Origin of the sequence: Roseococcus suduntuyensis (genome assembly GCF_014196305.1) — a bacterium.
Lineage (GTDB): Bacteria > Pseudomonadota > Alphaproteobacteria > Acetobacterales > Acetobacteraceae > Roseococcus > Roseococcus suduntuyensis.
This window is the reverse complement of the sequence record NZ_JACIDJ010000006.1, coordinates 163,968-219,058: the sequence shown is the minus strand read 5'-3', so window position 1 is coordinate 219,058 and position 55,091 is coordinate 163,968. Positions and strand designations below refer to the sequence as shown.

Genomic DNA, 55,091 nt, shown 5'->3' with positions numbered 1-55,091 from the left:
CGTCCCGTCGCCTTGGCGATGGACTTGCCCAGCGAGGTCTTGCCGACGCCCGGCGGCCCCACCAGGCACAGAATGGGCCCGCGGATCTTCTTCGAGCGCGATTGGACCGCCAGGTACTCGATGATCCGCTCCTTCACCTTCTCAAGCCCATAATGGTCGGCATTGAGAACGGCCTCGGCCGCGGTGATGTCGTTGCGGACCTTGCTGCGCTTCTTCCAGGGGATGGACAGGATCCAATCCAGGTAGTTCCGCACCACGGTCGCCTCGGCCGACATGGGCGACATGGAGCGCAGCTTCTTCAGCTCCGCCAGCGCCTTGTCGGAGGCCTCCTTGCTGAGCTTGGTGGCCTTGATCTTGGCCTCAAGCTCCGCGACCTCGTCGCGCCCTTCCTCTCCCTCGCCCAGCTCCTTCTGGATCGCCTTGAGCTGCTCGTTCAAGTAGTATTCGCGCTGCGTCTTCTCCATCTGCCGCTTCACGCGGTTGCGGATGCGCTTCTCCACCTGCAGCACGCTCATCTCGCCCTCCATATGGGCGAAGACGCGTTCCAGCCGCTGGGCCACGGAGGCGATCTCCAGCAGCTCCTGCTTCTCGGCGATCTTGATGGAGAGGTGGCTCGCCACCGTGTCCGCGAGCTTGCCAGGGTCGTCGATCTGGTTGACCGAGACCAGCACCTCGGGCGCGATCTTCTTGTTGAGCTTGATGTAGCCCTCGAACTGCGAGATGACCGAGCGCATCAGCGCCTCGACCTCGCGCTTCTCCGAGGCCGGCTCCTCCACGGCCTGGACATAGGCCTCGAAGTGGCTCTCATTCTCCTTGAAGCTGTGGATGCGGGCGCGCTTCAGCCCCTCCACCAGCACCTTCACCGTGCCGTCGGGCAGCTTGAGCAGCTGCAGCACCGTGGAAACGGTACCGAGCTGGAACAGGTCTTCCGCACCCGGATCATCCTGCTGCGCGTTCTTCTGCGCGACGAGGAGGATCTGCTTGTCCTCCCGCATCACCGCTTCCAGTGCGCGGACGGATTTCTCGCGGCCCACGAAGAGCGGCACGATCATGTGGGGGAAGACGACGATGTCGCGCAGCGGCAGGACCGGGTGCAGCTCGCCTGGGGGAACTTCCGTCATTTGGACCTCACGAGGGACAGTCGGTGGGTCAGGCGCCCTGGACAGGCACGCCCGCCGGCACCACGGGAAAACATTGGATGTGGGTTGGAACCCCGGGCAAACAAGTCGCCGGGATGACAGGCGGCCCCGCCCGGGGGGCAGGGGGGCCGCCGCACAGCCATCAGGCGGAACTCTGTTCCGCGGCCTTCTCGCCGTAGATGAAGAGGGGCTGGGCGCGGCTCTCGGCCACCTCCCGGTTCACCACCACCTCCTCGACGTCGGTCAGGCCCGGCAGTTCGAACATGGTGGACAGCAGGATGCTCTCCATGATCGAACGCAGGCCGCGCGCGCCGGTCTTGCGCTGGATGGCCCGCTGCGCAACCGACTTCAGCGCGTCCTCGGTGAAGGTGAGCTTGGCGCCCTCCATCTCGAACAAGCGCTGGTACTGCTTCAGCAGGGCGTTCTTCGGGCGCGTCAGGATTTCGATCAGCGCGCGCTCATCGAGGTCTTCCAGCGTGGCGACCACGGGCAGGCGTCCGATGAACTCCGGGATCAGGCCGAACTTCAGCAGGTCCTCGGGCTCCACCTCTTTCAAGACGGCGCCGGTGCGACGATCCTCCGGTGAGCGGACCTCGGCGCCGAAGCCGATGCCCGAGCCCTTGCCGCGCGCGCCGATGATGCGCTCGATGCCGGCGAAGGCGCCACCGCAGATGAAGAGGATGTTGGTCGTGTCCACCTGCAGGAATTCCTGCTGGGGGTGCTTCCGGCCGCCCTGGGGCGGCACGGAGGCGACCGTGCCCTCCATGATCTTGAGCAGCGCCTGCTGGACGCCCTCCCCGCTCACGTCGCGGGTGATGGAGGGGTTGTCCGACTTGCGACTGATCTTGTCCACTTCGTCGATGTAGACGATGCCGCGCTGGGCGCGCTCCACATTGTAGTCCGCGGCCTGGAGCAGCTTGAGGATGATGTTTTCCACATCCTCGCCCACATAGCCGGCCTCGGTCAGCGTGGTCGCGTCCGCCATGGTGAAAGGCACGTCGAGAATACGCGCCAGGGTCTGCGCCAGCAGCGTCTTGCCCGAGCCCGTCGGGCCCAGCAGCATGATGTTGCTCTTGGCGATCTCGACGTCGTTGTTCTTGGCGCCCGCGGCCAGCCGCTTGTAATGATTGTGGACCGCGACCGAGAGGACCTTCTTCGCATGGTCCTGCCCGATGACGTAGTCATCGAGGACCTTGCAGATCTCCTTCGGCGTGGGCACCCCATCCCGCGTCTTGACGAGATGCGTCTTGTGCTCCTCACGGATGATGTCCATGCAGAGTTCGACGCATTCATCGCAGATGAACACCGTCGGTCCCGCAATCAGCTTGCGGACCTCATGCTGCGACTTCCCGCAGAAGGAGCAGTAAAGGGTGTTCTTGCTGTCGCCCGATTTGCTCATGCCCACTCCTCGCTCCCTGTCCGGCCCCGGCGGGCTGGATGGCGCGTCGGCAAAGAATAGACCCCCGGTCCTCCCGGGGGAAGCGCTACCCTGGCGCTGCCGCCAGGGCACCACATAAACACCTAATGCCCGGTCAATGCAGCCAATTCGTTACGGCTGCGGCAGGGCATCAGGCCTTGGGGGCTTCGACCGGGGTGGGACGCTCGGTCACCACCTGGTCGATCAGGCCCCAGTTCATCGCCTCCTCGGCCGACATGTAGCTGTCGCGCTCGAGCTTGGCCTCGATGGCTTCCACCGGCTGGCCGGTGTGGCGGACATAGATCTGGTTCAACCGCTTGCGCAGTTCCAGGATCTCGCGCGCCTGAATTTCGATGTCCGTCGCCTGGCCCTGCGCGCCGCCGGAGGGCTGGTGCACCATGACCCGCGCATTCGGCAGGGCGAAGCGCTTGCCCTTGGCGCCGGCCGTCAGCAGCAGCGAGCCCATGGAGGCCGCCATGCCGATGCACACGGTGCTGACCGGGCTGCGGATATACTGCATGGTGTCATAGATCGCGAGGCCGGCGCTCACCACGCCACCGGGGCTGTTGATGTAGAACGAGATGTCCTTGTTCGGGTTCTCGCTCTCCAGGAACAGCAGCTGCGCGCAGATCAGGCTGGAAACCTGATCGTAGACGGCGCCGGTCAGGAAGATGATCCGCTCCTTCAACAGGCGCGAATAGATGTCGTAGGCCCGCTCGCCCCGGGAGGACTGCTCCACCACCATGGGCACGAGGGAATTGTTGTAGATCTCGACCGGATCGCGGTCCATGGCTCGGCTTCCCATCATGACGCCCCGCCCCGGAATGGGCGCGGGGGTCCGGGGCGGGGGCGAATCCGCCCCTCACCCCAAGTTCGTGACAGCATGTGGGCATCCTGCCCGGCGGGGGAAGCCCCCGCCACGCCCGCGCCTGCGGGTCAGGCCTTCTGCGACGCCTCGGCCAGGGCCTCGGGCGTCACCGTCTCATCGGTCACCTGGGCGAGCTCCAGCATGAAGTCCACCACCTTCTCCTCGAAGAGCGGGCTGCGAAGCTGCTCCATCGCCTGGGGATTCTTCTGGAAATACTCGATGACCTGCTTTTCCTGGCCGGGATAGCGCTGCACCTCGGTCATCATCGCCTTGGACAGCTCGTCGCGGCCCACCTGGATGTTGTTGGTGCGGCCGATCTCGGACAGCAGTAGGCCCAGGCGGATGCGGCGCTCGGCGATGGTGCGGTACTCGCCCTTCAGCGTGTCCTCGTCCTTGCCGGCGTCCTCGCCGTCCAGGCGGCCGGCCTTCATGTCGGCCTCCACGCGCTGCCAGATCTCGGCGAACTCGCCCTCGACCATGGCTTCGGGCACGGTGAAGCTGGCGCGCTCGGCCAGCGCGTCCAGCAGGCGGCGCTTGATGGCGAGCCGGCTCAGACCGTCATATTCGCGCTGCAGGCTCTCGGTGATGGCCTCGCGCAGCTTGGCCAGGTCGTCGAGGCCCAGCTTCTTCGCGAACTCATCGTCCAGCGCGGGCTTCACGCTGGTCTTGAGCGCCTTGGCCGTGATGGTGAACTCGGCATCCTTGCCGGCCAGGTTGGCGGCGCCATAGGTGGCGGGGAAGCTCACCTTGATGACGCGCTCCTCGCCCGGGGCCATGCCTTCCAGCTGCTCGGTGAAGCCGGGGATGAAGCCCTGGCCCGCCACCTCGATCGGCATGTCCTGGGCGGCGCCGCCCTCGAATTCGGTGCCGTCCATGCGGCCCACGAAGTCGCAGACCAGCACGTCGCCTTTGGCGGCCGCGCGGGGCTCGGCGTCCTCCAGGGTCGCGTTGCGGGACTGGATGGTCTCCAGCGTCTTGGAGATCTGCTCCTCGCCCACCTCGGCCTTGAGGCGCGTGAGCGTGATGGAGGCGAAGTCCGGCATGGGTATCTCGGGCATCACCTCGACATCGAGGCGGAACTCCAGGTCCGCGCCGTCATCGAACTTCACCAGCTCGATCTTGGGCTGGACGGCGGGGCGCAGGCCGCGCTCCTCCACCACCTTGCCCGTGGCGTCCTGCACGGAGGCTTCCAGCACCTCGCCCATCACGGCCTGGCCGTAGCGGGCCTGGACGATCTTCTGGGGCACCTTGCCGGGACGGAACCCGGGGATCTTCATGTCCTTGGCGAGTTCCGCGAGGCGCTTGTCCTTCTCCGCGGCGATGGCGGCGGCGGGCACCACCACGGTATAGGCCCGCTTGAGCCCTTCGTTCGCGACCTCGGTCACCTGCATCAGCGCAATCCGTTCCAGTGATTGCCGGTGGCTCAGTGGTGCGGGCGGAGGGACTTGAACCCCCACGGCTTGCGCCACTGGAACCTAAATCCAGCGTGTCTGCCAATTCCACCACGCCCGCGGAGCCGCGCTGCCGGTAGGAAGGGGCGCGTGTAGCCGAAAGGCCGCATCCCGCCAATACTGGGGGGATGGATTTGCACGACCCGGGTGGGAAGGTGCGCCGCCGGCTGGCGGCGGATGTGGTCTCGGCGGCCGGATTCTCCGCCTGCCGGCGCTGGCGCTGGTGGCTGGAACGCCGCTGGGACGGGGCGCCTTTGGGCAGCCCGGGGCCGGGGGTGGTGATCGGGATGAACCCCTCGGTGGCCGATGAGACGGCCGATGACCCGACGGTGGCGGGCGTGATGTGGCGGGCGCGGCACCTCTGGGGGCTGCCGGGGCTGATCATGCTGAACGCCTTCGCCTATCGGGCGACCGACAAGCTGCGGCTGCTGGAGGTGGATGACCCGGTGGGGGTGGAGAATGACGCGACCATTGTCAGGCTATGCCAGGGCGCGCCGCTTGTGGTGGCGGCCTGGGGGCAGCCGCCGAAGTCACTCGCGGCACGGGGGCCGGCGGTGGCGGCGATGCTGGCGGGCGCCGGGGTGCACCTCATGTGCTTCGGGCGGAATGCCGATGGCAGCCCGAAGCACCCGCTCTACCAACGCAAGGATGCGGCGCTGGTCCCCTACTGACCGACCAGCACCTCCGCACAGGCATCCAGGATGGCCGCCTCGTCCAGACCATATTCCGCATAAAGCGCCGGGATGTCCCCCGCCTGCCCGAAGCGGTCCACACCCAGGGCCGCCACCCGCTGCCCGCGCACGGCCCCCATCCAGTCCAGCGCGGCCGGGTGCCCGTCCAACAAGGTGACAATCCCCCCATCCCGCGCCAGCGGCGCCAGCAGAGTCTCGATGTGCGATGGCGCACCCCCAGGCCCCTGCCGCGCCCGCTTCCGCGCCTCGATCCAGCCCTGGTGCAGCCGGTCCGGGCTGGTCACGGCCAGCAGGCCGGCGCCGGGCTCCTCCTCGCGCAGGGTGGCGAAGGCCGCCATGGCTTCGGGCGCCAGCGGACCCTGGTAGGCGATGGCGATGCGCGCGCCCGGCGCGGGCGGCGTCACCCAATAACCGCCGGCGATGACGGCCGCCGGGTCGAGCGTGCGCTCCGGCTGCTCCAGCCCGCGGGTGGAGAGGCGCAGCCAGACGCTGGACCCGTTTTCCGCCTGCATATGCGCGAAGGCGTGGCGCATCAGGATGGCGAGTTCATCGGCGAAGGCGGGCTCATAGGCCGCCAGCCTGTCCTGCGCCATGCCGATGAGGGGGGTGTTCACGCTCTGGTGCTGGCCGCCTTCGGGCGCCAGGGTCAGGCCTGAAGGCGTGGAGACCAGCAGGAAGCGCGCATCCATGTAGCAACCATAGATCAGCGCATCGAGGCCGCGATTCACGAAGGGATCATAGACGGTCCCGATGGGCAGCAGCCGCGCGCCATAGAGCTTGTCGGCCAATCCCAGCGCCGCCAGGACAAGAAAAAGATTCTGCTCGGCGATGCCCAGTTCCACGTGCTGCCCCTCGGGCGACATGCCCCAGCGCTGCGCGGAAGCCAGCTTCGCGTCCCGGAACACGTCATTCTTGAGGTGCCGGTCGAAGATGCCGCGCCGGTTCACCCAGGGGCCGAGATTGGTGCTGACCGTCACGTCCGGGCTGGTGGTGACGATGCGGGAGGCAAGGTCCTTGAACTCTCCCTCCCCGCGCCCGATGCCCGCCAGGATCTCCCCGAACGCCGCCTGGGTGGAGAGTTTCCGCCCCGCCGGCACCCGTGGCACCGGCAGCCGTGCCGGCACATGGATGGTGGGGGAGGCGAGGCGCCGCCCCTCGGGCGTCAGCTTCTGCGCGAAGGGCACGCTGTTCACGAAGGCGCGCATGTCGGCCGAGGAGAATTCCAGCCCCTCGAACTCGTCCCATTCATGACCGGGGCGGATGCCCATCTCGGCCCGGAAGCCCTCCATCTGCTCCTTGGTCATCAGCCCGGCATGGTTGTCCTTGTGCCCGGCGAAGGGCAGGCCCATGCCCTTGATGGTGTAGGCGATGAAGCAGGTGGGCTGGTCGCCGGCCGCGTCCTGGGCGCGGAAGGCCTCCATCAGCGTCTCGATGTCATGGCCGCCGAGATTGGTCATCAGCGCCGCCAACTCGTCGTCGGAGAGAGGGTCGATGATGGCGCGCACCCCGTCCTCGCGCCCCAGCTCCGCCATCAGGGCCGCGCGCCAGGCCGCCCCCCCCTGGAAGGTCAGCGCGGCGTAGAGGCTGTTGGGACAGTCATCGATCCAGCGGCGCAGCGCCTCGCCGCCCGGCCTGGCGAAGGCGGCCGAGAGGCGCCGGCCATACTTCAGGGTGACGACATTCCAGCCCATGTCGCGGAACAGCCCCTCGATGCGACCGAAGAGGCGGTCCTGCACCACGCTGTCCAGGCTCTGGCGGTTGTAGTCGATCACCCACCAGACATTGCGGATGTCGTGCTTCCAGCCCTCCAGCAGGGCCTCGTAGATGTTGCCCTCGTCCAGTTCCGCATCGCCCACGATGGCGACGTGGCGGCCGGCGGGCAGGCCCTCGGGCGCCAGCTTCTTCAGCCGCACATAATCCTGCACCAGCGACCCGAAGCTGGTCAGTGCCACCCCCAGCCCCACGCTGCCGGTGGAGAAATCCACCTCGCCCCCATCCTTCATGCGCGAGGGGTAGGGCTGGATCCCGCCGAATTGCCGCAGGGTGGACAGGCGCTCGGCGCTCTGCCGCCCCAGCAGCAGGTTCATCGAGTGGAAGACCGGCCCCGCATGCGGTTTCACCGCCACCCGGTCGGCGGGCTTCAGGATGTCGAAATAGAGGGCGGTCATGATGGAGATGACCGAGGCGCAGGAGGCCTGGTGCCCCCCCACCTTCAGCCCGTCGCGGTTGGGGCGGATATGGTTGGCGTGATGGATCATCCAGGCCGAAAGCCAGAGCAGCTTGCGCTCCACCGCATGGAGCATGGCGAGGCGCCGCGCCTCGTCCGGCGTCTCCGACCTTGTGCTGATGCCCTGGACCGTCATGGAAAACCCTCCGCTTCAGGGCAGGCTAAGGCCGTGGCCGCCCATCTCCAAGCGCCCCCTTTGCCGGCCCCCCCCTTGCCGGGGCCCCTTGTCCAAGTGCCGGGGCGGGCGGAAGCTTCGCCGCATGAACACCGAACCCGTCCTGCTGACGCAACGCGACGCCCGCGGCATCGTCACCGCCACTCTCAACCGGCCCAAGCTGAACAACGCCTATAACGGCGAAATGCTGGAGGCGCTGATCTCCGGCATGGAGGCCATGGCGGATGACCCTGCCGTGCGCGGCCTGGTCATCCGGGGCGCGGGGCGGCATTTCCAGGCGGGTGCCGACATCAACTGGCTGAACGAGGCGGCCGGCGCCACCCCCGAGGCCGCCCACGCCGCCTCCATGCTGACCACCCGCGCCATGCAGGTGCTGAACGAGTTCCCCAAGCCCACCTTCGCCGTGATCCATGGCGCCTGCTTCGGCGGCGGCACCGGCATCGCCTGCTGCGTGGACGTGGCGCTGGCCACCACGGAAGCCAGCTTCGGTATCAGCGAGGTGCGGGTGGGCGTGGCCCCCACCCCCATCTCGACCCACATGGTCCATGCCATGGGCGTGCGCCACACCCGCCGCTACGCCATCACCGGCGAGCGCTTCGGGCCGGAGGAGGCCATGCGGATCGGCCTGGTGCATGAGGTGCTGGCGCCCGACGCCATCGAGGCGCGGCTGGAGGAGATCATCTCCGCCATGATGCTCTCCGCCCCCACCGCCATCGCCATGACCAAGCGCAGCATGCTGGGCGCCAATGGCTGGCTGCTGGACGCGCGGACCATGGACCAGCTCGCCTATGAAAGCTGGACGCAGCGCGCCTCCGAGGAAGGGCGCGAGGGGCTGGCGGCCTTCCGGGAAAAGCGCAAGCCGCGCTGGGCGTAGCGTTTGATCGGCTGAGGGGGACGCACCGAAGGCGTGAACCAGCCGACCCGCAAGCAGGGCGTCAGACCCGCGCGATCTCCGTGAGGCAGCGCGTGAACAGCGAGAGGTCGCGCCAATCCAGCGCGGCCTCGGCCCGCAGCATCACGCCCCCGCCCGCGCGGATGGCGCCTTCCAGCATCAGGTTCTCCGACAGGCCGTGATCCTCCACGCGCAGGCCCTGCGCGTCCTCCCAGACACCCTGAACCAGCCGGGCCTCGGGCGCCCGCGCGCGGTGCGGCCGCGGGTCATGGGTGTAGCCATGCACGGGCCGGCCCAGGGCGCGCAGGAAGCCCAGTTCGAACACCGTGCCCGGGTCGGCGCCCACACCGCGGAAGGGGGTGAGGTTCGCCACCAGGGCGTCGCACCCGCGCAGCAGCAACTCATTCGCGGCATGGATGCGCCGCCAGTCCATCTCGCCCGAGGGAGAAAGGGTGGGCGGGTCCATGGGAAAGACGCCCTCCCACCCATGGAGCGCGCAGAGCGCCTTCTTCGCCGCGCCGATGGCCAGCGCATCCGGCAGGAACACCTCCGGCCCGGCCAGGTAGATACGCATGGACCTGTCCTTGCCCCTCGCTTTGCCTAGGCCTCACGCCTGCCCCTATCATCCGGGCCATGGGTTTCGAAATCGAATACAACAACCGCGCCCGCGTGCCCGAGAGCGGGGCCATCATCGCCCGCTGGATGCAGGCGGCGGAGGCCTTCCGCCTGGCGCACCCCCCCGAGACCCTGGCCTACGGGCCGGGCCCGCGGGAGGTCATGGACCTCTTCCTTCCCGCCGGCGTGGCGCGGCCGCCCGTCGCGCTGTTCTTCCATGGCGGCTACTGGCAGGCGCTGGACGGGCGGGCCGTCAGCCATGTGGCGGCGGGGCTGCTGGCGCAGGGGGTGGCGGTGGCCGTCCCCTCCTATGACCTCTGCCCGGAGGTGCCGCTCGCGCGCATCCTGGCCCAGGCCGAGGCGGCGGCCCACGCCCTGCACGCGCGCATGGGGCGGCCAGCATTGGCCATGGGACATTCGGCCGGCGGGCATCTTGCCGCGATGCTGCTGGCGCGACTGCCGGCACACATGGTCGCGGCGGCCCTGCCCATCTCCGGCCTGTTCTGGCTGGAGCCACTGCTCGCCACTTCCATCAACGACAAGCTTGGGCTCGACGTAGCCACGGCGCGCGGCCTCTCCCCCGCCCTGCTGCCCTCGCCGGGCCGCCCGCTGCACGCGGTGGTGGGCGGCGCGGAGAGCGATGAGTTCCTGCGCCAGACCCGCGAATTCGCCACCCTGTGGGGCGGCAGCCAGGAGGCCCTGCCCGGGCTGAACCACTTCACCGTGCTGGCGCCGCTGGAAGACCCGGCTCACCCCTTGACCCAGCGCGCCGCCCGGCTTGCATGGCATGCGGGCGCCGGGCTAACCGAGGCCTGAGGCACAAAACAACCTTCGATGACACGAAACGGGAGAGCGGTGATGGCGTTCCAGGAATCCGGCCACAAGACGGGCACCAGCCGCCGTGGACTGCTGCTGGCCTCGGGCGCGGGCGTGCTCGCCACCCCCTTGGCCGCCCCTGCCCTTCACGCGCAGGCCGCCCCCATCAAGGTGGGCGTGGTCGCGGTGCAGACCGGCCCACAGGCGGCGCTGGGCACCCAGCTGCGCGACGGCTGGACCATGGGGCTGCGGCACCTGAACAACCAGCTGGGCGGCCGCGCGGTCGAGACGCTGGTGATTGACGACGAACTCCGCCCCGATGTCGCCGTCACCAAGGTCCGCGCCGCGCTGGAGCGCGACCGGGTGGATTTCGTGGTGGGTGTCGTCTTCTCGAACATCCTGCAGGCCATCATGCGGCCGGTGACCGAGAGCGGGACCTTCCTGATCTCCTCCAACGCCGGCCCCTCCACCTTCGCCGGGCGCGGCTGCAGCCCCTTCTTCTTCAACACCAGCTACAACAACGACCAGGTCCATTCCGTGATGGGCCAGGCGGCGCAGGATCTCGGCTATCGCCGCGTCTTCCTGATGACGCCCAACTACCAGGCCGGCCGCGACGCCATGGCGGGCTTCAAGTCCCGCTTCCAGGGGGAGGTGCTGGACGAGGTCTATGTGCCGCTCACCCAGCTGGACTTCTCGGCGGAGCTGGCGCGCATCGCCTCGCTGCGGCCGGACGCCATCTTCACCTTCATGCCGGGTGGCCTGGGCGTGAACCTGGTGCGGCAGTACCGGCAGGCGGGGCTGGCCAACATCCCCTTCCTGTCCACCTTCACCGTGGACGAGGCGACGCTGCCCGCGCAGGGCGAGGCGGCACTCGGTTTCTACAGCGGCGCCAACTGGGCGCCCAACATGGACAACGCGCAGAACACCCGCTTCGTGCGGGACTTCGAGGCGGCGTTCAACTACGTCCCCGCCACCTATGCCGCGCAGAGCTATGACACGGCCATGCTGCTGGACAGCGCGGTGCGGAAGGTGGGGGGCAACCTCGGCGACAAGAACGCGCTGCGCGCGGCCATCGCAGCGGCCGACTTCACCTCGGTGCGCGGCGGCTTCCGCTTCGGCGCCAACCAGTATCCCGTGCAGGATTTCTGGCTGTGCCAGGTGGTGCGCCGGCCCGATGGGAAGTTCCAGACGCAGACGGTGCGCCGCGTGCTGGAGGCCAATGTGGACCCCTGGGCGGCGCAGTGCCGCATGCCGGCGCGCATATAGCGCTTCCCCACGAAATCGCTTCGCAATTTCGCGGGGGCCCCGGTTTGGCGCTTTATCTTGGTACGATGGCGTGGCCTTCGCGGGCGAAGCCCGCGAAGGATTGCAGGGGGCGGAGTGACGCGCCATGCGGCGCGTCGGGGAAGGTGGTTTCGTGAACACCACCTTGCTTCTTGTGCAGGGGCTGAACGGGTTGCAGTTCGGCGTGCTGCTGTTCCTTGTCGCGGCCGGGCTCACCCTCGTCTTCGGGGTGATGGACTTCATCAACCTCGCGCACGGCGTGCAGTACATGGTGGGCGCCTATCTGGGGGCCTCGCTGGCGGCGCTGACGGGCAGCTTCTGGCTGGGGCTGCTGCTGGCGCTGCCGGCGGCGCTGGTCTTCGGGCTGGTGCTGGAATTCCTGGTGTTCCGCCACCTCTATGACCGCGACCATCTCTCGCAAGTGCTGGCCACCTTCGGCGTGATCCTCTTCCTGAACGAAGGCGTGAAGGTCGTCTTCGGCGCCGCTCCCATGCAGATGCCGGTGCCGGACCTTCTCTCGGGCGGCGTGCCGCTGATGGATGGGCTGCTCTACCCCACCTATCGCCTCGCCATCCTGGCCGCGGGGCTGGCCACCGCCGCCCTGCTCTGGTTCCTGGTGGAGCGGACGCGGGCGGGCATGCTGGTGCGGGCCGGCGCCACCAACGCGCCGATGGTCGCGGCACTCGGCGTGGATATCCGGCGGCTGTTCATGCTGGTCTTCGGCTTCGGCGCCATGCTGGCGGGCTTCGCGGGGGTCATGGCGGCACCCATCCTCTCGGTGGAGCCGGGGATGGGCGACAACCTGCTCATCCTCGCCTTCGTGGTCATCGTCATCGGCGGCATCGGCTCGGTGCGCGGCGCCTTCGTGGCGGCCCTGCTGGTGGGCCTGGTCGAGACCATCGGGCGCGGCCTGATGCCGGACCTGATGCGCCTGTTCATGGACGCCTCCTCCGCGCGGCAGACCGGGGCGGCGCTGGCATCCATGCTGGTCTATATCGTGATGGCCGCCATCCTCGCCTTCCGCCCGGCCGGGCTGTTCCCGGCCCGCGCATGAGCAACCCGCGGCTCTGGCTGCCGCTGCTGGTCTTCGCGGGGCTGGCGGCGGCGCCCTTCCTGGGGCTGGGCCAGGGCCATTCGCTGACGCTGCTGGCGCGCGGCATGATCTTCGGCCTGGCCGCCGTCTCGCTCATGCTGCTGGTGGGGGGAGCGGGGCTGGTCAGCCTGGGCCACGCGGCGATGATGGGCATGGGCGCCTATGCGGTGGTGGTGCTGGACCATGCCGGCATGACCGAGGCCTGGATGGTCTTTCCCGCCGGCATCCTGGCCGCGGCACTCTTCGCGCTGCTGACGGGGGCCATCGCCATCCGCACATCGGGCGTGCACTTCATCATGATCACGCTGGCCTTCGGGCAGATGGCCTTCTTCACCACCTCCTCGCTCGCGCTCTATGGCGGGGATGACGGCTACACCCTGTTCAACCGCACCGAGGTCTTCGGCGCGCGCTGGCTGGAAAATCGTCTGGTCTTCCATTTCGTCTGCCTCGGCCTGCTGGTCGCCTGCTGGGCGCTGGTGCAGGTGCTGCTGGAAAGCCGCTTCGGCCGCGTGCTGCGCGCATCGCGCGAGAACGAGACGCGCGCGCGGGCACTCGGTTTCTCCCCCTACCCCTATCGCCTGCTGGCCTATGTCATCGCGGGCGCCATGGGTGGGCTCGCCGGCGTGCTGCTGGCCAATTCCGCCGAATTCGTCGCCCCCGCCTACCTCGCCTGGCAGCGCAGCGGCGATCTGCTGTTCATGGTGATCCTGGGCGGGCTCGCCGGGCCGCATGGCGCGCTGGTCGGCGCGCTGGCCTTCGTGCTGGTGGAGGAGTGGCTCTCCCATGCCATGGAGCATTGGCGCCTGGTCTTCGGCCCGCTTCTGATCCTCTGCGTGTTCTTCCTGCGGGGCGGCATCGTGGGGCTGTTGCGCCGTGGCTGAGACCATTCTCGCTCTGCATGGGTTGCGAAAGAGCTTCGGCGGGCTGCTGGTGACGGATGACGTGACGCTCGACGTCCGCCAGGGGGAAATCCATGCGCTGATCGGCCCCAATGGCGCGGGCAAGACCACGCTGATCCATCAGGTCAGCGGCACGCTGGCGCCCGATGCCGGCCGCATCCGCTTCCTGGGCGAGGACATCACGGCGCTCTCCATGCCCGCCCGCGCGCGGCGGGGGCTGGCGCGCAGCTTCCAGATCACGAGCGTGATCCCCTCCTTCTCGGCGCTGGAGAATGCGGCGCTGGCGGTGCAGGCGCGCCAGGGCTCCTCCTTCCGCTTCTTCCGGGCCGCGTCGCGCGAGGCCGCGTTGAACGCCGAAGCCATTGCGGCGCTGGCCGAGGTAGGGCTCGACGCCCGCGCCGCCACCCCCGCCGCCGCGCTCAGCCATGGCGAGCGGCGCCAGCTCGAAATCGCCATCGCGCTCGCCATGCGGCCCCGCGCCCTGTTGCTGGACGAACCCCTCGCCGGCACCGGGCCGGAGGAGGCCGAGCGCCTCATCCGCCTGCTGTCGGGCCTGCGCGCGCGCTATGCCGTGCTGCTGGTGGAGCACGACATGCAGGCCGTCTTCGCGCTGGCCGACCGCATCTCCGTCCTGGCGCAAGGCCGCGTCATCGCCACCGGCACGCCCGACGACATCCGCGCCGACCCCGCCGTGCGCGAGGCCTATCTAGGCGAGGACGAGGCCGCGTGATGCTGCGCGTGGAGAAGCTCGCCGCCGCCTATGGCGCCTCCCAGGCCCTGTCGGGCGTCACGTTCCAGGTGGGCGCGGGCGAGGTGGTGACGCTGCTCGGCCGCAACGGCATGGGCAAGACCACCACCATCCGCGCCATCATGGGCCTGCTGCCGAGCCAGGGCGGGCGGGTGACAGGCGGCGCCATCGGGTTCGACGGCACCCCGCTGCCCCCCCTGCCCGCGCACCGCATCGCACGCCTGGGCCTGGGCCTCGTCCCCGAGGGGCGCCAGGTCTTCCCCACGCTGAGCGTGGAGGAAAACCTCATCGCCACCGCGCGCCCCGGCCGCTGGAACCTGGAAGCCGCCTACGCCCTCTTCCCGCGCCTGCGCGAGCGGCGGCGCAACCTCGGCCGCAACCTCTCGGGCGGCGAGCAGCAGATGCTGGCCATCGGCCGCGCGCTGATGACCAATCCGCGCCTGCTCATTCTCGACGAAGCCACGGAGGGCCTGGCACCCCTGATCCGCGCCGAGATCTGGGCGGTGCTGGGGCGCCTGAAAGCCGAGGGGCAGTCCATCCTGCTGATTGATAAAAACCTCTCGGCCGTGCTGAAGCTGGCTGACCGCCATGTCATCATCGAGCGCGGGCGCAGCGTGTGGGAAGGACCCTCCGCAGCCCTGGCCGCGGCACCCGAAATCCGCGAACAATATCTTCACGTCTGAACATCGAAGGAAGGCCAGGAACACATGCAGGAAACCGCAGGAATCACGCCCGCCGGCGAAGGCATCGGCGGCGTCGTCTGGAACATCCTGGGCCAGACCTACAAGCCGCGGCAGCTCTCCGCGAACAGCTTCGCCTTCGATACGCTCTTCCCGCCCGGCACCTTCGTGCCGCCGCACATCCACACCACCCAGGACGAATACATCCACATCCTGGAGGGGAACTTCGAATTCCTGCTGGATGGCCAGGTGGCACATAGCGGCCCGGGCGACCTCATCCGCCTGCCCATGGGCCTGCCGCACGGCATCTTCAACAAGTCCAGCGCGCCGGTCCGGGCGCTGTTCTGGGTGGCGCCGTCGCGCAAGCTGTTCGAGCTGTTCAGCCGCATCCACAACCTGACGGACCCCGAGCAGGTGGTCCGCATCTCGGCCGAGTGCGAGGTGGACTTCCTGCCGCCTCCGGGATGATCCGCCTACGGGTCGTCATCGCCATCCTGGCGCTGCTGGCGGCCTTCGCGCCGCTGTCCATCGACATGTACCTGCCCGCCCTGCCGGCCATCGCGGCCGAGCTGGGGGGCAGCATGGAAGGCGCGCAGCTCACGCTCGCCGTCTTCTTCCTGGGCATGGCGGCGGGACAGTTGCTGCACGGGCCGCTGGCCGACCGCTACGGGCGGCGGCGGCCGCTCTTTGCCGCGCTGGGCGTCTATATCCTGGCCTCGGTGCTCTGCGCCCTGGCCTGGGGCATGGGCTGGCTCATCGCCTTCCGGCTGTTGCAGGCGCTGGGCGGCTGCGCGGGCATGGTGATCTCGCGCGCCGTGGTGCGCGACCTGGCCGACCGGATGGACCCGGTGCGGATGATGGCGCGGCTGTTCCTCATCATGGGGGTGGCGCCCATGCTGGCGCCGCTCCTGGGGGGCTGGGTTGCGGCCTGGCTGGGCTGGCGGGCCATCTTCGGCTTCCTTGCCCTGGTGGGGGTGACGGCGTTGCTCCTCGCCTGGCGCTTCCTGCCCGAGACCCTGCCCATGGAGCGCCGCCGCCGCGTCACCACGCCGCAGATCGCGCGCGATTTCGGCGGGCTGCTGGCGACCGCGCCCTTCATGGCGGCCGCCCTCGGCTCGGGCTGCGCCATCGCGGGGATGTTCGCCTATATCGCGGGCTCGCCCTTCGTCTTCATCGAGCTGCACGGCGTGGCGCCCGAGAATTTCGGCTGGCTCTTCGGCGCGGGTGCCGCGGGGGTGATCGGCTGCGGGCAGCTCGCGGGGCCGCTCGCGCAGCGCTTCGGGCGCGCGCGGGTCTATGGGCTGGCGCTGCTGGGGCTGTCCTGCGCGGGTGTGATCGGGGCGGCGACGGTGGCGCTGGGCCTGGGCTTCTGGGCGCTCTATGCGGCGCTGCTGGCCTATCTCTGCCTGATCGGGCTGGCGCTGCCGCTGGGCGGCATCATCGCCATCACGCCCTTTCCGCACATGGCCGGCACGGCCTCCGCGCTGATCGGCACGCTGCAATTCGCGTTGGGCGCCGTGGCCGGGTTGGCGCTGGCACTCCTGCATGACGGCACGGCGCTGCCCATGGCGGCCGTGATGGCGGGAGGTGGCCTGTGTGGCTTCATCGCCTGGCGGGCGTTGGGGGCGTCGCTGCGGCGGGCCTGACGGGGCCCGAGGGCAGGTCGCGCATGGCAGGGCAGGAGCAGACCACACTTCCATCGGGAAGGCGGTTGGCCATGGTCACCTCGCCGCAATGGGGGCAGTCGCGCGGGCCTTCGCGGGTCATTGCGCGTTCCGGTCCGGCAGGGCGGCCATGGCGCGCAGCCGCGCGGCCAGGGCCGCCTGCCCCGCATGTTCGGCCAGCAGGACCGCTTCCGCGCGCGCCGCCTCGAAGCCGAGGCGATAGCCCTCATAGGTGGCGCGGTCGAGCAGGCGGGCGATGGCCTGGGGCGGGGTCTGCATCATGCGGATGTGGCGGCGAAACCGGCGGGCGCCAGGGTTGCAGGGCGGCCTCGGTTTCGCTACAGGGTGCCACCGGCTACGGCCCGGGCGCTTAGCTCAGCGGGAGAGCACTACCTTGACACGGTAGGGGTCACAGGTTCAATCCCTGTAGCGCCCACCATCCAAATCAAGCACTTAGTGGTGTTTCCCAGGGTTTCAGCCCATCCCCTCCAGCGCGGCCGCGTCGAGGGGGCGCAGGGTCAGCCCAAAGCGCGCGCCGGCGCCGTCCACCGCCTCCCAGCCCTCCTCCGACACATGGAAGCCGGCCACGCTGCCCAGCCTGAGATGCAGGTGGAAGCTGGGCGCGATGAGGTTCACATACCCCATGACGAGGCGCGGTTCCGGCGGCACCCCCTCCCAGGCCTGCCAGGCCGGGCCCGTCCGCAGCGCCACCCGCACCGGCCCGCCCGCGGCATGCAGGCGGCGCAGCAGGGCGGTGGCGGCGCAATCTTCCGCGGCGACCTCGGGGCCCGCCTCGGCGGCAGGGGTGGGCGCGGCCTCCTCCGGCGTGAGGGCCGGGCCCAGCAGGTGCGCCAGGTTCGTCTCGAAGGGCGCCTCGCCCTCCATGCCCACCACCCGCATCAGCACCGTCCCGGCACCATCCTGGAATTCGAGGCGCGGATAGACCTGCCCCCGCATGACCGAGCCGCGGTCCAGGACGACACGCCGCACGGCGCCCAGATCAAGCTCCGTCTCCCCGCCGAGGCACAGCGCGCCGCCGCGCCGGGCCACATGCGCGATGCGACCGATGCGCTCATGCGCGGCACTGCCCACGGAGAGCGCCACCATGACGCGCCCCAATCCGGGCAGCAGCAGTCCGATCTCGGCAGGGCTGGCGGTGAGTTCCTGGCGGGTCGGCTGGTCGGTTCCGGTCATGCGGCGTGTTCCTCGGGCAAGGGCGTGGGCGCACCGAGCGCCAGCACGTCATGCGCCAGCGCCGCGACCACGCGGGGATCATGGGTGATGAGCAGGGCGGCGAAGCCGTGCCGGGCCTGCAGCGCGGCCAGCAACCGCAGCACCTCCGCCTCCACATGGCGGTCGAGGGCGGAGGTGGGTTCGTCCAGCACCAGCACCTCCGGCCGGGTGATGAGGGCGCGGGCCAGCGCCACGCGCTGCCGCTGCCCGCCGGAGAGCTGGTGCGGGCGCCGGTCGGCCAGGGTGGGGGGCAGGCCCACCTCGGCCAGGGCACCGACCAGCCGCGCATCGCCCGGCCGTCGCTCGCCCGCCAGCAGCAAGGGTTCCAGCACGATGTCGCGCACGGAAAGCCGCGGCGAGAGGCTGGTGGCAGGGTTCTGGAAGACGATCTGCACGCGGCGACGCCAGCCGGGGTCTTCGACCAGCGGCCGCCCATGCAGCAGCACCTGGCCCCGCACCGCGCCGGGAAACAGCCCCAGCAGGGCCAGCGCCAGGCTCGTCTTGCCGCAGCCGGAGGGGCCGGTGACGGCCAGCGTGCGCCCGGCATGGAGTTGCAGCTCCAATCCCTCGATCAACGGCGCGGCTCCTGGAAAGGCGAGGGTCATGTCCCGCGCCTCCAGCACCGGGGCGGCGGCCGGGGCGACGGCGCGCGCGCGCGCGGGCGGGCGCGGCATGAGGCGGTGCAGCGCGGGCGGGGGCGCGCGCAGCGCCACCTCCCAGGGCAGGTCGGCCAGGATGCGCCCCTCCCCCATCACGGCCACACGGGTGGTGGCCCGGCGGGCGGCGTCGAGGTCGTGGGTGATGAGCAGCAGGGCCATGCCCCGCTCCCGCACCAGCCCGGCCAGAAGGTCGAGCAGCCCCGCCCGCAGCGGCGCGTCGAGCGAGGCGGTGGGCTCGTCCGCCACCAGCAAGGCGGGGCGCCGGGCGATGGCCATGGCGATGACGGCGCGCTGCTGTTGCCCTCCCGAGAACTGGTGCGGCAGCGCGCGTGGGCGGCGACTGGCCTCGGGCAGGCCCACGCGGCGCAGCAAGGCATCCGTTTCGGCACGTGCGGCGGCGCCGTGCAGCCCGCCGGCCTCCACCGCCTCGCGCACCTGGCGGTAGAGGGCGTGCAGCGGATTGAGCGCGGCGCCAGGTTCCTGGAAGACCAGGCCCAGCTGCCGGCGCAGCGCGGCGCGGCGGCGGGGTTCGGGCGCGCCCAGCATCTCGGCGCCCATCAGCCGCACCGACCCACTGATGAAACCGAGCTGCGGCGGCGCGAGCCCCGCCGCGATCAACCCCGTCAGCGTCTTGCCCGAACCGGATTCGCCCAGCAGCGCCACCGCCTCGCCCGGCCGCAACGCCAGGGTGACGCCGTGCAGCACGGGTGCGGCGGTGAAGCCCGCGCGCACTTCGGTGATGGCCAGCACCGCGCCTTCCGGCACCATGGCCGCACCCGGCGTGACGGCAGTGCGGCGTGCGGGCAGGCGCGGGTCCATGGCGTCGCGCAGCGCCTGGCCCAGCAGCGTCAGCAGCAGCAGCAGGCCGCCCAGGGCCGCGATGGCACCGAGCGCGAGCCAGGGCGCCTGGAGGTTGTTGCGCGCCTGGGCCAAGGCCTCGCCGAGCGAGGGCGTGCCCGGCGGCAGGCCGAGCCCGAGCAGGTCGAGCCCCGCCAGCATGGTCATCGCACCCGCCATCAGGAAGGGCAGCATGGCCAGCACAGGGCCCATGGCGTTGGGCAGGATATGGACGCGCATGATCCGCGCGGGCCCCGCCCCGGCCGCCAGCGCCGAGCGCACGAAATCCTGCGCGCGCAGGCGCAGGAATTCGGCGCGCGTGACGCCCGCGATGCCCATCCAGAAGAACAGCGACATGGTGGCCGCCAGCACCCAGACCGAAGGGGCCAGCGCCGCCACCACGATCATCAGCAGGAACAGCAGCGGCACCCCGGACCAGATTTCGGTCAGGCGTTGCAGCACGAGGTCGGTGCGCCCCGCCGCATAGCCCTGCCAGGCGCCCAGCGGCAGGCCGATGAGCAAGGAGGCCGCGGTCACGATCACGGCGAAAACGAGGGAAAGCCGCGCCCCCCAGATCAGCCGCGCCAGCACGTCGCGCGACTGGTCGTCGGTGCCGAGCCAATGCAGCGCCGAGGGCGGCGCGGGCGCTGCGGCGGGCAGGCCGGGCGGGATGCTGGCCGGCCCGTGCGGGATGGGCGGCCAGAGGCTGACGGCACCCCGCGCCTCCAGCAGCGCCGCCACGGCGGGGTCGTGGAAATCGGCGGGGATGGGCAGAGCCCCGCCCAGCATGGCCTCGGTAACGGGTTGCAGCGCGGGCACCAGCAGCCGCCCGTCCAGCCAGAGCAGGATGGGCCGGTCATTGGCCACGAACTCCGCCGGCAGCACCAGCAGCAGCACGAGGCCCAACGCCCAGAGGCTGCGGCGCCGCATCAGGTCAGCGCCGGGCCGCATCGAAGCCGATCCGCGGGTCCACCGCCACGTAGAGAAGGTCCGAAGCGAGGTGCAGCACCAGCCCCGCCAGGGTCGTCAGCCAGAGCGTGCCGAAGATCACGGGGAAGTCCCGGCTGAGCGCGGCCTCGATGCCAAGCAGCCCGAGGCCCTGCAGCCCGAACAGCGCCTCAATCAGCACGCCGCCGCCGAAGACCACGCCCAGCAGCGCGCCGGGCAGGCCCGCCACCACCAGCAGCATGGCGTTGCGGAAGACATGGCCCAGCAGCACGCGGCGGGGTGCCAGTCCCTTGGCGCGGGCCAGCAGGACGTAATGCTTGCCGATCTCCTCCAGGAAGAGGTTGCGCGTGAGCAGCGCGAGCGAGGAGAAGCCCGAGATCACCAGCGCCGCCACCGGCAAGGCGAGGTGCCAGGCGAGGTCCAGCACACGCCAGGGCCAGCCCCAGCCGGCGGCCTCCGGCGAGGCGAGGCCGCCCGAGGGAAACCAGGCGAGGAACCGCCCGCCGCCGAAGATCACCAGCAGCGCCACCGCCACCACCATGGCCGGCACCGCATGGGCCAGCACGGTGAGCGCGGTGGCCGTCCGGTCGAAGCCCGTGCCGCGCCGCGTGGCCAGCGCGATGCCGAGCGGGATGGCCAGCACATAGGTCAGCACGGCCGAGGACAGGCCAAGTGCGATGGAGACCGGCAGTCTCTCCCACAGCAGTTGCGCCACCGGCTGGTCGAGGAAGAAGGAGCGCCCGAGGTCGAACACCAGCAGCCGCGTCAGCATGTGCCAGAAGCGCTCCAGCGGCGGGCGGTCGAAGCCGAACTGCGCCTCGATCTCGGCCAGCAGGCGCGGATCGAGGCCTTCGGCGCCGCGATGGCGGAAGGCGGGGTCGGGTGCCGCGGTGCTGTCCTGGCCGCCCAGCGCGCGCTCGGCGGCGTCCTGCATATCGCCTTGCAGCGTGGCCAGCAGGTGCTCGACCGGGCCGCCGGGGGCGAGCTGCGCCACCGCGAAGTTCAGCGCGAGGATGGCGAGCAGCGTGGGCGGCACCAGCAGCAGGCGGCGCAAGGTGTAGCGGACCATGGAGGGCATGTTGCCGGCGGGCTCCTTTCGCCGCTTTATATGCGAATGACTCGCACTTGCATATGGGGCCTGGCCCTGCTTCCCCTGCTGCTGCACCCCGCCGCGGCGCGCACCGACGCGCTGGCCGTCCACGGCACCCCTGCCCTACCGCCGGGCTTCAACCATTGGCCCCATGTGCGCCCCGACGCGCCGCGCGGCTGCACCCTCCGCATGGCGCAGGCGGGCACCTTCGACACGCTGAACCCCTTCACCCTGCGCGGCCGCTTCGTCATGGGTGTCTGGCGCTGGGTCTACGAAACCCTGCTGCTGCCCGCGCCCGACGAGGTGCTGGTGGGCTATGCGAACCTGGCCGAGGCGGTGGAATTGGACGAGGCCACGCGCACCCTGCGCTTCACGCTGCGCGAGGGTGCCCGCTGGCATGATGGCCAGCCCGTGACGGCCGGGGATGTGGTGTTCAGCTTCGCCACCCTGGGGCGCCACGGCCGCCCCTTCCACCGCGCGTTGCTGGAACGCGTCGATGCCGTGGCCGAGGATGCGCGCACGGTCCGCATCGCGCTGCCACCCGGCGATGCGCGGCGCCTCGCCTTGCAGATCGGCGACGTCCACATCCTGCCCCGCCACATCTGGCAGGGCCGCGACTTCGGCGCGCTGACCTTGGAAACCCCCGTGGGCTCCGGCCCCTATCGCGTGGTGGAGGTGGAGGCGGGCCAGCGCGTCACCTTCGCCCGCAACACGGATTGGTGGGGCGATGCCACCGCCGCAGGGCGCGGCCGCCACAATATGGACCGGATCGAGCTGCGCTATTTCCGCGACCGCATCGCCGTCTTCGAGGCGCTGGCGGCCGGCCGCGTGGACTGGATGGTGGAGAACGACGCCCGCCGCTGGGCCACCGGCTATGACCTGCCCGCGGTGCATGACGGGCGCCTCATCCGCCACAGCCAGCGGCACGGCCACATCACCGGCATGAACGGCTTCGCCTTCAACCTCCGCCGCGACCGCTTCGCCGATGTGCGGGTGCGCGAGGCACTGGCGCTGATGATGGATTTCGAGTGGGCCAATGCCGCCCTCTTCCAGGGCGCAAGCGAGCGCGCCGGGAGCTTCTTCCTCAATTCCGACCTGGCGGCCACCGAGGCGCCGGACGCCGCCGAACGCGCGCTGATGGCCGAGGTGTCGGCCCTCTTCTCACCCGAGGCCTGGCAGCGCCCTTGGCAGCCGCCCACCAGCGATGGTTCCGGCCGGGACCGCACCCTGCTGGAACGCGCGCTGGGCCTGCTGGACGCGGCCGGATGGGCGCCACGCGCCACGGATGGGCGCCTCGCGCACCGCGAGACGGGCGAGGTCTTCCAGCTCTCGGTGCTGGCGCAGAGCAACGCGCAACAGGCGCTGGTGGGCGTGTGGTTCCGTGGGCTGCGGCGGCTGGGCATCGCACCGCGCTTCGAGGTGCTGGACGCGCCCGGCTTCACCGCGCGGCTGCGCGCCCATGATTTCGACCTCGCCTATCGCTTCACCATCCCGCCCGAATGGCCGGGGCCGGAACAGCGCGCGCTGTGGGGTTCGACAGGCGCCAACAACACCACGGGCCTTGCGCGGCCGGAGATGGACCTGCTGCTGGACCGGCTGGAGGCCGCGCCCGACCGCGCCAGCCTGGTCACCGCGGCCCGCGTGCTGGACCGCGCCCTGCAATGGCAATGGCTGGTGGTTCCGGGACGCTACGATCCGGTGCGGCGCCTGGCCGTCTCCGCACGCTTCGCCCCGCCGCCGCGCCAGCCGCGCTTCGGCTATGGTGACGACGCCTGGTGGTGCCGGGAGACGGAATGAGGCGTTTCCAATGCCAGGGCTATGCCGTGCTGCCACCCCTGCCCGCGGCGCTGCGCCGGCGCCTTGGGGCCGCGCTGGACGCGCTGCTGGCCCGCGCGGCCACGCTGCCCGCCGACATGGTGACCTGGGAGCGGGACCTCTCTCCCCGCCAGCGACAGGGGCTGCCGGCACCCGGCGATGCGGTCTTCCTGCTGGGCGACCCCTGCCGGGCCGATCCCGTCTTCGCGGAGGGCTTCGCGCATCCGGCCCTGGTCGCGGCGGCGAGCGAATTGCTCGGCACCCCGGAACTGCGCTGCCACTTCACCAACGCCACCATCAAGGCCGCGCGATGCGGCAGCGGCATCGCCTGGCACCGCGACGCGCTGAACCGCTACATGCCCACCGCCCGCAGCACCTTCCTGCGCGCCATGATCTGCCTGGACGGGATGGACGCGGCCAATGGCGGCACCGCCTTCCGTCCCGGCTCCCAGCACGGGGCGGAAGGCGCGGCGGCGGTGGTGGCGCGCTGCCCGCCGGGGGGCATCGTGCTGATCCATTCGCGGGTGCTGCATGGCGGCGCGCCCAACCTTTCGGGCCGTTCGCGCCGCAACCTGATCGTGCAATGGGGCCGGGCCGATGACCCGCCGCTGGGCGAGGCGCGGGAGAGCCTGACGGGCCTCTCCCCCGCCGAGGTGCTGGCCCTCGGCGGGGGGTGATGGCGCCGTCAGAAGGTGTAGCGGGCACCCACGCGGAAGCTGGTGCCGGGTGCGACCTGCAGCTCGATCGGGTTCACGCGCTTCGTGTCGTCGGTCGTGAAGCGCGACTGGTTGTAGCTCGTCCCCCCCGGCGCCAGCGGCACGTAGCGGGCGTTCAGCAGGTTGAAGACGCCGGCGTTCAGCTCCAGCCGCTCGATGGGCCGCCAGGACGCCGTCAGGTCGAACACGGTGTAGGCGGGCGGGCGGTAGCGCTGCGGGTCGCTGACCTGCGTCACCCCGGCCGAGGTGATGTTGTTGAGCGAGACGCGCAGCCGGAGGTCCGGGTCCTCATAGGTGACGCCGCTGCTGATCAGGAAGGGGCGCGCGCCGTCGAAATTGGTGCGCGCCGCACCGCGCGTCACGCGCTGCGTTCCTTCCTGCCAGGACGCGGAAGCCTGCAAGAGCCAGCGCGGATGCGCCCGCCAGGCGCCCGCCACCTCGATGCCCTGCAACGTCACCTCGCTGAGGTTCTGGTAGGTGATGTCGATGCTGTTCGGGATGCTGACGAAGCTCTGGATGAAGTCCGTGTATTCGCCACGGAAGGCGCCCAGGCTGAGCCAGGCGTTCTGCAACTGCATCCGCACGCCGGCCTCATAGCTGCGCACCTGCTCGGGCCGCAGGTTGGGGTTGGGGATCAGGTTGAAGGTGGTGCTGGGCAGCGAGGTGAAGAGCTGCTCGGCGGTGGGCATCTTGAAGCCCTCGCCGTAGTTTCCGTAGAGCGAGAAACGCTCATCCAGCCGCAGGATGGCGCCGACGCCGAAAGCCAGGTTCGTCTGGTCGAGCGTCCGCGGCTCCCGCCCCGTCACCAGGCGATAATCCGCGTCGGGGCGTGGGGTGATGTTGGTGTTGGACAGGCGCATCCCGGGGGTGAGGGTGAGGCGCCCGCCAAACAGCGTCACCTCGTCCTGGAGGAAGCCCTCCAGCCGGCGCGTGTCGGCATTGGCGAAGTTGAAGCCGCCGGCGCGGGCGGTGGTGACGACACCCGTGGCGAGGTTCGTGGTCACGTCCTCGCGCGCATAGTCGGTGGCCGTCAGGCTGCCCGCGAAGCCATAGGTCAGCACATGGCGGGCGCCCAGCAGGTCGAAGCTGGAGCGGAACTGTGCCTCGCCCTGGAGCAGGTCCTCGGAATAGGTCAGCGCGTCACGCACCGTCTGCTCCTGGCCATTGGCCAGGCGCCGCAGCCGCGTGCCTGTGCGCTCGATGGTCTGCGGCGAATAGCCCAGCATGACGCGCACCTCGTCCAGCCAGGAGACCTGCGGGCGATACTGCCCGTCCACCGCGAAGAGCCCGCGCCTTATGGTCTGGTTGCGGAGGTAGGAGAGGTTGGTGATGCCCCCCGTCGCCGCGCCCAGGTCATAGCGCTGGTCCACATCGGTGCTGCGGTCCAGCCATTCGCCCGTCACGCGCAGGCGCACATCGGGGTTGGGGTCCCAGACGATGCGGCCGAAGACGTTGTTGCTGCTGATGTCGAGCGGGTCGAAGCGGTCGCAGGGCGTCGCCTGTGGGTTGCGGGGGCAGTTCCAGATGCCGCCCACCGAGCGCGAGCGGGTGCGCCGCGGCTCATCCGCATCGCGCCGCTGGTAGGAGAGCATGGCCGAGACATCGCCCGCCCGCACCGCATAGGTGCCGCGGGTGACCAGGCTGTTGTCCAGCGAATCCCAGCTCGTGCCGATCTCGCCGCCCCATGTGCGCCCCGGCCGGATCAGGTCGTTGGGGTTGCGGGTGATGTAGTTCACCACGCCGCCCAGCGCGTCCGAGCCATAGAGGACCGAGCCCGGACCGCGCAGGATCTCGACGCGGCTGAGGTTCCAGGGGTCCACCACGTCGCGCGTGTTGTCGGTGATGCGCTCCAGCGTGCGGAAGCCGTCCACCAGCGTCAGCACGCGGTTGCTGCCGACGCCGCGGATGGTGATGCCGCCCAGGCTGCGGAAGGGGTCGGTGCCGCTGGTCTGGCGGTTCACGAAGACGCCGGGGGTGTAGCGGAACACGTCCTCGGCGTTGCGCACCATGCGTTCATCCAGATCGCGGCCCGGGATCACGTCCACGGTGGCCGGCGTGTCGAACAGGCGGCGCTCATTGCGCAGCGCGGTGGTGTTCACGGGGGGCAGCAGCATGCCGGCATCGAGGCGGACATCGGCCGGATTGGGCTCGGGCGTCTGCGCGCGGGCGGCGTGCCAGGGCGAGGCGGCGATGGGGGTGAGGCCGCCCGCGATCAATGCGATCGCAAGCGGGGTCCGCCGCCGGCGGCGGGACGGGTGGGGCATGTTGTGGCTCTCCCAGGGTTGAGGGCCACACTGCAACTGCGAATCATTCGCATCGTCAAGAGGTCATCCGGCGCGAAAGGGGCGCGGCGAAGCTTTCCGCCCAGGTAAGGCTGTGCGGGGCCGGCCCATGGGCCGTGCCGCGTGTGTTCCCGCCCCCGCTCGAATCCGAAGCTAGCGCGCGTCAGGCTCTCCGGCCGGGGGCACGGACAGCGCCTCAGCCACCGCCTTCTTCCCGCGTCGTGGCAGCAGTTTCATGACGAGGATGAAGCCCGACAGCAGCAGGCACACGCCGTTGGTCACGATCAGCGGCCATTGCCCCAGCAGCCAGCCATAGGTCAGCCACAGGGCGAAACCCACCACCGTCACGGCATACATGGCGGTCGAGATGCTGGAGGTGTCGCGCGTGCGGATCACCTTCCACGCCTGGGGCGTGAAGCTGATCACCGAGGCGAGGGTGGCGAGCCCCCCGATGATCGGCGCCGCTTCCATGTCCATGCGGCGATGAACGCGCGGTGGGCGCCCGGGTTGGCCCCGCCCCCCGCCTCCGCTTTCATGGCCCGAACCGCGCGAGGACACGCCCATGCCCACCGTCGAGACCGAAACCCATGGCCAGGTGCTCATCATCCGGATGAACCGGCCCGAACGCCTGAACGCCCTGAACCACGAGATGCGCACCGAACTGGCGCGGGCCTGGACCGACTTCCGGCACGATCCGGCGCTGGAGGTGGCCATCCTGACCGGCACGGGCCGCGGCTTCTGCGCGGGCGAGGACATGAAGGAATCCCTGGCCCACGGCACCCCCGGCGGCCGTCGGCCGGACATCGAGGACCCCTTCGCCGCCGGCACGCTGGAAAAGCCCGTCATCGCCGCCATCAACGGCTTCGCCATGGGCGGCGGCTTCATGCTGGTGGAGCGCACGGACCTGCGGGTGGCCAGCACAAACGCCATCTTCGAGGTCTCGGAGGCGAAGCGCTGGCTGCTGGGCGGCTACAACCACGGCCACCTGGCCAACATGCCCTACCCCGTCGCGATGGAAATGGCGCTGGGCTACCGCTTCACCGCCGAGCGGTTTTATCAGCTGGGTTTCCTCAACCGCCTCGTGGCGCCGGAGGAACTGATCCCCACCGCGCTGGACATGGCCCGCCACCTGCTCACCCTGCCGCCCGCCGCGCGGGTGAACACGGTCCACATGATGCGCCGCATGCGCCCTTCCCCCAGCCCCGCCCAGCGGACGCTGGCCGCCGCGCTGCACGAGCATGGCGCGAAAAGCGACCTGATCGAAAGCCGCGCCGCCTTCGCGGAGAAGCGCCCGCCCCGCTTCAAGGGCTGGAACGACCCCCAGGACCGCTATCGCCTGCCGGACCTCACGGAGTGAGGGCCGCGGGGCGCATCATCCCGCCGCCCCGCTTCCGGCATCCAGCCCGTCCAGCCATGCACCCAGCGCCACCAGGCTGGGGGCGAGCTGGCTTCGCAGTTCGTCCAGCGCCTCGGCCGGGTTATCCTCCGGCCGCGCCTTGAGCTGCGCCTCCAGCCGGGCGGCGGCCTCCGCCAGCAAGGGTGCGCCCACCATGCCGGCCAGGCCCTTCAGCGTGTGCGCGGTGCGGCGCGCATCGGCATGGGTGCCGGCCCGCCATTGCGCGGCGACCTCGGCGGGGGCGGCTTCCATCATCGGCAGGGCCTCGCGCAGCGTCTCGGCGAAAAGGTCCTGGTTGTCGCCCAGGCGCGCGATGGCGGCGGGAATGTCGATCAGCGGCACATCCGGCGACGCGGGCGCGCGGGGCGGCATGGCGGCGGGTGCGCCGTCCCAGCAGGAGAGCAGGGTCTGCACCAGCGTCTCCAGGTCAAAGGGCTTGCCCACATGCGCGTTCATGCCCGCGGCCAGGCAGGCATCGCGGTCGCTGCGCATGGCATTGGCGGTGATCGCGATGATGGGCAGGTGCCTGAGGCCCAGCCGGCCTCGGATCAGCGCCGTCGCCTCCAGCCCGTCCATCTCGGGCATCTGCAGGTCCATCAGCACGGCCTCGAAGCGTCCGGGCGTCTCGGTCAGCAGCTGCACCGCGATGCCGCCATGGCCGGCGACGGTCACGAGCGCGCCCTCGGCTTCCAGCAGTTCGCGCGCCACCTGCTGGTTGATGACATTGTCCTCCACCAGCAGCAGGCGCCGGCCGGTCAGGCGTCGTGTGCTGACCGGCGCCACGGTGCGGGGTGGCAGCGCCGGGGCGCCTTCCACCACCTCGCGCAACTGCGCCGGGGTGAAGGGCTTCACCAGGAAGCGGCCGGGCCGGCCGCCCGCGGCGATATAGCCCTCGCAGCCATGGACGGTGCCCATGCCCAGCACGCCCTCCCATTCGGCCTCGGGCGTGTCCGGCCGTAGCCCCTCCACCAGCACGGCGTCATAACGCTGGGCATCAAGCCGCGCGCGGGCGGCGGCGGTGTCGGCGACGGCCTCCGCCCGCCAGCCCAACCGGGCCGCCAGCCGGGGCAGGATGTTGCGCGCCGCCGGGTGCGGGTCCACGAAGAGCAGCCGCTTCGCCGGGCCAGGCAGCCGGGCGGGCGTCTCGGGCAGGTCGAGCTCCAGCACGAAGTGGAAGCGGCTGCCCTTCCCGGGCGTGCTTTCCACCTGCAACTCGCCGCCCAGCAGCGCCACGAGGCGTTGCGAGATGCCAAGGCCGAGGCCCGTGCCGCCGAACTTGCGCGTGGTCGAGGCCTCGGCCTGCAGGAAGCCCTCGAAGATGCGCGCCATGTTGTCGGCCGCGATGCCGATGCCCGTATCGCGCACCGCGAATTCCAGGCGGGCACGCCCCCCCTCCCGCGCGATCGCGTGCACCGAGACCACCACCTCGCCCGCCTCGGTGAACTTGATGGCATTGCCGGCCAGGTTCAGCAGGACCTGGGCGAGGCGCAGATCATCCACCAGCACCTGTGCCGGAAGGCGGGGGTCCATGTCGAAGAGCAGCTCGATGGGCTTGGCGCCCAGGTTGGCGGCCAGGATCACACCCAATTCGCGCAGCATGGCGTCGAGCGAGACAGGCCGCGGGTCCAGCGCGATCTTGCCCGCCTCGACCTTCGAGAAGTCCAGGATGTCGTTCAGCAGGCCGAGCAGGGCGCGCGCCGCACCCTCGGTCTTGCCCACATAGTCCGCCTGCCGCGCATCCAGGTTGGTGCGGCGCAGCAAGGCCAGCAGCCCGAGGATGGCATTCATGGGCGTGCGGATCTCGTGGCTCATGTTGGCCAGGAAGCGGCTCTTGGCGATGGAGGCGGCCTCGGCCTCCTGCCGCGCCGCGACCAGCGCGGCCTGGCCCTCCCATTGCGCGGTGATGTCGGTCAGCGAGAGCACGACGCGGCCCGGCGTCAACGCCGTCGCGTGCATGGGCGCCGCATTGATGGACAGGATGCGCCGGCGCCCATCCGGTCCCTCCACGCCCAGCCGGATATCGCGCACGGGCTGGCCGGTCCGCAGCACGACGGGAAAAGGCAGGTCCTCATGGACCACGGGCCCGCCCTCGGGCGTGGTGTAGTGCCATTCCGGATCGGTGACCCGGGTGGCGAGCAGCGCCGCCCGGTCCATCTCCAGCAGGCGCTCGGCCTCGGCATTGGCGAAGACGATCTGGCGGTCCTCGTCCACCGCCAGGATGGCCGAGACGGACGTCGCCATGAGGCGCGAGAGGAAGTCACGTTCGGCCTGCAGCGCCTCCTGCAGGGCACGGGTCTCGGTCAGGTCCGTCAGGATGGTCCAGTGCAGACCCGCCCCCGCCGCCACGGCCTGCAATTCGACCATGACGAAACCGCCATCCCGTCGGCGGACCTCGGTCGCGACCGGACCCACGCGCCCGCCCTCTGACAGTGTCGCGGCCTCGGCCAGCACGGCCCGGCCGGGCTCCGAGAGCAACTCGGACAGCCTCTCACCGGGAGCCGCGGCCTGCGCCGTCATGGTGGCGAAGACGGGATTGACCTCGCGCAGCCGGCCGGTCGCGGTCTCGACCAGCGTGATGCCGAAGGGGGCGAGGTCGAAGAGGCTGCGCAGCAGGCGCCGCTGGTTCTCGATCTCGTGCAGGCGCAGCTGGCTGATCTCGAGCGCAGCCTCCAGCTGGCGGGCGTTGCGCCGCAGCTCCGTCGTGTCGTTCAGCATGAGGACGGCGCCGATCACGCCGCGTCCCTGGCCCAGCGGCTTGTGGATGGGCATGTTCGTCACGTCGAAGAAGCGGCCGTCGAAAGCCAGGCTGGAGGGGGTTTCCATTCCCTCCGCCGTCGCCGCGCCGAAGCCTTGCATGTGCGGCCATTGCCAGATGGATTGGCCCACGCGGCCACCGGGGAAGAGGCGCATGGCCTCCGGATTGGCCCCCGTCACGGTGCCGGCCACGTCCAGGACCAGCACGGGCGAGCCGAGCTGGTAGTAGAGCACATCCCGCGCGATGGCCGTCAGGTCGAACATGCGGTTGGTGAAGATGAGGCCGGTGTAGAGCACCAGCACCGCCGCGAAGGCGAAAGGCGTGGGGTCGAAGCCCGCCACCGTGGCCCCGTGGGTGATGTAGGCGACATTGGCCGCCAGCGGGATGGCGGTGATGAAGAGCAGCAGCAGGAAATAGGGCCGGTGGGCCACCGGGGCCCGGAAGGCGCCGGTGACGACGACGCCCAGCGCCGTCAGCAGCGGCACGTAGAGCCAGGCGGCCGCGATGTAGAACAGCGGCCCGTGGTCGAAGACGCCCGACAACCGGCCATCGCGCAGCGCGAGCGTGGTGCCTGGCCCGTAGAACAGCCCGTGCCAGGGGTTGGTCCACGCCATGAGCGAGACGACCAGAACCGTGCCCCAGAGCAGCGCCGCCTCCGCCCCGCCGTGACGGATGGGCATGTGGAAACAATAGTGCAACAGGAACAGCGCCCAGGCCGTGGGCAGCAGCGCGATGGCCGGCCAGGCGGCCGCCGCGAAGAACATCTTGCAACCCAACATGGGCGTCGCGAGCTCGCCCAGCACCATGGCCAGCCACCAGAGCATGGCGAAGTTGCACAAAATGAAATGTGGCCTGCCGAAGAATGGGTGCTGGCGCAGCACCCAACTGGTGACAGTGGCGACCCCAAGCCATATAGCAACAACCATAAGTTCAACGACACCTGGCGTTGAAAAGGTGCAGCCGGTCAGCATGGCCCGGCCCCCGCGGGACGCACGACAGCGAAGCGGCACGGGACGACAGGCAAACCCTTTGAACTCCTGGTGCGGGGCTTATGTGACGGCAAGTTCGTAAATTTACGATATTTCGTAACGCCTTACCATCTGGCGCACGCCCAACACAGAACCTCTACCATAGATAGACTTTCTCTGGTTGATATTTGCGGTACCGGGATTGCCGCGTCAGCGGGGGTAGCCCTTTCCTGCGCTGCTTGGACGGGTAGAATTTCCCAAAGGGCGCGCTCCCCTTCCGTGCCTCGGAGGAAAACGATGAGTCAGGCTGGGGCTCCGCGCCCGGTGGCCCCACCAACCCGCTCACCCTTCAGCCAGCGCAGCTTTCGCTTCCAGTGGCCTTCCGACCTCGCCACCTCCTGGGCCTTCGAGATGGAGACCCTGCTGCTGGCCTGGTTCGTGCTGGTGGAGACGGGTTCGGTCGTGGCGCTCACCATCTTCGGCGCGCTGCAATTCCTGGGCACGCTGATCTCGCCGCTCTATGGCGTCGCGGGCGACCGGGTGGGGCAGCGGCGGGTGCTGCTGGCGATGCGCGGCTTCTATGTGGTGCAGGCGGCGGTGCTGGCGGCGCTGGTGTTGACCGGGAACCTGGGCGTGGTGGCCGTATTCGTGATGGCCTTCCTGATGGGGCTGGTGCGGCCCTCCGACATCGGCGTGCGCAACGCGCTGATCGGGGCCACCATGCCCGCCGCGCTGATGCCGCGCGCGCTGGGCGTGGAGCGCGTCAGCATGGATGGCGCCCGTGTGGTGGGGGCGCTGACGGGCGCGGGCCTGGTCGCCTGGCTCGGCATGGGGCCGGCCTATCTGGCGGTGACCTGCCTCTATGCCGCGAGCCTGCTGCTGGCGTTCGGCATCCGCGAGGTGCCGCCCGACGCCACGGGCCGTGCCCGCGCCTCGCCCGGCGCCGTCTGGGGGGAATTCGCGGCCGGCGTGGGCCATGCGCGGGACAACCCGGCGCTGATCGCGCTGCTGGCGCTGGCCTGCCTGACCAATTTCGCGGCCTATCCGCTGACGGGCGGGCTGCTGCCCCATGTGGCGCGCGACATCTACGGGCTGGAGCAGACGGGGCTCGGCACGCTCTTCGCCTGCTTCTCGGGCGGCGCGCTGATGGGGTCGCTGCTGATCGGGCTGGGCGGGGTGGGACCATGGCCCGCACGGCTGATGCTGGCCTCGGCCGCGCTGTGGTTCGCGCTGCTGCTGGTCTATGCCTGGGTGGCGGTGGCCGCGCTCGGCATGGTGCTGCTGCTGCTGACGGGGTTTCTGCAGAGCCTGTGCATGGTGCCGCTCTCGGTGCTCATTCTGCGCATCACGGCCCCCGCCTTCCGCGGGCGGGTCATGGGGCTGCGCATGCTGGCCATCTACGGCCTGCCCATGGGGTTGCTGCTGGCCGGAATCGGCATCGCCTGGATCGGCTTCGCGGGCACGGCCACGCTCTTCGCCGGCTTCGGCCTGGCGGCGACGCTCTACATCGCGTGGCGATGGCGGGCGTCGCTGCGGGCGGCCGAGGGGTTGGGTTAGGCGCCTTCCCCCGCCGCCTCGCGCAGCTGGGTGTCGAGCTGCGCGCGCAATTCGGGCGGCAGCCGCAAAGCGCTGGCCAGCGCGCCCAGATAGGCGCGTTCCGAGGCGTTGTGCGTGGTGCCCATCGCCATGGCGGAAGCGAGATAAAGCTCCGCGCCCTGCGCCGGCGTCGCGGCCAGGGCCGCCACGGCGCGCGGGTCGGCGGGCGTGTCGAGAATCCCGAAGATCTCGCCCTTATCCTCATCCGAGAGGTCGAGCCGCTCGGCCTCGGCGAAGATGCGCTCCCGCTCGCCGGCGTCCAGCGCGCCATCGGCGCGGGCGGCCGCGACCATGGCGCGGATCAAGGAAAGGCCGAAGGGCTTGCCCGCGCTGTCGGCCGCGTCGGGCTGCGCGAATTCCGCCTCGGCGGGGGTCTGGACCGCGCCGGCCTGCTGTGCCTGCCATTGGGAATAGGCGCGGTGGGCGAGCAGCCCGAGGAGCGCCATGCCGCCCGTGCGCGCGAGGCCACCGCCCAGCACCGCGCCCAGCAACCCGCCGGCCGCCGCCGCCTGGCCGCCCGTGGCGGGCGGGCGGATGCGGCCAAGCATGTCGCCCAGCGATCCGCCGAACATGTTGCCCATGGGGCCGGGCGGCGCCTCGCCCGGACGCGCGCCGGGGGTCGGCCCCGCCGCGCCGGGGCCCATCATCTGCTCCAGGATGTTGCGCAGGTTGATCGCCATGGCCGTGTTCCCCTCGAAATGCCTGGGAAGAACGCCGTGGCGTGGGCCGGGATGCCGGCGCCGTCAGCGATGCGCGAGATAATGCGCGATGGCGCGAATATCCGCATTGGTCAGCCCGTGCATCACGCCATTCATCTGCGTGTCCATGCCCACGCGCAGGTTGTCGCGGTATTCGGCCAGGGTGTGCACCAGGAAGTCCTCGCGCTGGTGGTTGATGCGCGGCACCTGGGCCTGGCCCGAGTAATCCGGGCGATGGCAGGTGCCGCAATTGCGCGCGGCCGAGAGCTCGGCGCCGCGCGTCGCCAGCGCCTCGTTGCGCGGATCGGTGGCAGCGGGGCCGGAGGGCAGCGCGGCGTAGAAGGCCGCGAGGTCCTCGATCTCGGCGTCCGTCAGGCCGCGCGCGGGCTCCACCATGGCCGGCACCGGGCGCAGCCCTTCGCGGAACATGATGAGCTGGACCAGAAGGAATTCCGCCTGCTGCCCGGCCAGGGAGGGCATCAGCGGCACCGGGCTGATGCCGTTCGCCCCGTGGCAGGCGCCACAATTGCGGGCCTCGGCCAGGGCGGCGCCGCGCGTGGCGTCACCGGCCCAAGCGGGGGCCCAGGACGGGGTCGCGGCGGCCAGCAGGGCCGCCGCAAGAAAGGCCAGCGCCCGCATCAGCGCCGATAGCTGATGCGGAAGATGGCGCCGTTCTGCTCATCGGAAACGAGCATGGAGCCATCGGGCATGGTGAGCACCCCCGCGGGGCGGCCCAGGAAGCGCTGGTTGGCGTCATCGCGGAAGCCGGTCAGGAAGGGTTCCTGCACCAGGCGACCGCCCTCTTCCTCGCGCACCACCACCACCTCGTAGCCCGCCAGCCGCTCACGGTTCCAGGAGCCGCGGTTCGCGATGAAGAGCGCGTTGCGATACCGCTCGGGGAAGGCCGTGCCCGTGTAGAAATGCGTGCCGATGGGCGCCACATGGGGCCCCAGGATCAGCGCGGGCGGCGGGAATTCGCTGCACAGCCGGCCGCTCACCGCCGGGTCCTGCCAGCCGCTGGCGCACCAGGGGAAGCCGTGATGCTCGCCCCGGCGCAGGTTCACATGCAGCGTGTCGGAGGGGTTGTCATTGCCCGCCCAGTCGCGCCCGTGGTTGGAGAACCAGAGCTGGCCCGTGCGGGGGTGGAAGTCGAAGCCCACCGAATTGCGCACGCCCCGCGCCTCGATGCGCCGGTCGGTGCCATCGGGGTTGAAGCTCGCGATCAGGGCGTAGCGCTCGCCATCCGTGTCGCAGATGTTGCAGGGCACGCCGCGCGGCACGTAGAGGCGCCCATCCGGCCCGAAGGCGATGTGGGTCCAGCCATGATGCGGCGCCTCGGGCAGGTTGAAGGCCGAGGTCAGGTCCACGGGCTGCGGGTTGGACAGGTTCTGCTCGACATTGTCCACGCGCAGCATGCGGTTGATGGCCGAGATGTAGAGCGCGCCATCACGGATGGCGAGGCCGGAGGGCTGCTGGAGCCCCTGCATGAAGGTGCTGACACGACGCTCATTCCCTTCTTCGCGCACGGCATAGACGCGACCGATGCCGCGCGTGCCCACGAAGACGGTGCCATTGGGCCCGCGCACCATGACGCGGGCGCCGGGCAGGCCATGCGCCCAGAGCTCCACCTGGAAGCCCTCGGGCACGCGAAGCTGCGCGGTGGGCAGCTGGTCGGGCGGGGTGACGGTGAGGCGCCCGGCATGGGGGGCCAGGGTGGAATTGGCCATCTCGGGCGAGCGGCCCTGCGCCCAGGCGGGCGGCGGGGCGGCCTGCGCCAGGGCCAGCCCCGGCGCCAGGAGCAGCGCGGCGGAGGCCAGCGCGGGAACGATGTGCGGATTCATGGGTCCCTCCCGTTATTGGTGATTGCCATGATTAGAAGGGCGGGGCGCGGCCGCCTTCAAGAGGCGCGTGCGGTCAGCGTGCCCGCCCGTATTGGCGATAGCGGAATGCCTCACCCCCGGCATGTTCGACCGCGGCCTGCAACAACCCGTGGTGGGGCGAGAGGGAGCAGGCGGGGTCGGTCGCCGCCACATCGCCGGTGAGCGCGAAGGCCTGGCAGCGGCAGCCGCCCCAATCCACCTCGCGCCGCTCGCAGCCGCGGCAGGGCTCGGGCATCCAGGCGGTGCCACGAAAGGCATTGAAGGCGGGGCTGTCGGCCCAGGCGGCGGCGAGGCTGGTCTCGCGCGCATTGGGAAAGGTGAGGCCTGTCAGGCTTTCGGCCGCATGGCAGGGCAGGATGTTGCCCGCGGGCGAAACGCCCAGGAAGCGCCGCCCCCAGCCACCCATGCAGGCCTTGGGCCGCGTGGCGTGGTAGTCGGGCACCACATAGTCGATGACCAGCCTGCCCTTGTGGGCGGCACGCGCGGCCTCGACCACGCGCGTGGCGTCATCGAGCTGCGCGCGCGTGGGCAGCAACGCGTCACGATTGGCCAGCGCCCAGCCGTAATACTGCACATGCGCCACTTCCAGCCGCGCGGCACCCCACTCCAGCGCACGCTCCACAAGCGCGGACAGGTTGTGCAGGTTCTGCCGGTGGACCACGGCGTTGAGCGTCAGCGGCAACCCGGCCGCGCGCACCAGCGCCGCCGCGCGCGCCTTCGCCGCGTGCGCGCCCTTGAGGCCGCCGATGCGCTCCGCCCCCGCCTCGTCCGCGTCCTGCACCGAGAGCTGCACATGGTCGAGGCCGGCTGCCACCAGCCGCTCCATCAGCCCCGCATCGAGCAGGACGCCTGCCGTGATGAGGTTGGTGTAGAGCCCGGCGGCGCGGGCAGCCGCCGTGATCTCCACGATGTCGCGCCGCGCGGTCGGCTCCCCGCCCGAGAGATGGACCTGGAGGCAGCCAAGTGCCGCCGCCTCCTCGAACACACGCGCCCATTCGGCGGTGGTGAGTTCGGCCGCCGCGCGCGCCAGCTCCATCGGATTGGAGCAATAGGGGCAGCGCAGCGGGCAGCGATGCGTCAGCTCCGCCAGCAGGGCGAGCGGCGCGTCTACCACGTGATCGCGCCCCGGACGCGAAGGTCCTCCAGCAGCGCGCGCACATCGGCGGCGATGATGTCGGCGGGTGCCGCATATTCCTCGGCAAGCGCGGCCACGATGGCGGCCTCGTCCCGCGCGCCATCCACCAGACGCAGCACGGCGAGCGCGGTTTCGTCGGGGAGGAACATGCGCTCCGGCGCCATCACCATCCAGCGGTTGCGGGCACGGTCCTCCTGCAGGCGGACGCCGGGGGCGAAGCGGGGAATTGTCATGCCGGCACGAAGGCACCGGGGGGAATCAGCCCCGGTTCCACATAGGCCAGGTGCAGCGCGTCCAGCTGCGCCCAGAGCAGGTCGCACTTGAAGCGCAGCGCGTCCAGGCAGGCCTCCTGCTTCTCGGCCGTATCGGCGTGGCGCTTCACGTAGTCGAGCGCGAAGGCGACATCCTGCGGCGCCTGGGTCAGGCGCGGCTTGAAATAGGCGAGTGTCGCCTCGCTCACGAAATCGTAGTTTTGCAGCATGCCGGCCACGCGCAGCCGGATGATGTTGGTCGAGAACATCTCGGTCAACGAGGAGGCGATGGCCTCCAGCACCGAACGCTCCCGCACGAAGCGCACATAGGCGTCCACGGCGAAACGCGTGCCGGGCAGCAGGCCACGCAGCGACACCACATAGTCGCGGTCCAGCCCCAGGCCGTCGGTCAGCGCCAGCCAGCGCTCCACGCCGCCCGGCGCGCTGCCGTCACCGTCATGGTCCTCCAGGCGCCGGCGCCATTCGCGGCGCAGGTCGGTGGTGGGCAGGCGGGCGAGCAACGAGGCGTCCTTCGCCGGGATCGAGGCCTGGTAGTAGTAGCGGTTCAGCGCCCAGGCCTGGACCTGCGCCTTGCACAGCTTCCCGTCATGCAACAGGTGATGGAAGGGATGGTGGATGTGGTAGCGCTCGTCGCCGATGGCGCGCAAAGCGGCCTCGAAAGCATCAGGGGCCATCGGCGACGTCATGGCTTGTGCCGCTCCGCGGCGGGACCAATGGCGCGCAAAACGGTCTCGAATTCCTCCAGCGAGAGCATCAGACAAAAATCTCCATCCCGTCCTCCGCCACCTCCCAGCCGGCCGCGGCGAGTTGCGCCCGCTCGGGGCTGTCGGCCAGCAGGGCGGGGTTGGTGTTGTTGATGTGCAGGAAGATGCGCCGGCGCACGCCCAGCCCATCGAAGGCCTCCAGCGCGCCGCCCGGCCCGGTCATGGGCATGTGGCCCATGCGGCGGCCGGTCTTGGGGCCGGCGCCGGTGCGGATCATCTCGTCATCGGTGAAGAGGGTGCCGTCAAACAGCACGCACTCCGCCCCGGACAGGCGCTGGCGCAGGGCGGGGGTCATCATGGCGCAGCCTGGAATGACGTGCAGCGTGCCACCGCCGGCGGAGAGAGCGAGGCCCAGCGCCTCCCCATCCTCGGTCACGGGGGCCACCGCCGCGTCGTCCGCGAGGCTGGCCTCCTCCGCGTAGAGCGGCACCTTGCCGGGAACCGGATAGGGGGTGATGCGAATCCCCATCAGGTCGAACTCCCTGCTAAGAGGGAGCGTACGGCGGGGGACAATTTCTGGATTCAAGGCGCGAAAGATCGGGTTGGCCTCCAGCACGGAGAGGGCGGGGGGCGCGCCCCAGATCTCAAAGGCATGCCGTTCGCGCAGATGCAGCAGGCCGATGACCGTATCCACCTCGCCCCCCGTGAGGACGACGGCGCAGATGGGGGAATGGCGCAACTGGCCCTGACGAGGATGCAGCGCGGGCGTATCCGCGATCTGTGCCCGCAGGTCCGGGCTGGCATTGACGAGCACCCAGCGCTCCCCATCCACCGAAACGGCGATGGAAGCCTGGGTGCGCGGCAGGGCGGCCACATCGCCCGCACGGGCGCGCAGGCAACCAGGGCCGGCGGAATTCCACTGGGGGAAACCGCCACCCGCCCCCGCGCCCAGCACAATCACGCGCAGCATAGGCGCGGCACCTTCTCCAGGGCTCGTTCAGTTCCGCGGGGAGACACCCCGCGGCGGGTCTCAATCGATCTCGGCGCAGGCGTAGCTGTTGATTTCCAGCGCCAGGGACACTTCGACGATCTTGGGGGTCTTCCAGGCCATGTTTCTCTCCTGCGTTGCATGGGATGTACACAATGCCATCCTCACCGACTATGGGGTGCCCCTCTGCGCCCATCAAGGCGCGAGCCACATTCCCAGGAAACGACAACGCTGCTGACGGAGGGAAGGTTGCGCGCCCGGATGTCCAGCACACGCGGAGATGGTATCGTCCCACCAGCCGCCTCAGGCTATAGGTTCAGTATGTCCGCCGGCTTTGTCATGAACGCCCTATTCTACGTGTCGCTGGCGGGCGCCCTGCTGGTGGCATGGCGGCTGACCCGGCCCATGCCCGGCCCCATGGAATGGGCCACGGCGGCGATCCTCTTCGCGATTGCCTTCGGGCAGCTTTCGGCCGGAATGGATCAACTCGGGCCACCCGCGCGCCTGGTCAACGCGGCGCTTTGGTTGACGGGCGGCGTGTTGATCCTGAACGGGCTGCGCCGCTTCCTGGGACGTCCGACCCAGTGGATCGCCGCGATGCTGCTCGTGGGGCTGGTCGGAGTGGGTATCGCCTGGACGGTGCTCGTCACGGGCGACAGTTCGCTCCGCATTGCCATTACCAGCACGGGCGGGATCATCCTGGTGGGCGCCATCCTGTTCAACCTGATCGCGCACCGCGACCGCGCCTCGGGCGGTGGACTCGGCTTCGCGGCACTGGGCTTCGGGGTGCTCTTCGCGGTGCTGGGGGTTCGGATTCACCACCACCTGCTGCTGGGGCCCGCCAACTTCGCCGAACTGGGCTACCTCGTCGCCTTTGCGGCCATGCCGACCGCGCTCGCGGTGGGGCTGCTCGGCCTGCTGCTGATGACCATCGAACGCCTGCTGGAACAGCTCCGTGAGGCCCAGGCCCGGCTGGAGGAAGCGAGCCGTGCCAAGACCGACTTCCTGCTGGGCATGGGGCATGAGCTGCGAACACCGCTCAACGCCATCATGGGGTTCAACCAGCTTCTCGCGACCGACCCCGACCAGCCGCTGACCCCCCTGCAACGCGACTATGTCCGCGAGATTGAGCAGGGCGGCCAGCGCCTCCTGCGGTTGATCGATGACGCGCAGGATGTGAAGCGCATCGAGGACCGCGGCGTCTCACTGCGCATCGAGGCGCTGGACCTTCCCACGCTGCTGCGCGACGCCGCCGCGGTGGCCGTGCCCGCAGGCCTCAAGGCCGGGGTGACGCTGACCGTGACACCCACCCAGGGCCGCATCCTGGCCGACCGGGGGCGGCTGCAGCAGGTGCTGGGCAACCTGCTGTCCAACGCCATCAAGTACAACCGGCCGGGCGGCGAGGTTCATGTGCGCGTCGAACGGCCAGAGCGGGGCCGGATACGCATCGAGGTGACGGATACCGGCATAGGCATCCCGGCCGGGCGCCAGGACGAGGTGTTCCAGCGTTTCAACCGCCTGGGCGCCGAGCACAGCGCGGTGGAGGGCACGGGAATCGGCCTCGCCATCGCCCGCGAACTGACCGAGGCAATGGGCGGCCGCATGGGTTTCGACAGCACCGAAGGACAGGGCAGCCGCTTCTGGATAGACCTTCCCGCGGCACGGGGCTGATGGCGCCCTTCCGTCTCGCCGCGGTGGACGCGGCGCGGGGCGCGGCCATCGTGGCCATGGTGGTCTATCACTTCGCCTGGGACCTCTCGCTCTTTGGCCTGATCACGACGGATGTGACGCGGCATCAGGGCTGGGTCGCCTTCGCGCGCGGCATCACGGGGGCCTTCCTGGGTCTGGTGGGGGTGGGCCTCGTGCTGGCCGCCCATGCCGGGAAGGGCCGGGGGCCGTATCTGCGACGGCTTGGCCTGATCGCGGGGGCGGCGCTGCTGGTCAGCCTGGGCAGCTGGTGGTTCAACCCGCAGGCGTTCATCTTCTTCGGCATCCTGCACATGATCGCGGTGGCGAGCCTGCTGGCCCTGCCCTTCCTGCGCGCACCCTTCTGGCTGCTGGGGCTGGCCATGGCGGTGCTGCTGGCGGGGCCGCATCTGCTGACCCACCCGGTCTTCAACAGCTTCGGCTGGTATTGGCTGGGGCTGTCCACCGCGACACCTCCCTCGCCGGACCTGGTGCCGGTCTTTCCCTGGCTCGCCTTGGTGCTGGGTGGCATCGCGCTGGGGCGGGCCCTTGTGGCGGCGGGGCCCAAGCCCTGGTGGGAGTGGCGGCCGGGCGGGTGGCTCGGGCGCGGGCTGGTCGGCGCCGGGCGCTGGAGCCTGTTGATCTACCTGGTGCACCAGCCCCTGCTGATCGGGGCGCTGATGCTGGTGGCGCCCACCCCCACGCCCAGCGGCCTGGCCGAGGGCTGGCAGGACCAGTTCATCACGGCCTGCATGGCTGATGCCCGGCCCCGCACCGCCTGCGAGGCCTATGCCGCCTGCCTGGAACGCAACCTGGCCCGCGGCGCGCGCTGGGAGGCGGTGGACCCCGCCTGCCGCGCCGAGACGGGGTTCTGATGCTGGCCGCCCCACGCCGCGTCGGCCTCGCGGTCTTCGCGGCCGGGCTTTCGACCACCCTGCCCCTGCCCCTCTATGCCGAATATGCGGCGGGCGCCGGCGCGGGGCCGCTGGCCGCGGCCTTCGCCTGCTACGCCGCCGTCCTGATCCTGACCGCGCCGCTGCTGGGCCCCCTGCCCGATCGCATCGGCCGCCGCGCCTGCATGATGGCGGGGCTGGCGCTGACCGGCGGCTCCACCCTGCTGCTGGCGCTGTGGCCGGGCCTGCTGCCGCTGGCGCTGGCGCGGCTGTTGCAAGGGCTGGGCATGGGCTGCGTGGCCAATGCCGCCGGCGCCTGGGCCGCCGAACTGGCCGAGCGCGAGGGCAGCGGCCCCGAGGCTGCCAGCCGGCTCGGCGCGGGCGTGGTCACCACCGGCACGGCGCTGAGCTTCGGCACCGGCTCCCTGCTGACGCTGCTCGCCTTGCTGGTGGCGCCCGAATGGCGGCCGCCCGTGGTGTTCTGGGCGCATCTGGCGCTGGTGGGCATGGTGCTGGCCCTGCTGGCCCCCCTGCCGGAGACGCTTCCCGCCCCGCGCGGCGGCTGGCTACGGCTGCCCTTGTTTCCGCGCGGCACCCTGGCCGGAAGCCTCGGCATGCTGCCCGCCTGGGGGCTGACGGGGGTGGTGCTGACGACCATCCCGGCCAACCTCGCCGCCGCCGGCCAGGGCCAGGCCGGCGCCTGGGCCGTGGCGCTGATGATCCTGGTGGGCGCGGCCACGCAGCAGGCGCTGCGGCGCGTGGCACCCCGGCCCGCGCTGCTGATGGGGTTGCCGGTGCTGGTGCTGGGCTCGGGCCTCGCCATCTCGGGCGCGCTGGGCGGGATGCTCTGGCTGCTGCTGCTGGGCGGGGCGGTGCTGGGCACGGCCGCCTATGGCTTCGTCTATCTGGGTGGCCTGGCGCTGGCGGCCGCCGGTGCCCCGCACGAGCGGCCACGCGCCATCGCGGGCTTCTTCGTCATCGCGCATCTGGGCTTCTCCGCCGTCCCGCTGGCGGTGGGCTTCCTGGCCGATGCGGTGGGCACCGCCCCCACCCTGGTGGGGCTGTGGGGGGCGGTGGCCCTGTTCTGCGGGGCGCTCTGGCTCCGGCTGCGTTGAACGGTTCTGGGCCGGGCACCATTGGCCGCGCCACGAATGTGACCCTATGCTTTCGCCCCGGCGAATAGGGATGCTGGAATGGACATCGGTCCGGCGGAGCGATCCGGGCGCGAGGTGCTGACGGAACGGCGCGCGGGCCAGCGCCGGCGCTGGGTTCGCCGGGTGGCGCTGATGACGGTGGCCGTGGTGGTGCTGGGCCTCGGGCTGCGCTGGCTGCACTGGCAGTTCACCCATGTGGTGCTGGACGATGCCCGTGTGGGCTCCGACATGACCGTGCTCTCCAGCCGCGCGCCTGGCTGGGTGCGCGAAATCGCGATCTCGCCCGGCGACCGCGTGGCGCGCGGCGCGCTGCTGGCGCGGATGGATGCGCGGGATGCCGCGCTGGCCGTCGAGCAATACGAGGCGCGGCTGGCCGGCATCAGCGCGCGACGGTCGGAGCTGGAGGCGCGCCTCGCCCTCGTGGACCAGACCAGCCGCAGCCAGCATGAGGCCGCGCGCGCGCGCCTCGATGCCGCCCGCGCCGCCCTGCCCTCCGCCGAGGCCGAGCGCGTCTTCGCCGAGGCCGAGCTGGACCGCGCCGAGCGCCTGAGCGCCACCGGGGCCGCGACGCGGCAGCGGCTGGAACAGCTGCGCCTTGGCGCGGAATCCGCACGGCAACGGGTTCTCTCCGCCGGCGCCGACATCCGCAACGCGGAGGCGATGATGGCCGTGGCCCTGGCCGCGCGCGAGGAGATGGGCGTCATCACCGCGCAGATCGAGGCGCTGGGCCCCCAGGCGCGCGAATTGGAAGTGCAGCGCGACCGCGCCGTGCTGGAGGTCGAGGACCGCACCCTTCGCATGCCCTTCGACGGCGTGGTGAACCGCGTCTTCCTCGAACCTGGTGAGCATGTGCAGGCCGGCCAGCGCATGATCCTGGTGCACAACCCCGCCAATGTCTGGGTGGACGCCAATGTGAAGGAGACGGAGGTGCGGCATTTCCGCCTGGGCACCCGCGTCACCGTCACCGTGGACGCCTGGCCCGGCGAACGCTTCGAGGGTGAGGTGGAACGTCTGATCGAGGCCGCGACCAGCCAGTTCGCCCTGCTGCCCAGCGCCAATCCCTCGGGCAATTTCACGCGCATCACGCAGCGCCTGCCGCTGCGCGTGCGGCTCGACCCCGCGCCGCCGCCGGGGATGCTGCGGCCGGGCATGTTGGCGCGCGTCACCGCCCGCGCCGATGGCGAGGGGCTTCCCGCGCGACCATGAGCGCCACGGCCGCCGCCTCAACCCCCCGCCGCGGCGGTCCGACTGTCGAGGAGATGTTCGCCCGCTTCGGCCCCTCCTACCGCTGGTGGGTCACGCTGGCGGCGCTGACGGGCACCATCTCCTGCATCCTGTCCTCCACCATCGTCGTCGTGGCGCTGCCCGACATCATGGGGGCGCTGGGCATGGGGCAGGAGCAGGGGCAGCTGCTCGCCACCGGCTTCCTCGCGGCGAACACCGGCTTCATGCTGCTGAACGCCTGGGCGGTGGAGCGCTTCGGCTTCCGCCTGACCTATGTGGTCTCCATCAGCATCTTCATCCTGGCCTCGGTGCTGGCGGGCGTGGCGGAGGATGCGAACCTGATGATCCTCTGCCGCGTGGCGCAGGGGGCGTCGGCGGGGCTTTTGCAGCCGCTGTCCATGCAGATCATCTTCCTGGTCTTCCCGCCCGAGCGGCGCGGCACCGCCATGGGGCTGTTCAGCTTCGGCGTGGTGATGGCGCCAGCCACCGGCCCGGCGCTGGGCGGCGTGCTGGTGGACAGCTTCGGCTGGCACGCGCTGTTCTTCCTGAGCCTGCCCACCGCGGGCCTTGGCCTGTTGCTGGGGCTGATCTTCATGCCGGGGCGGCTGGCCACCGGGGCCGCGCGGCCGCTCGACTGGTTCGGCTGCCTGCTGCTGGCGGTGGCGATCGGCGGGCTGCTTTCGGGGCTGACGGATGGGCAGCGCCATGGCTGGTATTCGGACATCGTGGTGGGCAAGCTGGTGGCGGCGGGGGTCGCGACCATCGGGTTCGTGGCGTGGCAGCGCATCAACCCCGCGCCATTGCTGAACCTGCGCGTCTTCTCGCATATGGGCTTCGCCATGGCGGCGCTGGTGGCCTTCATCTATGGCGGCGCCATCTTCGGCTCGACCTATCTGCTGCCGTTGCTGGTGCAGATCGTGCAGGGCTATACGCCCACGCGCTCGGGGCTGATCCTGATGCCGGCGGGCTTTGCGGTGGCCTTCGTGTTCCTGGCGGCCGGGCGCATGTCGGATTTCGTGCCGCCCTGGCAGCCGATCTGCGCGGGGCTGGCGCTGTTCGCCTTCTCCTGCTGGCTCATCAGCTTCGTGGGGACCGATACCGGCTTCTGGGAGCTGGCCTTCTGGATCCTGGTGGGGCGGGTGGGCCTGGGGCTCACCATGCCCAACATGAATGTCGGCGCCATGCGTGCCCTGCCGCCGCACCTGCTGGGCCAGGGTGCCGGGGGCATCAACTTCTTCCGGATGCTGGGCGGCGCGTTGGGCACCAATTTGATCTCCGTGCTGACCGAGCGGCGCACGCAGTTCCACGCGGAGACACTCTCCTCCACGACCGAGGGCGGCGACACGCTGCTGGAGGCACGCCGCCTGCTGGAAGGTCTCTACGCCAAGGAAGGCCTGCCCGAGGTGATCCGCCGCGACGCCGCGCAGGATTTCCTGCTGCGCATGCTGGAGGCGCAGGCCGCGCTGGAGGGCTTCCGCGACGCCTTCCTGGTGGTGGGCCTCGTCTGCCTGCTGGCCGTGATCCCGGGGCTGACGCTGCGGCAGAAGCCGCCCGGGGCGCGATAGAACTTTACCTCTAGGCACGCCCCGGCGGGCATGCCAGCCTTCCCGCAAATAAAGTATTGGGAGGGATCAGGATGAAGGTGACGAAAGTCACGTGTCATGTCCTGCAGTCCAAGGTCGAGAAGCCGTTCGTTTCCGCGCGCGGCTGGCGCTACACCACGCGTTCGTCCTGCGTGGTGGAGATCGAGACCGATGCAGGCATCACCGGCTGGGGCGAATGCTACGGCCCGGCCGCCGTCAACAAGGCGCTGATCGAGACGCAACACGCCCCGCGCGTGGTCGGCCGGGATCCCTTCGACGTGGAGGTGGTCTGGGAGGACCTCTACAACCGCATCAAGGACTATGGCGCGCAGGGCTTCTCCATCACGGCGCTCTCGGGCATCGACATCGCGCTGTGGGACATCATGGGCCGCGCCACGGGCAAGCCCATCCACAAGCTGATCGGCGGCGCGCACCGCACCCAGATCATGGCCTATGCCACCGGCCTGTACTTCATCGACATGGACCGCCTGGTCGAGGAGGCGGTGGAGGAGGCGCAGGGCTATGTCGCCGACGGCTTCCGCGCCATCAAGATGAAGATCGGCCTGGGCGACCCGGCGCTGGACCTCAGGCGCGTGCGCGCGGTGCGCGAGGCGATCGGGCCCGATGTGAAGCTCGCCGTGGATGCGAACCACTGCTTCACCGTGCCACAGGCCATCCAGCTCGGTCGCGCGATGGAGGGGCTGGACCTGCTGTGGTTCGAGGAGCCGATCAGCCCCGAGGACCATGACGGCTACGCCCTCGTCTCCCAGGCGCTGGACATGGCGGTGGCGGGCGGGGAGAACGACTTCACCCGCTGGGGCTTCCGCGACATCATCGCGAAGAAGGCCATGGACATCGTGCAGCCCGATGTCTGCGCGGCGGGCGGCATCAGCGAGATGCGCAAGATCGCGACCCTCGCCTCGGCCTTCGGCGTGGAATGCGTGCCGCATGCCTGGGGCAGCGCCATCGGGCTCGCGGCCACCATCCAGTTCATCGCGGCCCTGCCGGACCAGCCGCCGGCCTTCCGCCCCATGCCGCCCATGCTGGAATTCGAGCAGACGCCCAACCCGCTGCGCGACGAGCTGGCGCGCGAACCCATCCGCCAGGTGCGCGGCATGGTGCGCGTGCCCGAGGGGCCCGGCCTCGGCATCGAGGTGGACCGTGACGTCCTCATGAAATGGAAAACCGCGTGATGAAGATCGTCGAGATCCAGGCCTTCCCGACCTCCTTCCCCCTGCCACCGGGCGGGCCCAAGCTCGGCATCGGCCAGGCCGTGAAGCGCGACGCCGTGATGGTGAAGGTGACGACCGAGGACGGCATCGTGGGCTGGGGCGAAAGCCATCACGGCCGCGCCCACACCGCCATCGCGAAGCTGATCGAGACGACGTTGCGCCAGCTCGTCCTCGGCATGGATGCCTTCGACACCACGGGCATCTGGGCGCGCATCTACAAGTATCAGCTGGCGAGCCACGGCATGGGCGCGGGCTGCGCCATGGCCATGTCCGGCCTCGACATGGCCATCTGGGACGCCAAGGCCAAGGCGCTGAAGCTGCCGCTCTACCGCCTGCTCGGCGGCGCGAGCCGGCCCATCCCGGCCTATGCGGGCGGTGTGGCGCTGGGCTACCAGCCGCCCGCCGAGTTGGTGGACGAAGCCGCCCCGCACATGGCGGCCGGCTACAAGGCGGTGAAGCTGCGCGTGGGCGACACGGTGCGCGACGACGTGGCGCGCATGGAAGCCATCCGCGCCGAGTTCGGTGACGACCTCACCATCCTGACCGACGCCAATATCGGCTATTCCATCATCCAGGCGCGCCAGGTGATGCCGGAGATGGACCGCCTCGGCATCGGCTGGCTGGAGGAGCCCTTCCCCGCCCATGACCACCGCGCCTACGCCGAGGCCAGCGCCTTCGGCCAGGTGCCGCTCGCGGTCGGCGAGAACCACTTCACCCGCTTCGAGTTCACGCGCGTGCTGGAGGACAACGTCATCCGCATCTGGCAGCCCGACCTGTCCAAGTGCGGCGGCATCACGGAGACGCTGCGGATCGCGGCCATGGCCTCGGCGTTCAAGATTCCGGTGCATCCGCACTCGTCCATGACCGGGGTGAACCAGGCGGCCTCCATCCATCTCCTCGCCGCCATCGACAATGGTGGGTATTTCGAGGCCGATGTCTCGCGCGCCAACAAGTTCCGCGACGAGATGGGCAGCGAGCCCTGGCGCATCGGCGCCGATGGCTGCGTGCTGCCGCTGCAGGCGCCGGGCATCGGCGTCGAGATCGACGAGGCGTTCCTGCGCGCCCACCCCGCCATCGAAGGGCCCGGCTATGTCTGAGGGCTAGAAGACCCAACAACAAAAAGGGAGGACACGATCATGTTGCTTGCCAGACGGCTTCTGTTCGCCTGCCTCATCGCCTGCGTCGCCGCCATTCCGGCGCGCGCGCAGGAATTCCCCTCGCGGGACATCCGCTTCCTCTGCGGCTTCTCGCCCGGCGGCACCTGCGACCTGTTGAGCCGCATGCTCGCCGACGAACTCACGCGACAATTCGGCCAGCGCGTCATCGTCGAGAACCGCACCGGCGCCTCGGGCATGCTGGCGGTGGACCAGGTGGCGAAGTCGCCGCCCGACGGCCACACGGTGGTGCTGGCCACCATGGCCATGCATGCCATCCTGCCCGTGATGCCGGGCATCTCCATGCCCTTCCACATCGATCGCGACCTGACGCCCATCGCGAATGTGGCGAACGTCTACAACATCCTGGTCGCGAGCCCGAACGCGCCCTTCTCCAACATCCCGGAACTCATCGCCTATGGGCGGGCCAATCCGGGGACGCTGACCTATGCCAGCGCGGGCAATGGCACCAGCCAGCATCTGTCCGGCGAATTCCTGGCGCGCCTCGCGCGGATCGAGATGCTGCACGTTTCCTATCGCGGCGGCGCGCCGGCCATCGTGGACATCGCGGCGGGGCGCACGCACATGATGCTGGGCAACATGCCCGAATTCCTGGGGCAGATCCGCGCCGGCGCCCTGCGCCCCATCGCCTTCGGCGCGCCGCGGCCGAGCCCGCTCTTCCCCGACCTGCCGCTGATCAGCGCCACCCTGCCGGACTTCACGGTGAGCAACTGGTTCGGCATCGCGGGCGCGCCCAACCTGCCGCCGGCGGTGGTGGCGCGCTGGCACACCGCGCTGCAGGCGGTGACGGCCAGCCCCGACTTCCAGCGCCGCATGACCGAAAACGGGCTGGAGATCATCTACGGGCCCCAGGCGGAATTCCTGGAAACCATACGCCGCGACCGCGCCCGCTGGGGCGAGGTGATCCGCGAGGCCGGCATCCGGGCGAACTGACGCCCGCGCGCTACAGCGTGAACAGACACACGCCGCGGCCTCACCAGGCCGCGGCCCAGCCATCGCGCCGCGGGTCGGACGCCGCCATCCGCACGCCATTCTCCAGCAGGCGGATGGCGGCGACGCTGCATGGGCCTTCCAGCGGCGGCACCACCTTCACCTCATGCCCGCGCGCGCGCAGCCCGGCGATGACGTCCTCGCCGAGGCCCGCCTCCACCGTCAGCACCTCGCCACCCGCATGGGGGTAGTTGCTCTCCTGCCCGGGCTGGGAGGAGGTCCAGCGCGGCGCCTCCAGCGCCTGCTGCGGGTCCAGGCCGAACACCGCCACCGCCACCAGCACCTGCGCGTTGATCTGCACCTGGTTGTCCGCGCCCGGCGTGCCGAAGAGCAGCCAGGGCCGGCCATCCTTCATGGCCATGGGCGCGTTCATGGTGTGGCGCACGATGCGCCCGGGGGCGAGGCGGTTGGGGTGGCCCTCATCGAGGTGCCAATAGGCCATGCGGTTGTTGAACAGCACGCCCGTCCGCCGCCCCACCACGCCCGCGCCGAAGGCCGAGTTCAAGGACTGGATGGCCGAGACGGCGTTGCCCTCGTCGTCCATCACGCAGAAATAGGTGGTGTCGGATTCCGGGGCGGGGCGAACCGGCAGCCGGGCTGCGCGGGGGCCAAGGGCGGCGGCATGGGCGGCGGCGCGGGCGGGCGAAAGCAGTTCCGCGAAGGGCGGCGCCTCCATCCCGGCATGGGCCTCGCGGTCCAGGAAGGCGCGCTTCTTGGCCTCCACCATCAAATGGACCAGCGCCTCCGAACCCCAGCCCATCGCCGCGATGTCGTGATGCTCCAGCATGGCCAGCATCTGCAACATGGCGAAGCCCATGGAGGGCGCGGGGGTCTGGCGCAGTTCGAAGCCGCGCCAGGGCATGGCGATGGGGGGCGCCTCACGCGGACGCGCGATGGCGAGGTCGGCGGCGGCGACCAGCGTGCCGGCATCGGCCAAGTCGGCCGCCAGGTCGCGCGCGAGGGTGCCCCGGAAGAAATCCTCCGCGCCGCCCTCGGCCAGGCGTTGCAGCGTGGCGGCCAGGGCCGGCTGCATCACCAACGCGCCCAGGTCAGGTGGGGCGCCGCCGGGCAGGAAGGTCTCGCGGGCCACGGCATCGGGCAGCAGGCGTTCGCGCATGGTGTTGGCGAAGCGGCGGAAGGTGGCGGTGGCGGCGAAGCCCTCGCGCGCGGCCTCGATGGCCGGGCCGAACAGGCCGGCCCAGGGCTTGCCGCCATGCGCCGCGTGCAGCGCTGCCAGCCCCGCGACCTTCCCCGGCGTCTGGGTGGAAAGCGGCCCCCAGACCGGGATGCCGCCCTCGGCGCGGTAGCGTTCCACCGTGGCGGCCGCGGGTGCGGGGCCCGTGCCGGCGTAGGTCTCGGCCCTTCCTGAGGCGGCCGACCAGTGGTGGTAGAAACCGTCCCCGCCCAGCCCCGACATGTGCGGCTCCACCACCCCCAGCGTCAGCGAGACCGCCACTGCCGCATCGGCCGCGCTGCCGCCGGCGCGCAGCACCTCCATGCCGGCGGCGGTCGCCACCGGGTGGTTGGACGCCACGGCGCCGCGACGCCCCATCAACAAGGGGCGGTGGGTGCGGGTCTGGATCATGGCGGCATTCCTCTGAAGGTGCCGCAGGTTAAGCGCGCCTGTCCGTGGCGCCAGCCCCCGCTGCAACGAGAGCGGGCCATCGGGCGTTGTCTCAGGGCAGAAGCGCGCAACCGCGACGACCAGGATCTATGATGCCGTCACGCTTCCACACACCTCGCCAGGCGCTCGCCGAAACCTGGGCGGTGCTGACCTCGGACCAGATCTCCCTCGTCTCGGCCGGCTGCGCCTTCTATGCGCTGTTCGCGCTGTTCCCGGCGCTGTCGCTGACCATTTCCTTCTACGGGCTGTGGTTCGACATCTACACCATCGAACCGCAGCTCCAGCTGCTCCAGCGCGTGCTGCCCGAGGATGTGATGGAGCTGATCGCGGAGCGGGTGCGGCAATTGGTCACGGCGCCCCGCGGGCAGCTCGGCTTCTCGGCCGCTATCAGCCTGGGCATCGCGCTCTGGAGTTCCTCCGCCGGGGTGCGCGCGCTGCTGGGCGCCCTGCCGCTGGCCCGCGCCGACACCGAGCAGCGCGGCTTCGTCGCCTTCTACCTGACCGCGCTGATGCTGACGCTGGGCGCCATCCTGGCCGTCGTGGTGGGCCTGGGCGTGCTGGTGGCACTGCCGACCGTGCTGGGCATCCTGGGCGTGCCGGAGGAGGAGGCCTGGTTCCCGCGCCTGGTGTCGCAGGGGTTCCTCTTCATCTCGGTGCTGCTGTCCATCTCGACGCTCTACCGCTTCGGCCCACCCAAGCCGCCGCCCAACTGGCACCTCTTCTCGCCGGGCGCGGTGCTGGCCACGCTGCTCTGGACCGGCGCCTCGGTGCTGTTCTCCTTCTACCTGGGCCGCTTCGTCAGCTATGACGCGGTCTACGGGACGCTGGGCGCCGTGGTCGTGCTGCTGACCTGGTTCTACCTGGGCGTCTATTTCATCCTGATCGGGGCCGCGCTGAACGCCGCGCGCTATCGCGCCCGCAACCTCGGCAAGGGTGACATCGAGCAGACGAAACCCGCCCCGGAGGAGAAGACCGGTTCCATTCCGCGCGTGGAGGTGAGCTGATCCTTACCTGCTGAGCCTGGGCGCCCGCCCGGGGCTATGCGCCTTTCCCCTCCGCCCCCGGCGTCAGGCGCCCATCGCCGCGCCAGGGCGGATCGATGGTGATCGCACCGCCCGCGACGCGCGAGACGCAGGCGCAGATCCGCCGGTTTTCCAGGTGCTGGCGCTCCGAAAAGAACACGTCGCAGTGGTCCACGCGCCCCTCCACCGCCAGCACGTCGAGCGCGCAAAGCCCGCACTCGCCGCGCCGGCAATCGGACAGCACGCCGACCCCCGCGGCCTCCAGTGCTTCCAGCATGCTGGCCCCGGCGGGCACGATCACCTCGCGCCCGACGCGGGGGATGCGGACGAGGAAATCACTGGCCGCGGCCTGGCCGGAGGAGCCGAAGGTCTCGAACACCAGCCTCGCCGCCGGCCTCCCCGCAGCGGCCCAGGCGCGGCGGGCGGCCGTCAGCAGGCCGATGGGGCCGCAGACATAGGCCTCCGCATCCGGGGCGAGGCCCGCGAAGATCGCGTCCAGGTCCGGCCGGCCGTCCTCATCCTCCGCCCGCACCGTCAACGCGGGGCCGAGCAGCGCCGCGAGTTCATCGAGATAGGCCATGGAAGCGTGCGACCGCCCGGCATAGACCATGCGGACGCGCGCACCGCGTCGGGCCAGCGCCTCGGCCATGCCGACCAGCGGGGTGACGCCGATGCCGCCCGCGAGCAACAGCACCTCTGCCGCGCCCGCCGCCAGCTCGAAATGGCTGCGCGGGTGTGAGATGGGAAGGCGCGCGCCAGGCTCCAGCGCCCACATCGCGCGCGAGCCGCCACGGCCCTCCGCCGCGAGCTGTACCGCGATCCGCCAGGCGCCGTCCCGGGGCCCCGCGCCGACCAGCGAGTAGTGACGCAGCGCCGGCCGCCCGCCGATGTCGAGGCGCACGCAAAGATGCGCGCCCGTGGGATAGGCCGTGGCCCCGTCATCCGGCACCAGCGTGAACTCACGGATCGAGGGGGCGAGCAGGCGCGTGCCGCGCAAGGTCGCCGTGGTCCAGCGGTCGTCGCGCTCCATGGCGGTCAGGCCCAGCCGCGCCGGCGGATCAGCACGCCGCCCCGCACCAGGCGCAGCGAATCCTGGTCATGCAGCACGAGTTCGAGGTTGCGGCGGGCGAGGCGGGCATGTTCGCGCATCAGCGCCTCCGCGCGCGCGGCCTCGCGGTGCTCGATGGCCTCCACCACGGCGCGGTGATGCTCCTGCGCCACCACCAGCACGCGCTGGGAGGCGGGCAGGACCGCCTGGGCCAGCACGAAGCCCGAGGGCGAGGCGAAGGGCAGCGCCACCACGCGGCCGATCTGTCGTGCCACGACCGCGCTGCCCGCCGCCTCCACCAGCAATTCATGGAAATGCGCGTTGAGCGCCACATAGTCGGTGAAGCCGTCCTCGCTGATGGGGGGCGTGGTGGCCTCGTCCATCCGCACCAGCAGGCGCCGCATCTCGGCGAGCGTGCCGCCGGGGGCACCGCGCTCGGCGGCCAGGCGCGCGGCATGGCCTTCCAGCGTGCCGCGCAGCTCGATCGCGTCATGGATCTCCTCCTCGGCGAAGGAGTTCACGGCGAAGCCACCGGAGGGGATGGCTTTCACCAGCCCTTCCTCGGCGAGACGCACGAGGGCGGCCCGCACCGGGGTGCGCGAGGCGCCGAGACGCTCGGCGACGGAGGGTTCGGACAGGCGCTCGCCAGGCTGCAACTCGCCGCTGAGGATCAGGTCGCGGAGACGGAGCTGGGCGGAAAGGGTCTGGGACATGTCACTCCGCCGCCATGCTGTGGGGCGCGTGTTCCGCGGCCACCATGCGGTCGATGATGCGACGCGCCCACATGGAGCCGGCATCAATGTTCAGGTTGTAGAAGACGTGGCCCGGGTTCTCCTCGATGGCGCGCTGCTGCGCTTCAACGATGGCCTCGTCCTGCGCGAAGATGCGTGCCACGCCCTGCTTGATCTGGGTGGTGACCAGCTGTTCGTGCAGGCGGTAGTCGCGCGCATTGGCCCAGAAGTAATGGCAGGTGCCGTCGGTCGCGGGGGTGATGGTGTTGATCACCACCATGCTGACGCCCTGCCCGCGGTCGCCCTGCGGCGCACCGGTGCCGGTGGCGGCGACGCCCACGTCAATGGCGACCGTGCAGGGGGCCTCGAAGCGGATGATCTGCCAGCGGTCCACCCGCCCGGGCCGCCCGAATTGCTGGCGCCAGAAGGGCGGTGGTTCGATGTCGATCATCCAGCGCGTCACGGTCGCGGTGCGCTCGCCATGCGTCACCTCGAAAGGGGCCTCGGCCACATGGTCGTCGCCGATGCTGTCGGCGTGGATGAAGGTCTCGTGCGTCAGGTCCATCAAATTGTCCACCAGCAGGCGATAGTCGCAGCGGGCGTGGATCAGCCCACCATCGCCCGCCCAGGCGGGATCGTCATTCCAGTGCAGGTCGGGCACCAGCGCGGGGTCGGCCAGGGCGGGATCGCCAGGCCAGACCCAGATGAAGCGATGCCGCTCGACCACCGGGAAGCTTCGCACGCGCGCAGCGGGGTTGATGGTCTCCTGGGACGGCATGTGGGTGCAGCGGCCGCGCGCGTCGAAGCGCAGGCCATGATAGGCGCATTGCACCTCATCCCCGCGCAGGCGCCCCATGGAGAGAGGCAGCAGCCGATGCCAGCAGGCGTCGAGCAGCGCCACGGCGCCGCCCTCCGTGGTCCGGTAGAGCACCAGCTTGCGGCCGCAGATGGTGCGCGGGAGCAACTCCCGCCCGACCTCATGATCCCAGGCGGCGGCATACCAGGCGTTCAGCGGAAAAGCGGGTGGAGCGTCCATCACTGACATCCATCATGTGATGCAACCTGTATACAGCCTGAGTCACTGCTGAGCAAGCCGCTACGCATAACCATGCGTGTTCAACAGAAAATCCAAGTTTTGTGTTGATTGGTGCATCGACCGGGAAACGTGACCTGTGCAGATGTAGACTGTCCAAGAAAGTGAGGCCAAGCGTGCATACAAGCACCCTGTCCACATCTCCCGCGCGCGGGCGCGGGCCGTGGCGCCCCCATGGCGTGAAGGCCAGGCAGCCTTGACCGCCGCGTCAACCACAGCCCCCCACGTCGGCGCCGGGCCTGTGGCCGCGATCTCCCGCCGGGCCGGGTTGGCGCTGCTCGGATTTCCCGCCCTGCCCTTCTCCTCGGCCAAGGCCCAGACCGATGCCTTTCCCAGCCGCCCGATGCGCTTCTTCGTGCCGGTCTCGGCCGGCGGTTCGGCCGATGCGCAGGCGCGCCTGGTGGCCCAGCGGCTGTCGGAGCGTTGGGGCCAGGGGGTGGTCGTGGAAAACCGCCCCGGCGCCAACGGCATCGTCGCCGCCCAGGCCTTCCTGCAGGCACCAGCTGATGGCCATACGGTCTACGCGACCCCTTCGGGCCCCATCGCCATCAACCCGCACCTCTACCGGCGCCTGCCCTATGATCCCTTCCGGGACTTCGCCTTCGCTTCGCTGATCAGCGTCATTCCGCTGGTGCTGGTGGCGCATCCCTCGCTGCCGGCCAACACCCTGCAGGAGTTCCTGGCCCTGTCGCGGGGGCAGGGCGATGCGCTGGCGCATGCCTCGGCCGGCATTGGCACGCCCTCCCACCTCACCATCGCGATGACGCGCGCAATGGGACAGGGCGGCAACCCGACCCATGTGCCCTTCGGTGGCTCGGCCCCCGCCCTGACCTCGCTGGTCTCAGGGCACACCATGGCGATGTGGGATGCCGCCGTCTCCGCGGCGCCCTTCGTGCGCGACAACCGGCTGAAGGCCATCGCGGTCGCCCACCCCACGCGCCTCGCGCTGCTGCCCGACGTGCCGACCACGGCCGAGCAGGGCGTGCCGGAACTGCTTTCCGCCA

49 protein-coding genes and 2 tRNA genes (2 of these 51 cut by a window edge) are annotated in these 55,091 nt (G+C 70.5%); 25 read left to right on the top strand and 26 right to left on the bottom strand.

Going from position 1 to position 55,091, the window contains the following annotated elements; all coding sequences use genetic code 11:
• From lon to GGQ83_RS16380, 5 genes are all read right to left on the bottom strand, one after another.
• Positions 1-1,121, bottom strand: partial view of an endopeptidase La gene (lon, locus tag GGQ83_RS16400; RefSeq protein WP_184385944.1) — the 5' portion only. 1,276 nt of this gene lie to the left of the window's left edge; the window shows 1,121 of its 2,397 coding nt (coding positions 1-1,121); it begins with the start codon at positions 1,119-1,121; its stop codon lies beyond the left edge, outside the window.
• Positions 1,122-1,281: 160 nt separating this feature from the next.
• Positions 1,282-2,538 (bottom strand): ATP-dependent Clp protease ATP-binding subunit ClpX, encoded by a 1,257-nt coding sequence (gene clpX, locus GGQ83_RS16395; protein ID WP_184385942.1) that lies wholly within the window; start codon positions 2,536-2,538, stop codon positions 1,282-1,284.
• A 169-nt stretch (positions 2,539-2,707) separates the two neighbouring features.
• On the bottom strand, positions 2,708-3,364 hold the full coding sequence (gene clpP, locus GGQ83_RS16390; protein ID WP_456315758.1) for an ATP-dependent Clp endopeptidase proteolytic subunit ClpP: 657 nt from the start codon (positions 3,362-3,364) through the stop codon (positions 2,708-2,710).
• Between the two features lie 128 nt (positions 3,365-3,492).
• The gene (tig, locus tag GGQ83_RS16385; RefSeq protein WP_184385938.1) at positions 3,493-4,815 is read right to left on the bottom strand and encodes a trigger factor; all 1,323 of its coding nucleotides are present in this window, start codon (positions 4,813-4,815) and stop codon (positions 3,493-3,495) included.
• 36 nt (positions 4,816-4,851) lie between these two features.
• Positions 4,852-4,936 (bottom strand) — tRNA-Leu (locus GGQ83_RS16380).
• A gap of 67 nt (positions 4,937-5,003) precedes the next feature.
• Here GGQ83_RS16380 and GGQ83_RS16375 point away from each other — a divergent pair.
• A complete protein-coding gene (locus GGQ83_RS16375; protein WP_184385936.1) occupies positions 5,004-5,546 on the top strand; it encodes a DUF1643 domain-containing protein in 543 nt (180 codons plus the stop codon).
• Here the strand turns inward: GGQ83_RS16375 and GGQ83_RS16370 are convergent.
• Positions 5,540-7,930, bottom strand: a complete 2,391-nt coding sequence (locus GGQ83_RS16370; RefSeq protein WP_375781535.1) for a 1-deoxy-D-xylulose-5-phosphate synthase N-terminal domain-containing protein — start codon at positions 7,928-7,930, stop codon at positions 5,540-5,542. The genes GGQ83_RS16375 and GGQ83_RS16370 overlap by 7 nt on opposite strands.
• A 124-nt stretch (positions 7,931-8,054) precedes the next feature.
• Between GGQ83_RS16370 and GGQ83_RS16365 the strand changes: the two genes are divergently transcribed.
• Positions 8,055-8,843 carry an enoyl-CoA hydratase-related protein gene (locus GGQ83_RS16365; protein WP_184385934.1) on the top strand — a complete coding sequence of 263 codons (789 nt, stop codon included), beginning with the start codon at positions 8,055-8,057 and terminating at the stop codon, positions 8,841-8,843.
• A 61-nt stretch (positions 8,844-8,904) separates the two neighbouring features.
• On the opposite strand, the gene GGQ83_RS16360 is transcribed toward GGQ83_RS16365, so the two are convergent.
• Complete coding sequence (locus GGQ83_RS16360; RefSeq protein ID WP_184385932.1) at positions 8,905-9,435, bottom strand: nucleoside 2-deoxyribosyltransferase; 531 nt, start codon at positions 9,433-9,435, stop codon at positions 8,905-8,907.
• Between the two features lie 59 nt (positions 9,436-9,494).
• On the opposite strand from GGQ83_RS16360, the gene GGQ83_RS16355 reads away from it, so the two are divergent.
• The 8 genes from GGQ83_RS16355 (at position 9,495) to GGQ83_RS16320 (ending at position 16,642) form a co-directional block, all read left to right on the top strand.
• Positions 9,495-10,292: an alpha/beta hydrolase gene (locus GGQ83_RS16355; RefSeq protein WP_184385930.1), complete on the top strand. Its 798-nt coding sequence runs from the start codon at positions 9,495-9,497 to the stop codon at positions 10,290-10,292.
• A 42-nt stretch (positions 10,293-10,334) separates the two neighbouring features.
• A complete protein-coding gene (locus GGQ83_RS16350; RefSeq protein WP_184385928.1) occupies positions 10,335-11,558 on the top strand; it encodes an ABC transporter substrate-binding protein in 1,224 nt (407 codons plus the stop codon).
• A gap of 151 nt (positions 11,559-11,709) precedes the next feature.
• Positions 11,710-12,630 (top strand): branched-chain amino acid ABC transporter permease, encoded by a 921-nt coding sequence (locus tag GGQ83_RS16345; RefSeq protein ID WP_311728464.1) that lies wholly within the window; start codon positions 11,710-11,712, stop codon positions 12,628-12,630.
• Positions 12,627-13,550 (top strand): branched-chain amino acid ABC transporter permease, encoded by a 924-nt coding sequence (locus GGQ83_RS16340; RefSeq protein ID WP_184385924.1) that lies wholly within the window; start codon positions 12,627-12,629, stop codon positions 13,548-13,550. The genes GGQ83_RS16345 and GGQ83_RS16340 overlap by 4 nt, the downstream gene beginning before the upstream one ends.
• Entirely contained in the window at positions 13,543-14,298 is a 756-nt protein-coding gene (locus GGQ83_RS16335; protein WP_184385922.1) for an ABC transporter ATP-binding protein, read from the top strand. Before GGQ83_RS16340 ends, GGQ83_RS16335 begins: the two co-directional genes overlap by 8 nt.
• Entirely contained in the window at positions 14,298-14,999 is a 702-nt protein-coding gene (locus GGQ83_RS16330) for an ABC transporter ATP-binding protein (RefSeq protein ID WP_184386069.1), read from the top strand. The genes GGQ83_RS16335 and GGQ83_RS16330 overlap by 1 nt, the downstream gene beginning before the upstream one ends.
• Positions 15,000-15,023: 24 nt before the next feature.
• Positions 15,024-15,464, top strand: a complete 441-nt coding sequence (locus GGQ83_RS16325; protein ID WP_184385920.1) for a cupin domain-containing protein — start codon at positions 15,024-15,026, stop codon at positions 15,462-15,464.
• Positions 15,461-16,642 (top strand): multidrug effflux MFS transporter, encoded by a 1,182-nt coding sequence (locus GGQ83_RS16320; protein ID WP_184385918.1) that lies wholly within the window; start codon positions 15,461-15,463, stop codon positions 16,640-16,642. Before GGQ83_RS16325 ends, GGQ83_RS16320 begins: the two co-directional genes overlap by 4 nt.
• A 117-nt stretch (positions 16,643-16,759) precedes the next feature.
• On the opposite strand, the gene GGQ83_RS16315 is transcribed toward GGQ83_RS16320, so the two are convergent.
• Positions 16,760-16,942, bottom strand: a complete 183-nt coding sequence (locus tag GGQ83_RS16315) for a hypothetical protein (protein WP_184385916.1) — start codon at positions 16,940-16,942, stop codon at positions 16,760-16,762.
• An 82-nt stretch (positions 16,943-17,024) separates the two neighbouring features.
• Between GGQ83_RS16315 and GGQ83_RS16310 the strand changes: the two genes are divergently transcribed.
• Positions 17,025-17,099 (top strand) — tRNA-Val (locus GGQ83_RS16310).
• A gap of 35 nt (positions 17,100-17,134) precedes the next feature.
• On the opposite strand, the gene GGQ83_RS16305 is transcribed toward GGQ83_RS16310, so the two are convergent.
• Genes GGQ83_RS16305 through GGQ83_RS16295 form a run of 3 tightly spaced genes read right to left on the bottom strand, consistent with a single transcriptional unit; the run spans position 17,135 to position 21,415 of the window.
• Positions 17,135-17,854, bottom strand: coding sequence for a hypothetical protein (locus tag GGQ83_RS16305; protein ID WP_184385914.1), 720 nt, complete (start codon positions 17,852-17,854; stop codon positions 17,135-17,137).
• Entirely contained in the window at positions 17,851-20,319 is a 2,469-nt protein-coding gene (locus GGQ83_RS16300; RefSeq protein WP_184385912.1) for an ATP-binding cassette domain-containing protein, read from the bottom strand. Before GGQ83_RS16300 ends, GGQ83_RS16305 begins: the two co-directional genes overlap by 4 nt.
• Positions 20,320-20,323: 4 nt before the next feature.
• On the bottom strand, positions 20,324-21,415 hold the full coding sequence (locus tag GGQ83_RS16295; RefSeq protein WP_311728458.1) for an ABC transporter permease subunit: 1,092 nt from the start codon (positions 21,413-21,415) through the stop codon (positions 20,324-20,326).
• Between the two features lie 36 nt (positions 21,416-21,451).
• On the opposite strand from GGQ83_RS16295, the gene GGQ83_RS16290 reads away from it, so the two are divergent.
• Positions 21,452-23,224 carry an extracellular solute-binding protein gene (locus GGQ83_RS16290; protein WP_184385911.1) on the top strand — a complete coding sequence of 591 codons (1,773 nt, stop codon included), beginning with the start codon at positions 21,452-21,454 and terminating at the stop codon, positions 23,222-23,224.
• Complete coding sequence (locus GGQ83_RS16285; RefSeq protein ID WP_184385909.1) at positions 23,221-23,919, top strand: phytanoyl-CoA dioxygenase family protein; 699 nt, start codon at positions 23,221-23,223, stop codon at positions 23,917-23,919. Before GGQ83_RS16290 ends, GGQ83_RS16285 begins: the two co-directional genes overlap by 4 nt.
• 8 nt (positions 23,920-23,927) lie before the next feature.
• Here the strand turns inward: GGQ83_RS16285 and GGQ83_RS16280 are convergent, their stop codons facing one another.
• Positions 23,928-26,222 carry a TonB-dependent hemoglobin/transferrin/lactoferrin family receptor gene (locus tag GGQ83_RS16280; RefSeq protein ID WP_184385907.1) on the bottom strand — a complete coding sequence of 765 codons (2,295 nt, stop codon included), beginning with the start codon at positions 26,220-26,222 and terminating at the stop codon, positions 23,928-23,930.
• Between the two features lie 171 nt (positions 26,223-26,393).
• A complete protein-coding gene (locus GGQ83_RS16275; protein ID WP_207018264.1) occupies positions 26,394-26,717 on the bottom strand; it encodes a SemiSWEET family sugar transporter in 324 nt (107 codons plus the stop codon).
• A gap of 85 nt (positions 26,718-26,802) precedes the next feature.
• Here GGQ83_RS16275 and GGQ83_RS16270 point away from each other — a divergent pair, with 85 nt between their 5' ends.
• Positions 26,803-27,597 (top strand): enoyl-CoA hydratase/isomerase family protein, encoded by a 795-nt coding sequence (locus tag GGQ83_RS16270; protein WP_184385904.1) that lies wholly within the window; start codon positions 26,803-26,805, stop codon positions 27,595-27,597.
• 15 nt (positions 27,598-27,612) lie between these two features.
• Here the strand turns inward: GGQ83_RS16270 and GGQ83_RS16265 are convergent, their stop codons facing one another.
• The gene (locus GGQ83_RS16265) at positions 27,613-31,317 is read right to left on the bottom strand and encodes a histidine kinase N-terminal 7TM domain-containing protein (RefSeq protein WP_184385902.1); all 3,705 of its coding nucleotides are present in this window, start codon (positions 31,315-31,317) and stop codon (positions 27,613-27,615) included.
• Between the two features lie 366 nt (positions 31,318-31,683).
• Here GGQ83_RS16265 and GGQ83_RS16260 point away from each other — a divergent pair, with 366 nt between their 5' ends.
• Entirely contained in the window at positions 31,684-32,916 is a 1,233-nt protein-coding gene (locus GGQ83_RS16260; RefSeq protein ID WP_311728454.1) for an MFS transporter, read from the top strand.
• On the opposite strand, the gene GGQ83_RS16255 is transcribed toward GGQ83_RS16260, so the two are convergent.
• The 8 genes from GGQ83_RS16255 to pqqA form a co-directional block, all read right to left on the bottom strand.
• Positions 32,913-33,635: a tellurite resistance TerB family protein gene (locus GGQ83_RS16255; RefSeq protein WP_184385899.1), complete on the bottom strand. Its 723-nt coding sequence runs from the start codon at positions 33,633-33,635 to the stop codon at positions 32,913-32,915. The two genes, GGQ83_RS16260 and GGQ83_RS16255, sit on opposite strands and share 4 nt — an antisense overlap.
• 63 nt (positions 33,636-33,698) lie before the next feature.
• Positions 33,699-34,292, bottom strand: a complete 594-nt coding sequence (locus tag GGQ83_RS16250) for a c-type cytochrome (protein WP_184385898.1) — start codon at positions 34,290-34,292, stop codon at positions 33,699-33,701.
• Positions 34,292-35,494, bottom strand: coding sequence for a PQQ-dependent sugar dehydrogenase (locus GGQ83_RS16245; protein ID WP_184385897.1), 1,203 nt, complete (start codon positions 35,492-35,494; stop codon positions 34,292-34,294). Before GGQ83_RS16245 ends, GGQ83_RS16250 begins: the two co-directional genes overlap by 1 nt.
• Before the next feature lie 73 nt (positions 35,495-35,567).
• The gene (gene pqqE, locus GGQ83_RS16240) at positions 35,568-36,647 is read right to left on the bottom strand and encodes a pyrroloquinoline quinone biosynthesis protein PqqE (protein ID WP_184385896.1); all 1,080 of its coding nucleotides are present in this window, start codon (positions 36,645-36,647) and stop codon (positions 35,568-35,570) included.
• Positions 36,641-36,901: a pyrroloquinoline quinone biosynthesis peptide chaperone PqqD gene (pqqD, locus tag GGQ83_RS16235; RefSeq protein WP_184385895.1), complete on the bottom strand. Its 261-nt coding sequence runs from the start codon at positions 36,899-36,901 to the stop codon at positions 36,641-36,643. The genes pqqE and pqqD overlap by 7 nt, the downstream gene beginning before the upstream one ends.
• Positions 36,898-37,614, bottom strand: coding sequence for a pyrroloquinoline-quinone synthase PqqC (gene pqqC / locus GGQ83_RS16230; protein WP_375781534.1), 717 nt, complete (start codon positions 37,612-37,614; stop codon positions 36,898-36,900). Before pqqC ends, pqqD begins: the two co-directional genes overlap by 4 nt.
• A gap of 79 nt (positions 37,615-37,693) precedes the next feature.
• A complete protein-coding gene (gene pqqB, locus GGQ83_RS16225; protein ID WP_184385893.1) occupies positions 37,694-38,614 on the bottom strand; it encodes a pyrroloquinoline quinone biosynthesis protein PqqB in 921 nt (306 codons plus the stop codon).
• Positions 38,615-38,674: 60 nt separating this feature from the next.
• Complete coding sequence (gene pqqA / locus GGQ83_RS20430; protein ID WP_184386063.1) at positions 38,675-38,755, bottom strand: pyrroloquinoline quinone precursor peptide PqqA; 81 nt, start codon at positions 38,753-38,755, stop codon at positions 38,675-38,677.
• Positions 38,756-38,971: 216 nt separating this feature from the next.
• Here pqqA and GGQ83_RS16215 point away from each other — a divergent pair, with 216 nt between their 5' ends.
• From GGQ83_RS16215 to GGQ83_RS16180, 8 genes are all read left to right on the top strand, one after another.
• Positions 38,972-40,303, top strand: a complete 1,332-nt coding sequence (locus GGQ83_RS16215; protein ID WP_184385892.1) for a sensor histidine kinase — start codon at positions 38,972-38,974, stop codon at positions 40,301-40,303.
• A complete protein-coding gene (locus GGQ83_RS16210) occupies positions 40,303-41,193 on the top strand; it encodes a DUF1624 domain-containing protein (RefSeq protein ID WP_184385890.1) in 891 nt (296 codons plus the stop codon). The genes GGQ83_RS16215 and GGQ83_RS16210 overlap by 1 nt, the downstream gene beginning before the upstream one ends.
• Positions 41,193-42,326, top strand: a complete 1,134-nt coding sequence (locus GGQ83_RS16205; RefSeq protein ID WP_184385888.1) for an MFS transporter — start codon at positions 41,193-41,195, stop codon at positions 42,324-42,326. The genes GGQ83_RS16210 and GGQ83_RS16205 overlap by 1 nt, the downstream gene beginning before the upstream one ends.
• Positions 42,327-42,404: 78 nt before the next feature.
• Positions 42,405-43,571: an HlyD family secretion protein gene (locus tag GGQ83_RS16200; protein ID WP_207018268.1), complete on the top strand. Its 1,167-nt coding sequence runs from the start codon at positions 42,405-42,407 to the stop codon at positions 43,569-43,571.
• Positions 43,568-45,154, top strand: a complete 1,587-nt coding sequence (locus GGQ83_RS16195; RefSeq protein WP_184385886.1) for a DHA2 family efflux MFS transporter permease subunit — start codon at positions 43,568-43,570, stop codon at positions 45,152-45,154. Before GGQ83_RS16200 ends, GGQ83_RS16195 begins: the two co-directional genes overlap by 4 nt.
• A gap of 71 nt (positions 45,155-45,225) precedes the next feature.
• Complete coding sequence (locus GGQ83_RS16190) at positions 45,226-46,365, top strand: mandelate racemase/muconate lactonizing enzyme family protein (protein WP_184385884.1); 1,140 nt, start codon at positions 45,226-45,228, stop codon at positions 46,363-46,365.
• Positions 46,365-47,501, top strand: a complete 1,137-nt coding sequence (locus GGQ83_RS16185) for a mandelate racemase/muconate lactonizing enzyme family protein (protein WP_184385882.1) — start codon at positions 46,365-46,367, stop codon at positions 47,499-47,501. The genes GGQ83_RS16190 and GGQ83_RS16185 overlap by 1 nt, the downstream gene beginning before the upstream one ends.
• A 39-nt stretch (positions 47,502-47,540) precedes the next feature.
• A complete protein-coding gene (locus tag GGQ83_RS16180) occupies positions 47,541-48,512 on the top strand; it encodes a Bug family tripartite tricarboxylate transporter substrate binding protein (protein ID WP_184385880.1) in 972 nt (323 codons plus the stop codon).
• A 40-nt stretch (positions 48,513-48,552) separates the two neighbouring features.
• Here the strand turns inward: GGQ83_RS16180 and GGQ83_RS16175 are convergent, their stop codons facing one another.
• Positions 48,553-50,154: a gamma-glutamyltransferase family protein gene (locus GGQ83_RS16175; protein ID WP_184385878.1), complete on the bottom strand. Its 1,602-nt coding sequence runs from the start codon at positions 50,152-50,154 to the stop codon at positions 48,553-48,555.
• 131 nt (positions 50,155-50,285) lie between these two features.
• On the opposite strand from GGQ83_RS16175, the gene GGQ83_RS16170 reads away from it, so the two are divergent.
• Positions 50,286-51,197 (top strand): YihY/virulence factor BrkB family protein, encoded by a 912-nt coding sequence (locus tag GGQ83_RS16170; RefSeq protein ID WP_184385876.1) that lies wholly within the window; start codon positions 50,286-50,288, stop codon positions 51,195-51,197.
• Between the two features lie 34 nt (positions 51,198-51,231).
• Here the strand turns inward: GGQ83_RS16170 and GGQ83_RS16165 are convergent, their stop codons facing one another.
• From GGQ83_RS16165 to GGQ83_RS16155, 3 genes are read right to left on the bottom strand one after another with little or no spacing between them, the layout of a single operon-like run.
• The gene (locus tag GGQ83_RS16165; protein WP_184385874.1) at positions 51,232-52,245 is read right to left on the bottom strand and encodes a PDR/VanB family oxidoreductase; all 1,014 of its coding nucleotides are present in this window, start codon (positions 52,243-52,245) and stop codon (positions 51,232-51,234) included.
• Between the two features lie 5 nt (positions 52,246-52,250).
• Entirely contained in the window at positions 52,251-52,976 is a 726-nt protein-coding gene (locus GGQ83_RS16160) for a GntR family transcriptional regulator (RefSeq protein WP_184385872.1), read from the bottom strand.
• Position 52,977: 1 nt separating this feature from the next.
• The gene (locus GGQ83_RS16155; protein ID WP_184385870.1) at positions 52,978-54,030 is read right to left on the bottom strand and encodes an aromatic ring-hydroxylating dioxygenase subunit alpha; all 1,053 of its coding nucleotides are present in this window, start codon (positions 54,028-54,030) and stop codon (positions 52,978-52,980) included.
• Between the two features lie 298 nt (positions 54,031-54,328).
• Here GGQ83_RS16155 and GGQ83_RS16150 point away from each other — a divergent pair, with 298 nt between their 5' ends.
• Positions 54,329-55,091, top strand: the 5' portion of a protein-coding gene (locus GGQ83_RS16150; protein ID WP_184385868.1) for a Bug family tripartite tricarboxylate transporter substrate binding protein. It continues 224 nt past the right edge of the window; only the first 763 of its 987 coding nucleotides appear in the window; its start codon is at positions 54,329-54,331; its stop codon lies beyond the right edge, outside the window.

What these genes read in the sequence shown, in the direction of transcription:
- clpX (WP_184385942.1), bottom strand. Translation starts at nt 2,538, where the DNA reads ATGAGCAAATCGGGCGACAGCAAGAACACCCTTTACTGCTCCTTCTGC.
- clpP (WP_456315758.1), bottom strand. Translation starts at nt 3,364, where the DNA reads ATGATGGGAAGCCGAGCCATGGACCGCGATCCGGTCGAGATCTACAAC.
- tig (WP_184385938.1), bottom strand. Translation starts at nt 4,815, where the DNA reads ATGCAGGTGACCGAGGTCGCGAACGAAGGGCTCAAGCGGGCCTATACC.
- GGQ83_RS16375 (WP_184385936.1), top strand. Translation starts at nt 5,004, where the DNA reads ATGGATTTGCACGACCCGGGTGGGAAGGTGCGCCGCCGGCTGGCGGCG.
- GGQ83_RS16370 (WP_375781535.1), bottom strand. Translation starts at nt 7,930, where the DNA reads ATGACGGTCCAGGGCATCAGCACAAGGTCGGAGACGCCGGACGAGGCG.
- GGQ83_RS16365 (WP_184385934.1), top strand. Translation starts at nt 8,055, where the DNA reads ATGAACACCGAACCCGTCCTGCTGACGCAACGCGACGCCCGCGGCATC.
- GGQ83_RS16360 (WP_184385932.1), bottom strand. Translation starts at nt 9,435, where the DNA reads ATGCGTATCTACCTGGCCGGGCCGGAGGTGTTCCTGCCGGATGCGCTG.
- GGQ83_RS16355 (WP_184385930.1), top strand. Translation starts at nt 9,495, where the DNA reads ATGGGTTTCGAAATCGAATACAACAACCGCGCCCGCGTGCCCGAGAGC.
- GGQ83_RS16350 (WP_184385928.1), top strand. Translation starts at nt 10,335, where the DNA reads ATGGCGTTCCAGGAATCCGGCCACAAGACGGGCACCAGCCGCCGTGGA.
- GGQ83_RS16340 (WP_184385924.1), top strand. Translation starts at nt 12,627, where the DNA reads ATGAGCAACCCGCGGCTCTGGCTGCCGCTGCTGGTCTTCGCGGGGCTG.
- GGQ83_RS16330 (WP_184386069.1), top strand. Translation starts at nt 14,298, where the DNA reads ATGCTGCGCGTGGAGAAGCTCGCCGCCGCCTATGGCGCCTCCCAGGCC.
- GGQ83_RS16325 (WP_184385920.1), top strand. Translation starts at nt 15,024, where the DNA reads ATGCAGGAAACCGCAGGAATCACGCCCGCCGGCGAAGGCATCGGCGGC.
- GGQ83_RS16320 (WP_184385918.1), top strand. Translation starts at nt 15,461, where the DNA reads ATGATCCGCCTACGGGTCGTCATCGCCATCCTGGCGCTGCTGGCGGCC.
- GGQ83_RS16315 (WP_184385916.1), bottom strand. Translation starts at nt 16,942, where the DNA reads ATGATGCAGACCCCGCCCCAGGCCATCGCCCGCCTGCTCGACCGCGCC.
- GGQ83_RS16305 (WP_184385914.1), bottom strand. Translation starts at nt 17,854, where the DNA reads ATGACCGGAACCGACCAGCCGACCCGCCAGGAACTCACCGCCAGCCCT.
- GGQ83_RS16300 (WP_184385912.1), bottom strand. Translation starts at nt 20,319, where the DNA reads ATGCGGCGCCGCAGCCTCTGGGCGTTGGGCCTCGTGCTGCTGCTGGTG.
- GGQ83_RS16295 (WP_311728458.1), bottom strand. Translation starts at nt 21,415, where the DNA reads ATGCCCTCCATGGTCCGCTACACCTTGCGCCGCCTGCTGCTGGTGCCG.
- GGQ83_RS16290 (WP_184385911.1), top strand. Translation starts at nt 21,452, where the DNA reads ATGACTCGCACTTGCATATGGGGCCTGGCCCTGCTTCCCCTGCTGCTG.
- GGQ83_RS16285 (WP_184385909.1), top strand. Translation starts at nt 23,221, where the DNA reads ATGAGGCGTTTCCAATGCCAGGGCTATGCCGTGCTGCCACCCCTGCCC.
- GGQ83_RS16280 (WP_184385907.1), bottom strand. Translation starts at nt 26,222, where the DNA reads ATGCCCCACCCGTCCCGCCGCCGGCGGCGGACCCCGCTTGCGATCGCA.
- GGQ83_RS16275 (WP_207018264.1), bottom strand. Translation starts at nt 26,717, where the DNA reads ATGGACATGGAAGCGGCGCCGATCATCGGGGGGCTCGCCACCCTCGCC.
- GGQ83_RS16270 (WP_184385904.1), top strand. Translation starts at nt 26,803, where the DNA reads ATGCCCACCGTCGAGACCGAAACCCATGGCCAGGTGCTCATCATCCGG.
- GGQ83_RS16265 (WP_184385902.1), bottom strand. Translation starts at nt 31,317, where the DNA reads ATGGTTGTTGCTATATGGCTTGGGGTCGCCACTGTCACCAGTTGGGTG.
- GGQ83_RS16255 (WP_184385899.1), bottom strand. Translation starts at nt 33,635, where the DNA reads ATGGCGATCAACCTGCGCAACATCCTGGAGCAGATGATGGGCCCCGGC.
- GGQ83_RS16250 (WP_184385898.1), bottom strand. Translation starts at nt 34,292, where the DNA reads ATGCGGGCGCTGGCCTTTCTTGCGGCGGCCCTGCTGGCCGCCGCGACC.
- GGQ83_RS16245 (WP_184385897.1), bottom strand. Translation starts at nt 35,494, where the DNA reads ATGAATCCGCACATCGTTCCCGCGCTGGCCTCCGCCGCGCTGCTCCTG.
- pqqD (WP_184385895.1), bottom strand. Translation starts at nt 36,901, where the DNA reads ATGACAATTCCCCGCTTCGCCCCCGGCGTCCGCCTGCAGGAGGACCGT.
- pqqC (WP_375781534.1), bottom strand. Translation starts at nt 37,614, where the DNA reads ATGGCCCCTGATGCTTTCGAGGCCGCTTTGCGCGCCATCGGCGACGAG.
- pqqB (WP_184385893.1), bottom strand. Translation starts at nt 38,614, where the DNA reads ATGCTGCGCGTGATTGTGCTGGGCGCGGGGGCGGGTGGCGGTTTCCCC.
- pqqA (WP_184386063.1), bottom strand. Translation starts at nt 38,755, where the DNA reads ATGGCCTGGAAGACCCCCAAGATCGTCGAAGTGTCCCTGGCGCTGGAA.
- GGQ83_RS16215 (WP_184385892.1), top strand. Translation starts at nt 38,972, where the DNA reads ATGAACGCCCTATTCTACGTGTCGCTGGCGGGCGCCCTGCTGGTGGCA.
- GGQ83_RS16210 (WP_184385890.1), top strand. Translation starts at nt 40,303, where the DNA reads ATGGCGCCCTTCCGTCTCGCCGCGGTGGACGCGGCGCGGGGCGCGGCC.
- GGQ83_RS16205 (WP_184385888.1), top strand. Translation starts at nt 41,193, where the DNA reads ATGCTGGCCGCCCCACGCCGCGTCGGCCTCGCGGTCTTCGCGGCCGGG.
- GGQ83_RS16200 (WP_207018268.1), top strand. Translation starts at nt 42,405, where the DNA reads ATGGACATCGGTCCGGCGGAGCGATCCGGGCGCGAGGTGCTGACGGAA.
- GGQ83_RS16195 (WP_184385886.1), top strand. Translation starts at nt 43,568, where the DNA reads ATGAGCGCCACGGCCGCCGCCTCAACCCCCCGCCGCGGCGGTCCGACT.
- GGQ83_RS16190 (WP_184385884.1), top strand. Translation starts at nt 45,226, where the DNA reads ATGAAGGTGACGAAAGTCACGTGTCATGTCCTGCAGTCCAAGGTCGAG.
- GGQ83_RS16185 (WP_184385882.1), top strand. Translation starts at nt 46,365, where the DNA reads ATGAAGATCGTCGAGATCCAGGCCTTCCCGACCTCCTTCCCCCTGCCA.
- GGQ83_RS16180 (WP_184385880.1), top strand. Translation starts at nt 47,541, where the DNA reads ATGTTGCTTGCCAGACGGCTTCTGTTCGCCTGCCTCATCGCCTGCGTC.
- GGQ83_RS16175 (WP_184385878.1), bottom strand. Translation starts at nt 50,154, where the DNA reads ATGATCCAGACCCGCACCCACCGCCCCTTGTTGATGGGGCGTCGCGGC.
- GGQ83_RS16170 (WP_184385876.1), top strand. Translation starts at nt 50,286, where the DNA reads ATGCCGTCACGCTTCCACACACCTCGCCAGGCGCTCGCCGAAACCTGG.
- GGQ83_RS16165 (WP_184385874.1), bottom strand. Translation starts at nt 52,245, where the DNA reads ATGGAGCGCGACGACCGCTGGACCACGGCGACCTTGCGCGGCACGCGC.
- GGQ83_RS16160 (WP_184385872.1), bottom strand. Translation starts at nt 52,976, where the DNA reads ATGTCCCAGACCCTTTCCGCCCAGCTCCGTCTCCGCGACCTGATCCTC.
- GGQ83_RS16155 (WP_184385870.1), bottom strand. Translation starts at nt 54,030, where the DNA reads ATGGACGCTCCACCCGCTTTTCCGCTGAACGCCTGGTATGCCGCCGCC.